Annotated in this window: 55 protein-coding genes (2 of these 55 running past the window's edge); 49 read left to right on the top strand and 6 right to left on the bottom strand. The window is 37.1% G+C overall.

From position 1 onward, the window contains the following. The 5 genes from EIZ39_RS08750 to EIZ39_RS08730 form a co-directional block, all read left to right on the top strand. Positions 1–592 carry the 3' portion of a YybS family protein gene (locus EIZ39_RS08750; RefSeq protein WP_129199560.1) on the top strand. The gene continues 341 nt to the left of window position 1, outside the view, so only the last 592 of its 933 coding nucleotides appear in the window; its start codon lies off the left edge, out of view; its stop codon occupies positions 590–592. A 15-nt stretch (positions 593–607) separates the two neighbouring features. Further along, a complete protein-coding gene (locus EIZ39_RS08745) occupies positions 608–2,569 on the top strand; it encodes a DHH family phosphoesterase (protein WP_129199559.1) in 1,962 nt (653 codons plus the stop codon). Continuing rightward, positions 2,569–3,015, top strand: a complete 447-nt coding sequence (gene rplI, locus EIZ39_RS08740) for a 50S ribosomal protein L9 (RefSeq protein ID WP_129199558.1) — start codon at positions 2,569–2,571, stop codon at positions 3,013–3,015. The genes EIZ39_RS08745 and rplI overlap by 1 nt, the downstream gene beginning before the upstream one ends. Before the next feature lie 26 nt (positions 3,016–3,041). Beyond that, complete coding sequence (gene dnaB / locus EIZ39_RS08735; RefSeq protein ID WP_129199826.1) at positions 3,042–4,388, top strand: replicative DNA helicase; 1,347 nt, start codon at positions 3,042–3,044, stop codon at positions 4,386–4,388. Positions 4,389–4,626: 238 nt separating this feature from the next. Beyond that, entirely contained in the window at positions 4,627–5,916 is a 1,290-nt protein-coding gene (locus EIZ39_RS08730; protein WP_129199557.1) for an adenylosuccinate synthase, read from the top strand. A 58-nt stretch (positions 5,917–5,974) separates the two neighbouring features. Here the strand turns inward: EIZ39_RS08730 and EIZ39_RS08725 are convergent, their stop codons facing one another. Then, the gene (locus EIZ39_RS08725) at positions 5,975–6,349 is read right to left on the bottom strand and encodes a hypothetical protein (protein ID WP_129199556.1); all 375 of its coding nucleotides are present in this window, start codon (positions 6,347–6,349) and stop codon (positions 5,975–5,977) included. A 187-nt stretch (positions 6,350–6,536) separates the two neighbouring features. Between EIZ39_RS08725 and EIZ39_RS08720 the strand changes: the two genes are divergently transcribed. The 6 genes from EIZ39_RS08720 (at position 6,537) to EIZ39_RS08695 (ending at position 13,576) form a co-directional block, all read left to right on the top strand. Further along, positions 6,537–7,988 carry a M23 family metallopeptidase gene (locus tag EIZ39_RS08720; protein ID WP_129199555.1) on the top strand — a complete coding sequence of 484 codons (1,452 nt, stop codon included), beginning with the start codon at positions 6,537–6,539 and terminating at the stop codon, positions 7,986–7,988. Positions 7,989–8,087: 99 nt separating this feature from the next. Beyond that, on the top strand, positions 8,088–8,786 hold the full coding sequence (yycF, locus tag EIZ39_RS08715; RefSeq protein WP_129199554.1) for a response regulator YycF: 699 nt from the start codon (positions 8,088–8,090) through the stop codon (positions 8,784–8,786). Positions 8,787–8,792: 6 nt separating this feature from the next. Next, positions 8,793–10,661, top strand: coding sequence for a cell wall metabolism sensor histidine kinase WalK (gene walK, locus EIZ39_RS08710; protein ID WP_129199553.1), 1,869 nt, complete (start codon positions 8,793–8,795; stop codon positions 10,659–10,661). Next, entirely contained in the window at positions 10,651–12,033 is a 1,383-nt protein-coding gene (locus EIZ39_RS08705) for a YycH family regulatory protein (RefSeq protein ID WP_129199552.1), read from the top strand. Before walK ends, EIZ39_RS08705 begins: the two co-directional genes overlap by 11 nt. Beyond that, on the top strand, positions 11,978–12,763 hold the full coding sequence (locus EIZ39_RS08700) for a two-component system regulatory protein YycI (protein WP_164984976.1): 786 nt from the start codon (positions 11,978–11,980) through the stop codon (positions 12,761–12,763). The genes EIZ39_RS08705 and EIZ39_RS08700 overlap by 56 nt, the downstream gene beginning before the upstream one ends. Positions 12,764–12,787: 24 nt before the next feature. Beyond that, entirely contained in the window at positions 12,788–13,576 is a 789-nt protein-coding gene (locus EIZ39_RS08695) for an MBL fold metallo-hydrolase (RefSeq protein ID WP_129199550.1), read from the top strand. On the opposite strand, the gene EIZ39_RS08690 is transcribed toward EIZ39_RS08695, so the two are convergent. Continuing rightward, the gene (locus EIZ39_RS08690) at positions 13,573–13,806 is read right to left on the bottom strand and encodes a hypothetical protein (RefSeq protein WP_129199549.1); all 234 of its coding nucleotides are present in this window, start codon (positions 13,804–13,806) and stop codon (positions 13,573–13,575) included. The genes EIZ39_RS08695 and EIZ39_RS08690 overlap by 4 nt on opposite strands. An 88-nt stretch (positions 13,807–13,894) precedes the next feature. Between EIZ39_RS08690 and EIZ39_RS08685 the strand changes: the two genes are divergently transcribed. The 4 genes from EIZ39_RS08685 to EIZ39_RS08670 all read left to right on the top strand — a co-directional run bounded on the left by EIZ39_RS08685 (position 13,895) and on the right by EIZ39_RS08670 (position 16,348). Further along, on the top strand, positions 13,895–15,124 hold the full coding sequence (locus EIZ39_RS08685) for a S1C family serine protease (RefSeq protein ID WP_129199547.1): 1,230 nt from the start codon (positions 13,895–13,897) through the stop codon (positions 15,122–15,124). Between the two features lie 122 nt (positions 15,125–15,246). Then, a complete protein-coding gene (locus EIZ39_RS08680; RefSeq protein ID WP_129199545.1) occupies positions 15,247–15,414 on the top strand; it encodes a CxxH/CxxC protein in 168 nt (55 codons plus the stop codon). 115 nt (positions 15,415–15,529) lie between these two features. Beyond that, positions 15,530–16,009, top strand: coding sequence for a 23S rRNA (pseudouridine(1915)-N(3))-methyltransferase RlmH (gene rlmH / locus EIZ39_RS08675; RefSeq protein ID WP_129199543.1), 480 nt, complete (start codon positions 15,530–15,532; stop codon positions 16,007–16,009). A 150-nt stretch (positions 16,010–16,159) separates the two neighbouring features. Beyond that, on the top strand, positions 16,160–16,348 hold the full coding sequence (locus EIZ39_RS08670; protein WP_129199541.1) for a hypothetical protein: 189 nt from the start codon (positions 16,160–16,162) through the stop codon (positions 16,346–16,348). A 45-nt stretch (positions 16,349–16,393) separates the two neighbouring features. Here EIZ39_RS08670 and EIZ39_RS08665 read toward each other — a convergent pair whose 3' ends face one another. Further along, a complete protein-coding gene (locus EIZ39_RS08665; RefSeq protein WP_129199539.1) occupies positions 16,394–16,993 on the bottom strand; it encodes a BglII/BstYI family type II restriction endonuclease in 600 nt (199 codons plus the stop codon). A gap of 200 nt (positions 16,994–17,193) precedes the next feature. On the opposite strand from EIZ39_RS08665, the gene EIZ39_RS08660 reads away from it, so the two are divergent. Further along, positions 17,194–18,378: a DNA-methyltransferase gene (locus EIZ39_RS08660; RefSeq protein WP_129199537.1), complete on the top strand. Its 1,185-nt coding sequence runs from the start codon at positions 17,194–17,196 to the stop codon at positions 18,376–18,378. 110 nt (positions 18,379–18,488) lie between these two features. Here EIZ39_RS08660 and EIZ39_RS08655 read toward each other — a convergent pair whose 3' ends face one another. From EIZ39_RS08655 to EIZ39_RS08645, 3 genes are all read right to left on the bottom strand, one after another. Further along, positions 18,489–19,346, bottom strand: a complete 858-nt coding sequence (locus EIZ39_RS08655) for an SIR2 family protein (RefSeq protein ID WP_129199535.1) — start codon at positions 19,344–19,346, stop codon at positions 18,489–18,491. Next, positions 19,336–20,376: an AAA family ATPase gene (locus tag EIZ39_RS08650; protein WP_164984975.1), complete on the bottom strand. Its 1,041-nt coding sequence runs from the start codon at positions 20,374–20,376 to the stop codon at positions 19,336–19,338. Before EIZ39_RS08650 ends, EIZ39_RS08655 begins: the two co-directional genes overlap by 11 nt. A gap of 218 nt (positions 20,377–20,594) precedes the next feature. Next, the gene (locus EIZ39_RS08645; protein ID WP_129199531.1) at positions 20,595–21,308 is read right to left on the bottom strand and encodes a hypothetical protein; all 714 of its coding nucleotides are present in this window, start codon (positions 21,306–21,308) and stop codon (positions 20,595–20,597) included. Positions 21,309–21,482: 174 nt separating this feature from the next. On the opposite strand from EIZ39_RS08645, the gene EIZ39_RS08640 reads away from it, so the two are divergent. The 33 genes from EIZ39_RS08640 to EIZ39_RS08490 form a co-directional block, all read left to right on the top strand. Next, entirely contained in the window at positions 21,483–21,872 is a 390-nt protein-coding gene (locus tag EIZ39_RS08640; protein WP_129199529.1) for a hypothetical protein, read from the top strand. A gap of 63 nt (positions 21,873–21,935) precedes the next feature. Beyond that, the gene (radC, locus tag EIZ39_RS08635) at positions 21,936–22,427 is read left to right on the top strand and encodes a RadC family protein (protein ID WP_129199527.1); all 492 of its coding nucleotides are present in this window, start codon (positions 21,936–21,938) and stop codon (positions 22,425–22,427) included. Between the two features lie 63 nt (positions 22,428–22,490). Further along, a complete protein-coding gene (locus tag EIZ39_RS08630; RefSeq protein WP_129199525.1) occupies positions 22,491–22,730 on the top strand; it encodes a hypothetical protein in 240 nt (79 codons plus the stop codon). 29 nt (positions 22,731–22,759) lie between these two features. Next, a complete protein-coding gene (locus EIZ39_RS08625) occupies positions 22,760–23,134 on the top strand; it encodes a hypothetical protein (RefSeq protein ID WP_129199523.1) in 375 nt (124 codons plus the stop codon). Then, on the top strand, positions 23,127–23,435 hold the full coding sequence (locus EIZ39_RS08620) for a hypothetical protein (RefSeq protein ID WP_129199521.1): 309 nt from the start codon (positions 23,127–23,129) through the stop codon (positions 23,433–23,435). The genes EIZ39_RS08625 and EIZ39_RS08620 overlap by 8 nt, the downstream gene beginning before the upstream one ends. Before the next feature lie 508 nt (positions 23,436–23,943). Then, positions 23,944–24,378 carry a hypothetical protein gene (locus EIZ39_RS08615; protein ID WP_129199519.1) on the top strand — a complete coding sequence of 145 codons (435 nt, stop codon included), beginning with the start codon at positions 23,944–23,946 and terminating at the stop codon, positions 24,376–24,378. A gap of 141 nt (positions 24,379–24,519) precedes the next feature. Next, positions 24,520–25,596: a helix-turn-helix domain-containing protein gene (locus EIZ39_RS08610; protein WP_129199517.1), complete on the top strand. Its 1,077-nt coding sequence runs from the start codon at positions 24,520–24,522 to the stop codon at positions 25,594–25,596. Positions 25,597–25,794: 198 nt separating this feature from the next. After that, positions 25,795–26,319 (top strand): hypothetical protein, encoded by a 525-nt coding sequence (locus tag EIZ39_RS08605; RefSeq protein WP_129199515.1) that lies wholly within the window; start codon positions 25,795–25,797, stop codon positions 26,317–26,319. 56 nt (positions 26,320–26,375) lie between these two features. Next, on the top strand, positions 26,376–26,786 hold the full coding sequence (locus EIZ39_RS08600; protein ID WP_129199513.1) for a hypothetical protein: 411 nt from the start codon (positions 26,376–26,378) through the stop codon (positions 26,784–26,786). Between the two features lie 211 nt (positions 26,787–26,997). Beyond that, a complete protein-coding gene (locus EIZ39_RS08595; protein WP_129199511.1) occupies positions 26,998–28,872 on the top strand; it encodes a DUF927 domain-containing protein in 1,875 nt (624 codons plus the stop codon). A gap of 19 nt (positions 28,873–28,891) precedes the next feature. Next, positions 28,892–29,755 carry a tyrosine-type recombinase/integrase gene (locus EIZ39_RS08590; protein ID WP_164984974.1) on the top strand — a complete coding sequence of 288 codons (864 nt, stop codon included), beginning with the start codon at positions 28,892–28,894 and terminating at the stop codon, positions 29,753–29,755. A gap of 249 nt (positions 29,756–30,004) precedes the next feature. Continuing rightward, the gene (locus tag EIZ39_RS26485; RefSeq protein WP_164984973.1) at positions 30,005–30,166 is read left to right on the top strand and encodes a hypothetical protein; all 162 of its coding nucleotides are present in this window, start codon (positions 30,005–30,007) and stop codon (positions 30,164–30,166) included. Next, positions 30,166–30,645: a recombinase family protein gene (locus EIZ39_RS08585; RefSeq protein ID WP_129199507.1), complete on the top strand. Its 480-nt coding sequence runs from the start codon at positions 30,166–30,168 to the stop codon at positions 30,643–30,645. The genes EIZ39_RS26485 and EIZ39_RS08585 overlap by 1 nt, the downstream gene beginning before the upstream one ends. 45 nt (positions 30,646–30,690) lie before the next feature. Next, positions 30,691–32,358, top strand: coding sequence for a recombinase family protein (locus EIZ39_RS08580; protein WP_129199505.1), 1,668 nt, complete (start codon positions 30,691–30,693; stop codon positions 32,356–32,358). Positions 32,359–32,496: 138 nt separating this feature from the next. Beyond that, positions 32,497–32,991 carry a hypothetical protein gene (locus EIZ39_RS08575; RefSeq protein ID WP_129199503.1) on the top strand — a complete coding sequence of 165 codons (495 nt, stop codon included), beginning with the start codon at positions 32,497–32,499 and terminating at the stop codon, positions 32,989–32,991. Between the two features lie 322 nt (positions 32,992–33,313). After that, positions 33,314–34,978, top strand: a complete 1,665-nt coding sequence (locus EIZ39_RS08570; RefSeq protein ID WP_129199501.1) for a stalk domain-containing protein — start codon at positions 33,314–33,316, stop codon at positions 34,976–34,978. 200 nt (positions 34,979–35,178) lie between these two features. Continuing rightward, the gene (locus EIZ39_RS08565) at positions 35,179–36,579 is read left to right on the top strand and encodes a hypothetical protein (protein ID WP_164984972.1); all 1,401 of its coding nucleotides are present in this window, start codon (positions 35,179–35,181) and stop codon (positions 36,577–36,579) included. Positions 36,580–37,196: 617 nt separating this feature from the next. Next, on the top strand, positions 37,197–38,273 hold the full coding sequence (locus tag EIZ39_RS08560) for a dsDNA nuclease domain-containing protein (RefSeq protein ID WP_129199497.1): 1,077 nt from the start codon (positions 37,197–37,199) through the stop codon (positions 38,271–38,273). Next, positions 38,254–39,930: a hypothetical protein gene (locus EIZ39_RS08555; protein ID WP_129199495.1), complete on the top strand. Its 1,677-nt coding sequence runs from the start codon at positions 38,254–38,256 to the stop codon at positions 39,928–39,930. Before EIZ39_RS08560 ends, EIZ39_RS08555 begins: the two co-directional genes overlap by 20 nt. A gap of 303 nt (positions 39,931–40,233) precedes the next feature. Next, complete coding sequence (hsdR, locus tag EIZ39_RS08550; protein WP_129199493.1) at positions 40,234–42,600, top strand: EcoAI/FtnUII family type I restriction enzme subunit R; 2,367 nt, start codon at positions 40,234–40,236, stop codon at positions 42,598–42,600. A 24-nt stretch (positions 42,601–42,624) separates the two neighbouring features. Then, positions 42,625–44,058, top strand: coding sequence for a type I restriction-modification system subunit M (locus tag EIZ39_RS08545; RefSeq protein WP_129199491.1), 1,434 nt, complete (start codon positions 42,625–42,627; stop codon positions 44,056–44,058). Then, a complete protein-coding gene (locus EIZ39_RS08540) occupies positions 44,055–45,359 on the top strand; it encodes a restriction endonuclease subunit S (protein WP_129199489.1) in 1,305 nt (434 codons plus the stop codon). The genes EIZ39_RS08545 and EIZ39_RS08540 overlap by 4 nt, the downstream gene beginning before the upstream one ends. Positions 45,360–46,221: 862 nt before the next feature. After that, on the top strand, positions 46,222–46,947 hold the full coding sequence (locus EIZ39_RS08535) for a hypothetical protein (protein ID WP_129199487.1): 726 nt from the start codon (positions 46,222–46,224) through the stop codon (positions 46,945–46,947). 18 nt (positions 46,948–46,965) lie between these two features. Continuing rightward, positions 46,966–47,913, top strand: coding sequence for a DNA adenine methylase (locus EIZ39_RS08530; RefSeq protein WP_129199485.1), 948 nt, complete (start codon positions 46,966–46,968; stop codon positions 47,911–47,913). A gap of 513 nt (positions 47,914–48,426) precedes the next feature. Then, positions 48,427–49,008, top strand: a complete 582-nt coding sequence (locus tag EIZ39_RS08525) for a hypothetical protein (protein ID WP_129199484.1) — start codon at positions 48,427–48,429, stop codon at positions 49,006–49,008. 403 nt (positions 49,009–49,411) lie between these two features. After that, positions 49,412–50,101, top strand: coding sequence for a hypothetical protein (locus EIZ39_RS08520; RefSeq protein ID WP_129199482.1), 690 nt, complete (start codon positions 49,412–49,414; stop codon positions 50,099–50,101). Positions 50,102–50,140: 39 nt separating this feature from the next. After that, positions 50,141–51,022 (top strand): hypothetical protein, encoded by an 882-nt coding sequence (locus tag EIZ39_RS08515; RefSeq protein WP_129199480.1) that lies wholly within the window; start codon positions 50,141–50,143, stop codon positions 51,020–51,022. A gap of 311 nt (positions 51,023–51,333) precedes the next feature. After that, positions 51,334–51,945, top strand: coding sequence for a recombinase family protein (locus EIZ39_RS08510; protein ID WP_129199478.1), 612 nt, complete (start codon positions 51,334–51,336; stop codon positions 51,943–51,945). Positions 51,946–52,553: 608 nt separating this feature from the next. Continuing rightward, entirely contained in the window at positions 52,554–52,709 is a 156-nt protein-coding gene (locus EIZ39_RS26480) for a hypothetical protein (RefSeq protein ID WP_164984971.1), read from the top strand. Positions 52,710–52,773: 64 nt separating this feature from the next. Beyond that, positions 52,774–54,354, top strand: coding sequence for a recombinase family protein (locus EIZ39_RS08505; protein ID WP_129199476.1), 1,581 nt, complete (start codon positions 52,774–52,776; stop codon positions 54,352–54,354). Between the two features lie 328 nt (positions 54,355–54,682). After that, positions 54,683–55,879 carry an NAD(P)-dependent malic enzyme gene (locus EIZ39_RS08500; RefSeq protein WP_129199474.1) on the top strand — a complete coding sequence of 399 codons (1,197 nt, stop codon included), beginning with the start codon at positions 54,683–54,685 and terminating at the stop codon, positions 55,877–55,879. Between the two features lie 178 nt (positions 55,880–56,057). Next, on the top strand, positions 56,058–56,264 hold the full coding sequence (locus tag EIZ39_RS08495; protein ID WP_129199472.1) for a hypothetical protein: 207 nt from the start codon (positions 56,058–56,060) through the stop codon (positions 56,262–56,264). A 575-nt stretch (positions 56,265–56,839) separates the two neighbouring features. Continuing rightward, positions 56,840–57,671, top strand: partial view of a ParM/StbA family protein gene (locus EIZ39_RS08490; RefSeq protein WP_129199470.1) — the 5' portion only. 350 nt of this gene lie beyond the right edge of the window; 832 of the gene's 1,182 nt are visible here — the first part of the coding sequence; its start codon is at positions 56,840–56,842; the stop codon falls past the right edge of the window.

The raw sequence follows: 57,671 nt of genomic DNA, 5'->3' as shown, positions 1-57,671 counted from the left end.
AAGCTTGGTGGTAAGTTATTATTTTCTTAATATTAACCCTGTAACGACAATCCAAGAGATGATGAATCAGTCGATCGAGATGAGTCGTTCCATTATGGAACAAATCGGTCCAGCGGATCAGAAGCAAGTCGATATGCTTACGGATATGGTAGCGATGATTGGAAAAATGGTTCCCATGCTTTTGATTCTGGGTTCCGCTCAATTTGCTATTATTAATCATTGGTTTTCTCGTAAAGTGTTGCAGAGATTAGGGACCACAGTACCTGCTTTTCCTCCGTTCAGAGATTGGAGATGGCCTAAGTCGATCATGTACTACTACTTAGCTGTTTTGGTAGCTTCTATGATTATAGGCCCTCAAGGTGGAGACTTCTCACAAACCATTCTACTGAACATTAAACCAATATTAGATATCATGATGATTATTCAGGGGTTAAGCTTCCTGTTCTTCTTTTCTCATAAAAAAGGTTGGGGAAAAGGAATTCCTATCTTAGCGGTGGTCTTGGTATTTATTTTTCCACCATTCCCTTTTATACTAGTATTAATGGGAATACTTGACCTAGGAATCGATCTGCGGAAGCAGTCGAGCAAATAATAAGGAGCTGAATCTATGCAGAAGTTCCTCCTGAAGCGTTGGCATGGATTACATATGATAATATCCTTCATCATTAGTATTATTCTTGTAGGGGTATTATCTTTCTATAACTGGGCAGCTGCCATTATCGGATTGTTATCACTAGCAGGCTTGGCATTCTTCATTTATAAGGCGGAGCAAGCATTTCGCCAGGACTTGCAGAGCTATATCCAGACATTGAGCCACCGAGTGAAGAAAGCGGGAGACGAAGTTCTGACAGAGATGCCCATTGGAATCCTATTATATAGTGAGGACAAGAAAATCGAATGGTTTAATCCCTATATGGTTGGGATAACAGGGAAAGAGTTGCTCGCAGGGCAGAACTTGCTCGATGTGATTCCTCAGATGGCCGAATTGACTCCCGGAAAAAAACAAATAGAAATTACCAATAATAAGCGAATTTATGAGGTCCTTGTTCGTCCAGAAGAACGTCTTCTCTATTTTAAGGATGTCACGGAGTTTCGGGAATTGCATCTTCGATATAATGAAGAAAAAATTGTTTTTGCGATTATTCACTTAGATAATCTAGATGAAGTATCTCAAGTGATGGATGATCAGAGCCGAAGCTTAATGATGGCGAATGTAACAGGTGCTATTAATGAATGGGCTCAGAAACATCAAATTTATATTAGACGATTTGCTTCTGATAAATTTTTAGGCATACTTGACGAAGCCACTCTTCAACAATTACTAGATACTCGTTTTGAAATATTGGATGTTGTAAGAGAAATGACAGCGAAGAATAAGATTCCAATTACCTTAAGTATTGGTATTGGTGCAGGAGATCTTGATTATCCGAAACTCGGTGAGATGGCCCAGTCTAGCCTAGATATTGCTTTAGGACGCGGTGGAGACCAGGCTGCTGTCAAGCAAGGGGATAAGATGACATTCTACGGCGGCAAGTCGAATGCTGTGGAGAAGAGAACAAGAGTAAGAGCGAGAGTGATATCTCATGCTCTGCGTGACTTGATCTTAGAAAGTGAAAGAGTATTAGTGATGGGTCATAAGTTTCCGGATATGGATGCGATTGGAGCATCCATTGGGGTGCTTAAGGCCGTACTAGCCAATGAGAGAAAAGGGTTTATTGTCCTCGATAAAGTGAATCCTTCGATTGATCGGCTGATGGCTGCTGTTGAAGAGCATGAATATCTTGCAGATTACTTTATCACACCAGAGCAAGCGATTGGGATGGCCAATAACCGAACCTTAATTGTATTGGTAGATACTCACCGACCTTCTATGGCTATTGAACCAAAGCTATTACAGATGTCCAACCGGGTTATGGTCATTGATCATCACCGACGTTCCGAGGAGTTTGTTGAAGATCCTGTACTTGTCTATATTGAACCTTATGCCTCGTCGACTTGTGAGTTAGTAACAGAGCTTCTCCAATATCAGAGTGATAAGCTTAATATGGACAGCTTGGAAGCTACGGCGTTGCTTTCAGGAATGGTGGTGGATACGAAGAGTTTTGCTTTTCGTACGGGTGCAAGGACTTTTGAGGCGGCATCTTTCCTTCGTCGTAATGGAGCTGAGCCTGCGATCGTACAACGATTGTTGAAGGAAGACTTAAACCAGTATATAAAACGCTCAGAGATCGTTCAGAATACCGAGATTCTCTACGACATCTTCGCTATCTCCATTGGAAAACCAGATGAATCGTACACGCAAGTGTTAATTGCCCAAGCGGCAGATACCCTGTTGACAATGTCAGGCATACAGGCCTCCTTCGTTGTATGTAAGCGTCCTGATAACATGATTGCCATCAGTGCTCGATCCTTAGGTGATATCAACGTACAGATGATCATGGAGCAGATGGGAGGAGGAGGGCATCTAACGAATGCCGCAACCCAAGTGAAAGAGATGTCTATTGATGAAGCCGTTAAGAAATTAAGAGGTATCATTAAGAAATATCATGAAGAGGGGAGTGCAAAATAATGAAAGTCATTTTGCAAAAAGATGTAAAAGGCCAAGGAAAAAAAGGTCAGATGGTTGAGGTATCAGAAGGATATGCTCGTAATTTTCTTTTCCCTAAAAGTTTAGCTGTTGAGGCAACCGGCGGGAATGTAAAGACTTATGAACAACGTCAAAAGAGTGCGGATAAGAAGAAAGAGGAAGAAAAGGCACAAGCTGAGGTCTTTGCAAAGGAACTAGAACATGTTACGATTACAATTCCAGCAAAGACAGGTGAGGGCGGCCGCCTATTCGGAGCCGTCTCCACAAAGCAAATTGCTGATGCCTTGAAGAAGGCTAAGCTAGATATTGATAAACGTAAATTACTATTGGATGAACCGATTAAGACTCTAGGATACACGAAGGTTCCTGTGAAATTGCATCCAGATGTAACGGGGACTCTGAATATTCACGTCGTAGAAGAAAAATAATCGATATTACTAGCGAGGTGAGTACTGTGAGCGATATCCTTGCTGATCGAACTCCGCCCCATAATATTGAGGCTGAACAAGCCGTATTAGGGGCTATTTTTTTGGAGCACGAAGCCTTAGTATCAGCCAGTGAGATATTGACACCTAATGATTTTTATCGTCCGTCTCATCAACGAATATATCAAGTGATGGTAGAACTGGGCGAACGGGGGGAACCTGTAGACCTTGTGACGGTCACCGCAGCCTTAGAGAACAAGAAACAGCTAGAGGATGTTGGGGGAGTTACGTACTTAACGGACCTAGCTAATTCCGTACCAACCGCTGCGAATATTGGATATTACTGCCGAATCATTGAGCAGAAGGCTGTACTTCGCCAATTGATTCGAACAGCGACGAAGATCGTAACAGATGGCTATAACCAATCGGAAGACCTTGGTGATTTGCTTTCAGATGCAGAAAAGAACATCATGCAAATCTCGCAGAAACGGTCTAAGGGTGGTTTTCAACATATTCGTAATGTCCTTATGGAAGCTTACGAACGTATTGAGATGCTCTCAACGAAAAAAGGAGAGATCACAGGAATTCCAACAGGATACCCGGATTTAGATAAGATGACCGCAGGTTTACACCGAAGTGACCTCATTATTCTAGCTGCCCGTCCGGCGGTGGGGAAAACCGCCTTCGCCCTTAACGTGGCACAGAATATCGCGACTCGAGCGGGTGAGAGTGTTGCGGTTTTTAGCTTAGAGATGGGTGCTGCGCAGTTGGTTATGCGTATGATTTGTGCTGAGGGTAATATTGATGCAGGGAAGATACGAACGGGGTATCTAGAAGAAGAGGACTGGCGCAAGTTAACGATGTCGATCGGAACCTTATCTAAGGCGCCTATCTTTATTGATGATACACCAGGGGTTACTGCTGCTGATATTCGTTCCAAGTGCCGCCGTTTAGTACAAGAGCAAGGAAGCCTTGGTTTAGTTCTTATTGATTATCTTCAGTTGATTTCAGGAAAAGCCGGCGGGGACAATCGTCAGCAGGAAGTATCCGAGATCTCCCGTACACTTAAACTCATGGCGCGTGAATTAAACTGCCCTGTTATCGCTCTGTCACAGCTTAGCCGTGCGGTAGAGCAACGTCAAGACAAGCGTCCGATGCTATCGGATATTCGTGAATCCGGGGCAATTGAGCAGGATGCGGATATTGTAGCGTTCTTGTATCGTGAGGATTATTACGATAAGGAAACAGAAGAAAAGAACATTATTGAAGTCATTATCGGTAAACACAGAGCAGGTCCAACAGGAACAGTGAAACTAGCATTTCTTAAGGAATTTAATAAGTTCGTGAGTTTAGATCAATCGCATCAAGAGCATTAGGAAATAGGCGGTATACCCCCGCCTATTTTTTTATGATAAATCGAGAAATATTTGGAAGGAACATCTAAGTTTAGTGGCTAGGTGTAGAAAAGTAAAAAGAAGCAAAACCTATAGATAAGTGAATTTTAGACGAACAAATAAATTTTAGTTTTTAAAAATGTTCGTGTTTTCATTGACATGATCAATCATCGGTTGTAAACTAGGTATGTTTGTTATTTGAGTAGGAGGTGTCGAGAGAATGTCATCTGTAGTTGTTGTAGGTACCCAATGGGGAGATGAAGGAAAAGGTAAGATCACCGACTATTTGGCGGAAAAAGCGGAAGTAGTGGCTCGTTATCAAGGTGGAAACAATGCTGGACATACGATTGTATTTAACGGGAAAAAATATAAATTACATCTCATCCCGTCTGGGATTTTTTATAACGATAAGATTTGTGTTATTGGAAACGGAATGGTCGTTGATCCGAAGGCCTTAGTTCAAGAACTTGAGTATTTACATAGTCATGATGTGAAAACAGATAATTTGCGTATTAGTGATCGTGCTCATGTTATTTTGCCCTACCACTTGAAGTTGGACCGAGTGGAAGAGACAAGTAAGGGAGCAAATAAGATCGGTACAACTGGAAAAGGTATTGGACCGGCTTATATGGACAAGGCAGCTCGTATTGGGATCCGTATGGCTGATTTAATGGATCGAGATGAGTTTGAGAAGAAATTAAGAAGAAACTTAGAAGAAAAGAACCGCATCTTAGAAAAAGTATATGAAACCGAGGGATTTGAAGCAGAAGCTATTATGGAAGAATACCTAGCTGTTGCTGATATTATCCGTCCTTATGTTACAGATACTTCTGTTGTATTGAACGATGCGATTGATGCAGGGAAACGTGTATTATTTGAAGGGGCCCAAGGGGTTATGCTTGACATTGACCAAGGAACCTATCCATTTGTAACTTCTTCTAATCCGGTAGCAGGTGGAGTAACCATTGGTTCTGGTGTAGGACCTACAAAGATTCATCAAGTTGTTGGAGTAGCTAAAGCTTACACCAGTCGTGTGGGAGATGGCCCATTCCCAACCGAGCTGCATGATGAGATCGGTCATCATATCCGTGAAGTAGGGAAAGAGTATGGAACGACTACGGGTCGCCCTAGACGTGTAGGATGGTTTGACAGTGTGGTTGTTCGTCATGCTCGTCGGGTGAGTGGAATCACTGGTCTATCCTTGAACTCCATTGATGTTCTAACAGGAATCCCAACTCTAAGAATTTGTACGGCATACAGCTATAAAGGACAAACCATAGACTCTTATCCAGCTAATCTGAACATGTTAGCTGAGTGTGAGCCAGTATATGAAGAGCTTCCAGGTTGGACAGAAGATATCACAGGATGCAAGACATTAGATGAACTACCAGAGAACGCACGTCATTATATTGAGCGCATCAGTTCTTTAACCGGTATTCCTATCGCGATCTTCTCAGTAGGACCAGGACGTGAACAAACGAACGTAGTCAAAAGTGTATACGGTCTTTAAGCCATAAGTAGAATGAAAGAAGGATATCACATGATCATGCGATATCCTTCTTTTTTTATTAAATATTACCGCCATATTGCTTGATAATTTGTTCTGCTTGATCAGCTTGGTTGTCTGGAACGACAGCTGTTAATAATACTCCCTGATTGACCTCAGGCATCATGCCATCGCCATCAGACATTCCACTAGCTCCAGGGCTTGCAGCGGCAAGAATGGCGGCAGATTCATTGGAGAAGTCAGCATCCAGCGTCATGTGAGCAAGTCCAGGAATATTTCCTGTAATGGGATTCATTCGCTGTTCAACACCTTCACCAGGAATTGGACTAATCGTATCGACTTGAATCTCTTGAAAGCCTGCGTTTTTTAATGCTTTTTCTGCCTCTTGTGCATCATCAATGGATACAAACCCAGCAAGTAAATTTCTCTCTTTCATGGTAGGATCCTCCTTGTTTATGTCGGTTTTTGTAGAAAAAATAGTGTAAAAAGAGAAAAATAGCTTGAACCGCTATACAACATTATGGTAACTTATTACTGTGTGAAAAAATGTCCAAAATATGTAGTCTTACCATAATGCTTTTCCCATATACATTTAAAGTCGCATCGGTCTATAGGAGGTTTGAATGGAACGGATACATAAAGCGAAGAATTGGATCCAGGATAAATGGAACCAAGGAGTCGCTTTAGTTAAGAAGAATAAAGGTAAAACAGCCATTGGATTAGTCACGGTTTCTTTATTTATTACAGGTACTGGTTTAGCTAACCATTATTATAATGCAAACTCCAAGACGTTATACCATGTCCTCGTGGATGGGCAAGAAATAGGATCAGTTGATCACCCGGATCTTGTCCAACAATTTATTGATAAGCAGATTGCTAGCCAGCAGTCGCTTCATGGACCTTTAAACATTGAAGTACAGAACCAAATTGAGTATGTAGAAGAAACACAGCGAAATGCGAGCGCAGCGAACGAAAGCACAATAAAAGCATTGCAAGATAAGATCGAGCTAAAGGTAACTGCCCAATCTTTAACCGTAGATGGTGAAGCTGTTGGATACACTGCCAACAAGGAACTTATGAACCAGATACTAGAGGAAATTAAGGATCAGTATGGACCGTTACCTGTAGCTCAAGATAAAGCGCAGACCGTCAACGCAGCAGGAGCAGCAAATGTAGAAGTGAAATTTAAGGAATCGGTTTCCATTGAGGAAAGCAGAATCAATCCCGATAAGATAATGACAAAAGAGGAACTAATGAGTCTTTTGGTTAAGGGTTCCGTCGAACAGATGATTCATACGGTCAAGCCCGGGGATTGTATTAGTTGTATTGCAGGACAGTATGGCATCACCTCACAAGATATCTATCGCAATAATCCAGGTATAACGGAAGATACGCTGTTGCAACTTGGGCAAGATATCATCGTTACAGCGGCAAGACCTAAGCTGACTGTACAAACCATTGAGGAAAAAGAAGTCGAGGAAGTAATCCATTATAAGATTGAAGCTCAGACTACGGAGACGATGTTCCGTGGCGAGCAGAAAGTGATCCAAGAAGGAAAAGAAGGCCGAAAGCGTGTTACCTATCAGATTATACGTGAGAACGGTGTCCAAACCGAGAAAAAGATCATGGAAGAAGTGATTCTGGCCGAAGCGGTTAATAAAATCATACAAAAAGGATCGAAAGTTAAGCCTAATCGTGGAGATGGGAAGTTCACCTGGCCAACCCATGGTGGGAGAATTACTAGTGGGTTCGGACCAAGATGGGGAAGAACGCACAAAGGTCTAGATATTGCCGGAGTGAGCAATCGCGGTATTAAGGCCTCCGATAATGGAAAAGTCGTACAAGCGGGATGGAACGGCAACTATGGGAAATCTGTCATTATCGACCACGGCAATGGCTATAAGACTTTGTATGGTCACCTAAGTTCAGTGAGTGTATCTGTCGGTGATGTCGTGCAAAAGGGAGACAAGATTGGAGTCATGGGTTCGACGGGCGAATCGACCGGTACCCATCTTCATTTCGAAATCATCAAGAATGGATCAAATACGAACCCAATGAGATATTTTCGCGGGTAACTTTTCGGTAGCAGAATACTGCTACCGTTTTTTTCTGCCAAAAACTCTTCCTATCCATGGTATCATAGAAGGAAGGAAACGAGTGGAGGTATAGGCGTAGTGGCTAAATTAATTTTAGTTGTTGACGATGAACGACCGATTGCCGATATTTTGAAGTTTACATTGGAGAAAGAAGGGTACCAAGTACACTGTGCCTATGATGGTGATGAAGCTATTAGCTTAGCGAGGGAGCTAGATCCCGATTTGGTTCTATTGGATATTATGCTTCCTAAAAAAGATGGGATGGAAGTCTGCAAAATGATTCGTAAAGAACAAAACATGCCCATCATTATGCTAACGGCAAAGGATTCGGAAATAGATAAGGTGCTTGGTCTTGAACTAGGAGCGGATGATTACGTCACGAAGCCATTTGGAACACGTGAACTGCTAGCAAGGGTAAAAGCGCATCTCAGAAGAGCAGAAGGAGCCACAACGAAGGAGAAGGGAACCGATCATATTCTACAATTAGGTTCCTTGGAAATTGACCCCGTATCCTATATCGTGAAGAAGGAAGGTCAGCCGGTGGAACTAACGCAGAGAGAATTTACCCTCTTGCATTATCTTGCCATTCACTCCGAGCAGGTTCTAACCCGAGATCATTTGCTGCAATCGGTTTGGGGTTATGATTATTATGGGGATGCACGTACGGTTGATGTGACCATTAGACGATTGAGAGAAAAAATTGAGGACGATCCAAGTAATCCAAATTATATTATGACGCGCAGAGGATTGGGTTATGTTTTTAAGCACGAGGCTTAAAGAACGATGAGGTTTAAGTTCTTTAAATCTGTCCAATGGAAAGTCGTAGTCATCTATCTCTTATTAATCTTGGTGGCTATGCAGGTTATCGGGGCTTACTTCATCCGTGAAGTGGAGAACTATTATATTAATAATTTTACAGAAACGCTTCATACCCAATCTAATCTATTGGCTGTCAACCTTCAACGGTACTTAGACGTTGATTTAGAAAACCCGCAGGAAGATCAGGAAGAGAGTCGGATGGGGGATATCAACTATTTGGTTAATAACCTACTAGCCGTTCGAGATACAGATGTTCAAGTCATTGATCGCAACGGGGTGGTATTGACTACAACCGAAGAAGATAAAGCGATCATTGGGCAAAAGAACACCCGTGAAGAAATCAACTTAGCTCTATTGGGTACCCGATATGAGGATACTCAGATCCAACCTCAGAATGGTCACCGCGTTCGGGTATTAACCATTCCTATTAAAAGTGGCGTACGAACCATTGGAGCTCTATACATGGTATCTTCCATGGAAGACATGTATGAAACGATGAGGAGAATTAACGGCATCTTATTAACGGCCACCGTCATTTCCTTAATGATGACAGGTAGTTTAGGAATTCTGCTTGCTCGCACGATTACGAGCCCTGTAAAAGAAATTACGAGACAAGCAGCGGCTATGGCGGAAGGAGACTTTAACCGTCGAGTCAAGGTATATAGTAATGACGAAATCGGGCAACTAGCAGAAGCCTTTAACTATCTGACGAAAAGATTGCATGAAGCCCTTGCTCAAAATGAAGAAGAAAAGCAAAAGTTATCTTCCATCCTCTCTAACATGAGTGATGGGGTCATTGCTACGGATAAGGAAGGTCGAGTGATCCTCATTAACGCAAGAGCCCGCGAAATGCTATCCGTACATGAGGAAGAGGTACTTGGAACAACCATTTACGATGTGCTTCAGCTACCTCAAGACGAAGACGATATTCTCATATTGTTTAAGGGAATGGGTTCCGTCTTAGTACTACCTCCAGGAAATGAGGAAAGAAGGATCTTAAGAGCTACTTTTCGCCAGTTAAAGAAGGATGAACAGACGAGCAAAGGAATCATTGCTGTGCTTCAAGATGTAACGGAACAGGAGCTGTTAGAGAAGCAGCGTAAAGAATTTGTTGCCAATGTATCGCATGAGTTAAGAACTCCACTAACCACCTTGAAGAGTTATCTGGAGGCACTCGAGGACGGAGCTATACATGATGAAGAAGTCGCTCCTCGGTTTGTCCATGTAACGTTAAATGAGACAGATCGGATGATTCGACTGGTCAATGACTTATTGCAATTATCGCGTCTAGATTCAAAAAAATCGATCCTGAAGAAGCGAGAAATGGAAGTCCAAGTGCTGATTCATCAGGCATTAGAGCGTTTTTCCGTCCAGTTTCAGCAGAAAGGTCTTCAGGTCGAAAAAAATCTAGAAGAGTCTTTACCATCCGTTTATGGTGATCCAGATAGTCTCACTCAGGTCATGGATAACTTGCTCTCTAACGCCGTAAAATACTCCTTTCCAGATACCCGTCTTTCCATTCGCGCTTATATCAGGCAAGAAGAGGCGATGATGGCTGTGGAGATTTTGGATGTTGGAGTAGGCATACCGAAAAGAGATCTCTCCCAAATTTTTGAGAGGTTCTATCGTGTAGACAAGGCACGTTCGCGGGAGATGGGGGGGACGGGACTCGGACTGTCTATTGCCCGAGAAATTATCCGGGCTCATAAAGGAGACATCTTCATTGAAAGTGAAGTGAATCAAGGAACGAAGGTGACCTTTACCCTTCCTTTAGCTGCCTCTTCTAAGGAAGGCCAATCGATCTTAAGGATGGAGGATCAGCATGTGGGTTGATAAAGGGAAGACGATTCTGCTTAATTTCCTTGTCCTGACGAGTTTGATCTTATCTTGGCTGCTTGTAAACAGCCAGCCTAAATATGAATATTTACATCCTGCGGAATATGTAGAACCTCTTCCTGTTGGAGACAGGAAGGAGCTGAGTCAGTTAATAAAACCCCAATCTATTATTCTTCATTACGGCAATGATAGATATACAGGCGTCATTAATGATTCCATTCATTATCGGATCATTACAAAAGAGATGGAGAAATGGTATTTCTATAACTTTAATTCCGTAGAGTTATCGCCAGAGCAATGGACAGAAATCGTTCAGAACAAGAAAGCCATGGAAATCGTTTATGCAACTTCGATCCCAATGGAGATGATGGGAGAGATGTTTACCTTTCGTGGAAAAGTCAACACCTTGCTTCCTTCAGCTAAGCGGATCTTAATTTATGTTGATGATTCGGAGAAAGAAGCTTATGCCCTCTTTATGGATCGAGATGGAAAACGACTGGTTCAAGCTCGCACAACCATTACCCCAAGAGACTTAGAACAATTCTACTTATCATTAGGAAATACTTTAACAGAGATGATGGTATTGTCCTCTGAGGTAGAGAATGATAGATCCCTCATTTATTTACCTAAGGTAGAATTGATGATGAAAGAGTTTCGGTACTTCTACCAACCGATTCCGGTACCTGAGATTCTCCAAACTCTTTTTGTAGATCCATCGGTAACCCGGCAGGTTACCGAAAGAAATGGAACCACGATTTACACGGATGGAAGTAAAGCTGTACAGTTTCCACCTGGATTTCAATTCATTCACTTTTATGATCCGTTGGCAGAGTCGCTCGGTTCATCTTCAAGAGAAAGCCATTATCATAGTGTGATTAATTTTATTAATGAGCATGGGGGGTGGAATGGCGTTTATATGTTGGAAGAGGTAAAGAAACCTCATAACCAAGAAGAGGAAACGTATTTATTCCGCCAGTATGTAGGTGCCTATCCCGTTTATGCAGGTAAAAAAGAAACTTTCGGAGTGATTGAGGTAGTCGCCAATCAATCTTTTATCGTAGAATATCACCGATCGTTATTAAATTTAGATACTTATTTTGACCATAAAGATGTGATGGTGATGTCAGGAGAAGAAATTTTAAGTAAGCTGAGTGAATTGGATATCCCTCTGGCTCAAGTGGAAGATCTGTATTTAGGTTATCAAGCACGAGTAAATGATCATCATCTTATGCTTACGCCAAAATGGATTGTCAAAATGGAAGGTGAGCATCCTTTAATCGTGGATGCTAGGTCGGAGAAAAAGGAGGGAGCGGATGGATTGGAGAAGAGCCAAGACGTTGCTGATCCTAGCGTTCCTAATTCTAGATAGTTTTTTATTTTACCAATTTTGGACGAGCCGTAGTCACGATCTAGAAGTAGGGCAGCAAAACATGGGAACTTCCTCTAGCTTACAGGATGTGCTAAAAGCAAAGAATATTCAGCTCGCCATTGAACCGCCGACAGATATGCCAGAGATGCATTATCTGAATGTCCGTTACGAAAATTTTGAGATGAGACTAGTCAGTAAACTTCCCAATCAGAATTCAAGATGGGAGGGGCATGTTTTCGAGTCCCGTTTTATTCGTAACTTGCCTTCCCCGCTGACCATGATGAAGAGTGAAGTCCAGAAGACGTTCTCCGAGCATATTTTGTACTTCGAAGATTACAAAGTGGATTCTATGGTTCAATATCCAGAGAAACTCGTTTATTTTCAGCAATGGGAGGGCTATCCATTATTTGGGGCGACGTTAGAACTAAATCATAACGACCAAAAAGTCATGGGGTATCGACAGGCGTATTTTCAAGTTGTCAATAAAGGATCAGGGAAAAAAGTGATATCTTCCTTAACCGCTTTACGAACTCTGATAGAAAATGGCATGATAGCCTATGGGGAAACGGTTCATGCCATTGAGCTTGGATACTTCGGCCATACGTATGATGCGGAAATACAAGTTATTGCACCTGTTTGGCGGATTGTCCATGGAACCAATCAAGTGCATTATATTAATGCAATTACGGGAGTAATGGAGAAGACACCTTCTCTCCAGAAAAAAGAATAGAGCAAGAAAAACGGAGGGAAACCAATGCGGTTTAGTGTATTAGCTAGCGGAAGTACCGGAAATTCAGTTGTAGTGGAAACGGATCAAACGAAAATATTAATCGATGCGGGCTTAAGCGGCAAGCAACTAGAGAACCAATTGCAAACAGTAGGAGTGGACCCGCGCAGCTTAGACGCGATTCTCGTCACGCATGAGCATGCTGATCATATTAAGGGAGTAGGGGTATTAGCTAGAAGATATAAGCTACCGGTTTATACCCACGAAAAAACATGGGATCAGCTTGATTCATTAATTGGAGAAATTCCTGAAGAGCAGAAGTGCCTGTTTGATGAAGGGGAAGTCAAGCATTTTGCAGATTTGACAGTTGAAAGCTTTGGTATCTCACATGATGCGGCTTTTCCTATGGGATTTTGCTTTTTTGAGGGAGAGAAAAAATTGACTTTAGCTACCGATACCGGTTATGTGAGTCAAAGAATGAAAGAGAAGATTGTAGGTTCACAGGCGTACATTTTTGAATCCAATCATGATGTGGAAATGCTAAGAATGGGACATTATCCTTGGAATATTAAGCGTAGAATCTTAAGTGATGTAGGCCACTTATCCAATGAAGATGCAGCAGAGGCCCTCTCTGATATTCTTCAAGGGACAGGAGAGAGAGTGTACCTCTCCCATCTGAGTAAAGATAATAATATGACAGAGCTAGCTCGACTGACGGTGAAAAATATACTAGAAGAAAACGGTTTTGATACGGAGGACGAAGTAAAGCTACTGGATACTTCTCCAACCATACCGACAACAATGGATGAAATTTAATTCAAGTCTCTCACAGAAGTTGGAGATTGAGGAGTGAGCATGTCTAAAGTCAAATCCACTTCAAGCTCTTGAGCTTTACGAAGAATCTCTTGACGGGATAGAATCCCTTTTTCTACTAAAAGTTCTACTAGAGCCGTGACAACTAAAGTATTCTTATAATCTACTTCTTTTAAATCAGCAATTTGAGAAATGATCTTCACATCATCATAAGGATTAAAGCTACGTCCCATGGGTTTAAGCCCCTCCCTAAACAGTTATACTTATAGAGTAGCCTAATAACTAGTTTTATATACCTTCCTTGTGAAAGGAGTGAAACGAATGGGAGACTATAATATGGATGATTATTACCAGCGTCCTCGCAAAAAACGATATGGCCCCTTTTCCATGCTGTTTATGTCTATCGTGTCTTCCGTTATTGGCGGAGTTGTCGTGTTGTATATGTTGCCCTTCCTCTTAGAATCTGGTTATGTAACGATACAACTTCCTACTGTACCTACGAATATTCCAGCTTCATCTTCTTCACCACAGCCAGCTGCCATTCATTCACCCGTAATTCAACAAACCATTCAGGCAAAGGTGGAAACCGATACGGTTAAAGCGGTGAGCCAAGTAGAGAAGTCCGTTGTAGGAATCGTCAATATACAAGAGATGAGAGATTTCTGGACGAGGAGCACCCAAGCCGTCGAAAGAGGTACAGGATCTGGTGTGATCTTTGCGAAAAAGGATGGGAAAGGTCTTATCGTGACCAACTATCATGTGATTCGGGGAGCTGTCGACGTCGAAGTATCTCTTGCGAACGGAGCCCGAGTTAAGGGGCATGTCCTAGGAGTTGATCCTTTAACCGACTTAGCGGTTCTTGAAATTCCAGGGGATCAGGTAGAATCCATAGCAGAGTTCGGGACTTCCTCACACTTGCAAGTAGGAGAACCTGCCATTGCGATTGGAAACCCCCTGGGTTTGCACTTTTCTCGAACCGTCACCCAAGGGATTATTAGCTCGTTAGAACGAAGTATGCCCATAGATGTCAATGAAGATGGGCAACCAGACTGGCAACTAGATGTCATTCAAACCGATGCAGCGATTAATCCCGGAAATAGTGGGGGAGCTTTAATTAATATGACAGGAAAAGTGATCGGAATTAACAGCTTGAAGATCTCCCAGGCCGGAATAGAGGGAATAGGGTTTGCTATTCCGATTGATGATGCCAGGCCCATTATTGAAGATCTTTTACAGTATGGAAAAGTAAAGAGACCTTATCTTGGAATCGTCCCTCGAGATTTAAGAGAGATCCCAAGTCATCACCTGCAAAACACGTTGAAGCTTCCCGCTCAAGTCACTAATGGAGTCGTTGTTATGGAAGTAGTGCGTGGGAAAACAGAGCTTCAGACGCATGATGTTATTGTGGCATTAGATGATCAATCTATTACAGATTCTGCTGAAATGCGAAAATACCTCTATACGAAAAAAGCCGATGGGGATAAAGTAAAGGTAAGTTTATACCGGAATGGTCAACTGACTTCAAGCGTGATTACACTTTACTATGAATAGGAGGAGAGCAGAGCCCGTAAGGAAAGCAGGAGCTCTGCTCTTTTATGTCGTCCTAATGTCCTAGAAATACAATTTGTCGTCAATACTAGAAAAAAAGCAGAAAGATAAAGGAGCCATGTACTATGTTTGTATGTTGCAAGGAGCATGTTGAAATCGCGATTGATGATTTTGTAGACGAATATGAAGATGCACCAGATATCTATAAATTAAAGGAAACCTCATTTACAGCTTGGAGCGTGCCAGCACGTTGTGATTTTTGTGATCGGGAACCGGTATTTCTCGTGGTGTAAGAGAATATCCACATGTGGGAAAATGCAGAAAACACCAATATATACACGAAGGTTGTGTATATGTGGATAACTTCTGTGGATAAATACATTTTTTCTGAGGATAAAGGAGTAAAACATGCAAATTTCAATCGTATCTGTGGGTAAGTTGAAAGAGAAATATTTGAAAATGGGAATTGATGAGTACGCAAAAAGATTAACTCCCTATGCAAAGCTTCAGCTCATCGAAGTCCCTGATGAGAAAGCACCAGAAAATCTAAGTGATGCCGAGATGCTGCAGGTGAAAGAGAAAGAGGGAGAAAGAATTCTAGCCCACCTCAAACAAGACACTCATGTCATTGCCATGGCTATTGAAGGTGAGATGTGGTCTTCAGAAAAACTAGCTAGTCAATTGGATCAGCTTGCAACCTATGGAAAAAGCTCCATTGCCTTTATTATAGGAGGATCCTTAGGATTATCCTCATCCGTCCTCCAAAGGGCCAATCAGCAGATTTCTCTCTCCAAGATGACATTTCCCCACCAATTGGTTCGGTTAATTCTATTGGAACAGATTTATCGCGGGTTTAAGATTAATAGGGGTGAACCGTACCATAAGTAAATGAGGTTTTTTGTAGTTTCAGTTTTCTAGAAAGGAACCTTTATCATAAATTCGGAAAAATGACTTTACTTTTTCATTTCAATATCTTTAATTATTATTTAAAATTATTCTATATATTATTTGTCTTTGTTGGGGGGGGGGTGTAAATAAGTGGAGGATTTTAGAAAAGCCCTAGATGAGTCAGTTAAAACATGGGCCAAACTGAGTGAAGAGTGGGAGAAGATTGAATCTAATAAATCGGACTATTTATCGCATGGGTATCCTTTTGATAAAGATTTTAGAGAGATATTGCATGATTTGATTGAGTGGAGAGAAAAGGTAAAAACAAACCTTCCTTAAAATTAGGCAAAGAGAGCAGTGATTATCTGCTCTCTTTGTTTTATTTTAGACTAGTGCTCTACCGTCAGTACCTTTGGATATTCTCGCATCTTCATCAGAGGTCAAACCATCATGTTCAATTTCAATTACAGCTAAAAATCCCTGTGTTATAGGATAGTTAGCTTTTGCCCATACATCAAAATAAGGGCTTAATTCTCTGAAATTACCGACTCGATCTGTTAGGTATTCGTACATTTCACGACTAGGAAGAATTAAAACTCCTCCTACAAGTACCCCGTTAATGATGCCTGTCATGATTTTGTTAAGTGCGCGATGAGAAGAGGCAATGTTGCCAGTTTCCCACTCGACTGCGAAAAACTTGCTTCCAACAGGGTGAACAGCATCAATTGGACCTGGTTTAGTGTTAGTAACACCTACGTCTAACCTATGCTCCAAGATCCAACCTTTAGCATTTAGCTGATGTAAGAAGGTATCTTTTATTGGCTTAACACCATTTGCCTTTTTTCCTTCGAAGAGTAGAAAATTTCCTGAATCGGAGGGATGTACCATTAAGGATATCGCCTCTTTAACTTGCGCCATGAGTTCATTTACTTCCGATTGCTGGTCTCCGACATTAATTAACTCAACTACTTGTTTCATTTTCATATATGTTTCTCCTCCTCGTTTGTGATCCTGATGGTAATAAATTGAATCAGGATCAGATGAATTTATTCTAAAATAATCGGGATCTCATGTCAATAAAAAGTTAAATAATGTGATCCTGATTTAACATAAAGGTAATTGATATTTTATTACATTAACTTAAATTAATAATAATGCTAAAATAGCATGTGGAGGTAAAGATCATGGAAAACAATAAACTATTTTCAACTTTAAATATAAATAATGATACTGAGTTGAAAGCCTTTGCCAGAAGATGTAACTTAACTGTTAAAAGGTTAAGATTCTATGCTGAAGAGCAAATTCTCCCTTCTGGAGATGATTTACAGCGAATTTTGGTGGAAAGTGGTTTAACTGAACTTCAATTTAAATTAAAAATGGGAGTCCTTGATTCAAGGATTCTTGAACTAATCGGGGAAAAATACGAAGAGATAGCTCAGTTAATAAACGAGGTAAATAATAATAATCAATTAAATGATAACGTGGAAATGGAACCAAATTTTTATACAGATTTAGGACAACTTTATCAAACTGACTGTTTACGGTTAATTGAATCCTTACCTAATGAATCGGTGGATCTAATTTTTGCAGATCCTCCATTTAATCTTAATAAAATGTATGAATCAGGCATTAATGATAAGTTAACTAAAGAAGAATACCTGAGATGGACTGAAAAATGGGTCTTGGGTTGTGTAAAACTGTTAAAAGAAGGAGGTTCCTTTTTCATCTGGAATATCCCAAAATGGAACACATTTACTTCAGAAATATTGAACAAACATCTAAACTTTAGAAATTGGATTGCTGTTGATGTAAAAAATAGTTTACCTATACAAAACAGATTATATCCGTCACATTACTCACTTTTATACTATGTAAAAGGAGAAAGACCAAACGCGTATAATGCTCAGCGTTTACCACTGGAAGTCTGTAGGCATTGTGGAGGAGACTACCGTGATTACGGCGGTTATAAGGATAGAATGAATGTTAATGGAGTTAATCTTACAGACGTTTGGTATGATATTTCTCCAGTGAGACATGGAAAGTATAAAACTAGGGGGAGTAATGAGCTTTCTCTAAAACTCCTTGAACGCATAATAAGTTTTGCAAGCAATGAAGGAGATACCGTGTTTGATCCGTTTGGGGGAAGTGGAACAACATATATTGTAAGTGAGATATTGAGACGGAATTGGATAGGTTCCGAAATAGGTCCCATAGACTCAATTATAAGAAGATTTGATGATATTCAATTCCATCAAGAAGTAATTAACAATATTCAATCAAATAAAAATGTATTATTTAATGATAATACAAGACATTTACGGATAATGAACAATCATTGGTTGCCAGAAACTTTAGGTAATAATAACTAGAAAATGATCCTCTAAGATAAGAAGCTCAAATCAAGGGAATAACTGTTCCCCCTATAAATGAGTAATCTAAAGGCTACCCAGGGTAGCCTATTTTTTATTAATATTTTCAACTAAGGTATTCGTTTCTTTTCCCTATATTCCCATACTTTATCATGTAAGGATAATATGTTTTCTTCAAAGTTTTCATATTCTGGGCCATATTCGAGAGGATAAATATTGTAACATTCTTGCCAGTATTTTTTTATTTCTATGTCGATACCCTGTTTAATTACTACATAGTGAGGGCTACTTGAAGAACTTGAGTTTGCAACCAGTTCGAGAATGAGGTTAATATCTGGATCATTTAAACTATAGCCCAAAAACAAAACTGTGTTTGTTAGAAAAAGGGAATTTAAAATATTATAAAACCCTGGATATTTCTTCTTTGCCTCGTTGTATTGTTTTTGGGTGAAGACTAAGCTATCTACGTCATCAATAGTACCGTGTGCCTTAATAATTAAATTTTCAGTTGTTTTTAAATTTGTAAGTATCTTTTTTGTCTCACTATAGTTTGCTGCTGTATAACCATGTTCATTACATAAATTCTCATAAATCTTGTCAAAGTTGGTTGTGACCACTATCTTTGAATCTATTGATTTGATATATTCATGTAATTTTGAAGCTTTGAAGTTTGGTCTGCTGAAGTTTTGCCTTAAATAATTAGCATAACGCCCAGGGTCACATGAGTCGACAATAGCCTGTAAAGCTAGTAGATAATTTCCTTGATCGACCATCCTTCTAATAAAAGCTAACTTTTCTTCAGTTGGTGTGCTAATTAAATCAATTGCATCATTAATAAACTCTCCCCACTTTTTAGGGGATTGCTCTTCATTGTTTTTAGCGGATGCAGAAACGCCAGCTCCTAGGAAAAGTACGCAACGTCTATAAGCAATTTCTTCAACCAAGTTGTCAGGCCAATTAATCTGCATCTTTATCACCTATATTAGTTAAGATCTTGTCACAAATACTTCCAAGCATTTCTTTATATTGTTTTACTGAACTTGTTTGTCCACCGACTACCCCATCAGTACGAGTAAGATTGTACATTGGTGCTTTATTTGACTGTGCTAATGGGACTAAGCTATAAAGATATGGTACATCTCCTAAATTCAAATTTTCAATATCTAAGCCGTCCCGAATAAGATAACCTAGATAATGCTCAATGGCACTTGGGACATTTCTTATAATCTGATCATAAGAAGCAATAGGACGCCTTCCTTTTACAAAGGTACGCGTTACATACTGTTGAATAGAGAACCCTATCAATCTAGATGTACTTTCTATGTCAAAATTGAGTGGATACTTTTGAACAGATTGATGGTCATGTTTATCGAATAAGAGAGTAATAGCATTTGAGTAAGAATGCATCCAATTTCTAATCCAAGTTGATATGTTGGATACACCGATCAGGCTGAAGATATCTGAACCCATTGGAGTTATTATAAAGTCAGTATTTACCAATATACTTCGATTCAGGGCACCCAATGAAGGGCCCACGTCTACAAACATATAATCGTATTCCGAGGAAGTTTCATAATGTTGTTTTAATAATCGTAGCCAATTAGTTTTCCTAAATCCTCCCAAATCGCCTCCGACACATTTGTTCCAACTATCACTTAATATATCTTCAATAATCGAAAGGCTCGGATGACCAGGGATAAGGTCTACATTAAAGCGATTATCTTCATGAGGGTATATCCCATCAATAAAGGATAGACTCGAATCACCTTCTTCAATTGGAGCCAAATAATCCATAAGTGTCGCCCGCTTAGCATCTTCCCCATAAAACTCCTGCCATTTATCTTCGGGAATCATCATTTGGGTTGAATTAGCTTGAGGGTCAGCATCTAAGAATAGCACCTTTTTTCCATACTGAGTTGAAATAAATGAAGCAACGTTGACAGCCAGTGTTGTTTTGCCGACACCACCCTTATTGTTAAAGAAAGTTATAACTTTCAAGCAAACACCTCCAATATCTATCTAAAGTTTAAGTTACTGGTATTGGGATAATTAAAAATACAGTTATATTCTACCATTATTTATACGACGGAATAGATGTTTTTCCGTTTCTCTTTTAAGAGTTACTCCTATGTTTGCGTCTTAACTCTATTATTATAAACTATTTAATTTAATGCTCTTTAGATGATGATTTTAGCAAGCGGAGTTATTAGTGTTTTTTAAGAATTAGTTAATCCTTTCATAATTGACTTTGGAATTCTCCATTCTCCTTCTTTTGTTTTATATGCCCCTTCAATCTTACCATCCTCAAGCAGCCTCTTAATCATTACAATCTTTCCACCACGCACTATCTTACTAAGTGATGAAACAGAGTAGACATGTTTATTATCCTTTATATGAGGTTCAAATTGTCCAACCTTTAATAACATTATTAAGAGATACTCAAAGGCCTTTTCTCCCATACTTCGATACCTCTGAACTACTTCAACTTTTTTGCTCATTAACTCACGAATGGTAACGGGATCATTATAAGTGGAAATATTTCTTCGGTGTTTCTTGATGCTTTGTGTAATCGAATTAATAGTTCGACTGGTGTTGGTACTACTAAAGTGATTGGACAGTTTTGGGAGCGTACTTACGGGACTATCTAAAATATCTTCTGGAACGGTGATAAAGCATGAAAACACCTTGTCTGGGTAAGAGTTAATTAACTTTTTAACTTCTTGGAGAAGTTGAGGATCAATTGGTGTGAGGATATCAAGTTGAGGAGTATCTTGATTGCGGAGCAGTACCCATGTGTTATCAATACGTCTTGCTATTACTCGACCATCCATACACAACTGACGAATAAATGACTTTTCCAAATTCCAGAGTTGAGAGGCTTCTTCTATACTCATTAACTGATCTAGGATTTCGTTTTTTACCCCAAACATAGTAACCATCTCCTTTTCTTAATACTACTAATTTACCAAAAATACACACAATTCTACAATCCGCATTATAATAAATGTAATTCAATATTAGTTAAAAGTGTAACTATTTTGAATATAAAGATATATTATAGACCTGATATTACAACTATATCAGTATGAAAGGATGATTGTTTTATGAGAATTATTATGACTAAAGCAGATGTCCAGGAACTACGGGAAGCTAACATTATACACCCAACATACATGAGTTACTTGGAAGAGGAATGGAGAAGTCTATATGATGCATTTTCTAATGGTAAACTGGATGAAAAGTTCAGTTTGAGAGAACACGGATATATGGTATGTATTGAGCCTGGGGATAACAACTTTATTCCAATGGGATTGCAGCACAGTATTATTGAATCAACTCCAGAATATGTTGATTTAATTGAATTAGATGACTTAGTCATATACAGGATAGGATTTCTTTATGATAACGACAGAATGATGCTCTTCTATTCCATTGCAGGTAGTCTAAATGAAGAAATTGAAGATTGGCTTTCTGAACAAGCAATGAATTCATAAACCTCTATTCCAATTCTAATGGAATAGAGGTTTTTATATTACCCAACAAAGGAGCTAATAAAAATGAAAAAGATAACGAGAAAACCACAAGATGAAATAGTAACTAGTAAGCAACCAGCTAAACGAGTAAATGTTGTCAGCATCAAGATGGTAAAGGAGTCTAGCATTCTTTACTCCAAACGAGCAGTTAGATCACCTGAGGATGCCTATGACCTGTTGAAAGGATTCCTTGAAGATGCAGATCGGGAGCACTTTTTAGTAGTCAACTTGTGCTCCAAAAACCGACCAAATGCTATACATGTATGCCATGTTGGAAGCCTAAATTGTTCAATTGTTCATCCTAGAGAAGTATTCAAAAGTGCCATTTTGTCTAATTCGGCTTCTATAATTGTCGCTCATAACCATCCTAGTGGAGATACAACTCCAAGTAGAGAGGATATAGAAGTTACTAGGCGACTTAAGCAAGCTGGTGAGATTCTCGGTATAGACTTGCTTGACCATTTAATCATAGGTGAAGATAAGTTCTTTTCACTAAAAGAGAATGGACAGTTATAGAAAAGAGGAAGAGTGATATTTCTTAAAACTATTAAAAATGACTAAAGGAGAGAAGTAATAGAAATGACCTACTATAACAAGATTACAATTGATGGAGAGGTCTTTTACCGAGATAGCCGTTGTTCTTCAACCGATGATCTTTTGACCGAGGAAGAGTTAATTGAGCAGTTATTAGAAGAGGTAGTGGCTGAGGAAATTGATATAGATGAATACTCCGTTAGGCAAGCCATTAAGCGAGTCGTAAATCAACAGGACCGACAGATGATTGATGACTATTTTCAGTACTTACTCTATAAGAAGTGATAGATTAATTCAAAGAAAGGGTGGATAGTATGCACTTATTGATAGCTATGCTTCAAGGTAAATTAGGTCGCTTAAAGTACTTTGTCCAATCTAAAAAAGCTGATTTTACTATGCTCCTAGATCTAGACACGGACCAGCAGGCGAAACTGCTCAGAGAACTGATTCAGCAGGTTGTTCCAGAGTGCTGCCATGTTGTAGGAAAGGAAGTCGTAGAAGGTAGGTTGCAAGCCGCTTTCCATCTGAAAGGGGGACATCAGTACACAGCAGAGGTTTGGCTGGACTCACCCCTTAAGAGTATGGCAAGGACCCTTGTCGATGAAGTGGTTGTACCCTACGTGCTGGACTTGTGGGAGCAAATGGAGCGGAGACGGAACCAAACAGAAGGGGGAAGAATAAGTGCGTAATTTAGCTAATCAATTAATTGATAGGATTGCAAAGCAACAATGGAACCTAGAACTGAATACAGATAATTTTGATTGGGAAAGTGTAATACTGTATAAGAACGAGATCGATCCCGATCTAATTCCCATAAATGACATCGACAAGCTTAGAGGTGACCCTTTAATAGTATGGTTTATGGATGTGCAGATTAATGAAGATACGGAATATTTAATGGGGTTAATTCAAAAAGAGGATAAACAGGGTTTTCAGTACCTGGTCAGCTTGATAAATGGAGAGAGAGTATGGAGTGATTTTGTAGATTAGCTAACAAAAATAAGTAGGGTTAAACGTTTGTTAAAAATTAAACACATCTCATGGCACGGTAATGGTAAACCTAGTTTTATTAACTAAATATCCTAATTGATAGGCTAATAAACCATGTCAAGATTTGGACTATACCGTAGTTAGCTTGAAAGGAGACGAAGCTAGGTGTGGGGAAAAGTAATCGTAACAGTAATAGTGGCTATTGCTAGTGAATTAGTAAAAGAACTAACAAAAAAAGATTAGAAGTTCAATAATGAGGAGCGATATAGTGAAAGTTTACCCTTGTTCGTGTAATTGCAATTGTACATTTTGCTTAATTAAATCAGCCATAAATATCATTGAAACATGAAGCCGTTGATGAATATGTAGAGTCAAAGGCTTTTTTCATTACTAGCAAAAATTAAGGTGGAATTTGTTAGGGGGAACTGAAAATTCAATTTTCACTATGTTTCCGTAAACAAATATATAGATATCTATGTAAATGTATACAGAAACGGAGTGGGCGGATATGGAAATAAAACAAGGAAAGTTTACAGAGGTTATTAAAAAATATGAACTAAAACGCAAGGAAGGAGAACTAAAAAACAATGAGGTTGTCCATGAGATTAATGATCAAAAGGAGGCTACAAGAAGAAAAATTTTAAGAAAGGAAAATTCAGATTATATAAGAGAAAATCAAGAGTATCACCAAGGAGAAGAATTGAATACCCCATTAAACAGTTTTGAAATTAACAGGGAAAGACATAGAAAACCGCCACAAAAACCGGTCCGTTTTGAAAACACTCACAAGCGATATACAAACTACCTAGAAAATAATTTATATATTACTATACAAAATCTCCGCAAAAGTGGTGAAATTGTTAGTATGACTTCACTTATTAATAATGCAGTGTTTGAGTATATAGCAAGATACTATCCTCATAAGATAATAGTAAAGCAATAATCTAGCCTATTCCCATAAAAGGGGAATAGGCCTCTTTTTTTAGCGCTTTCCTAAGCCTGCCTAAAGTGTTCATTAGGAGTTATGTGAGTACCTTCTATGATAAGATAGGTGTAGGAAACTAACTGTACAGGGTGGGTCAACATGAATTGTAATTTTGATAATCACACAATGGAAGCTATTCGGAATGAGTTACTAAATAACCATAATGAGACCTACACTCAAAGGTTAAAAGCCATATTACACAAAAATGAAGGTTATTCAAATGAAGAAATAGCTGCTTTATTGTGTGTTTCCACAGAATCGATAAGAAGATGGATCAATATTTTTTTGAAAGAAGGTTACAAGGGGTTACAAGACAAGAAGCGAAGTGGTAGACCTAGAGTATTGACAAAGGAGCAAGAGAGGAAAATAACAAAACTCTTGGCAGATGGTCAGGCAGAGTTTGGGCATCTCGCATCTCGATGGTCCATAAAAAAGGTACAGGACCTTGTTTCCCGAAAATGTCAAATTGAAATAAGCCAAACAGCAGCACATCGATTGCTTTCATGGATACAGGATTCAAAATCTGAAAAAAAATCGATAGGTGAGCAGCGGAAAATAAGGCGACAATTTGAGGAGAGTTTTCGTCTTATTGAAAGTAATGGGAGTAATACTGCTCATCCTGATTCAAAAAGAGAAAAAAGGCAGAAGGTTAATTACTGGTATGTCAATCGATTTTACATAGGGAAGTTTTTAGAGGGAACTGGAATTGTCAAGACTAACTACAATTATGAGATTTTCTGTGCTGTAAGCATTAGTGATATAGACCCTGTTGAAGAGAGCCTCATTGAATGTAAAGTAGTTACATCAAGTAGCCTTCATCCTCTAAAGTATTCTATATATCACGAGTTCCTGGACCGAATTATCCAAAAACATCATGTAACAAATTCCAACTCTAAACTATATATCATATTTCAAGATTTAGACTGGGAGAAGCGTTACGCCGAGGGGATTTATGACCCGAGTGTAACCTTTCTATATACCCCAGAAGTATCCAATGAATATAGAATTCGCCACTTTCAAGTAATGAAGTTGATTCAACGGATGCTTAAGAAATCGCTTAAAAGTAACAGTCTTAAACCAACGGATATATCTAGACAAATCAAAGATAGGTTATATGAGATATGGATTAGATCATTGGAGTCGTACAGTAAAACCACAAGACTTTTGGGAAAATGAAATTTCATAAGATTGATGAAAAACATTGATGGAATAAGACCTTTTTTTGAGGGTCTTATTTTTTTTCGTCTATTTCTCCTCGTTTCTGAGCTTCTAACAGTTTGGTCAAATCTGATGGATAACTAATTTTCCTTTATTCTAGGTACAGTTGCTGATAGACAGCAAGTTAAAAAACTTAGTTGAAAGGATGATGTCCACATGATGAAGGATGTTAGACAAACAGAGGACGCAAGAAATGATAGTAATTCCCAAAGAAATGATAATAGCTCATTTACCTTTCGGGCACCCAAAAGTAAGCCCTTGCCAAAGCTTTCAGGCCAGCCGTGCAAGCTGACGATTGTAAACACGGAGATGCATGGCAAGCGTCTTACAATTGCCCAAGATGTACTCGAAGTGATAGGCACCCAGGACGATGTGCAAATTGCGATTGTTGAGAATGGTATTGCTATTGGCAGTAACCTTTCAGTCAATAATACAAAGTTTTTCCTGCGGAAAAGCGGTAGGAAAGGAGTAATCTACTCATCTGAACTTGTTGATGAGCTTACTGAACTGTTTGAACTAGACTTCTCAGAAAAAACTAGCATTTCTTTCGCAGAAGTTTTATATCACGATATTGATGATCAAACCGCAGCTATATTTATTCTTAAGCATCAGACAGATTTAAACGCCATAGATGTAGATTTAGCGATGTCCAATGTTGATGAAGCGGATAACCAAGAATAGTAAGCTGAAAATTAAATATCAAATCTTTCATATTCAAACATAAGGAGACTAGATCCATGACAACCTTTAATCATAATGAAGAAGAGTTAATAAATCCATCCGAAGAATTGTCGCTTGTGCGTCCAACTCTTGAGGCGCTCATTGACGGTAAATATTCAACCACTATTATACAGTCGAACTTGGTTAAAGCTGGCGAAAAGGTAGCTCTTCGGCTTTTCTGCAAGTTTGAAGATACTGAAGGAAATGAATTGGAGCAGTCATTTCTCATCTATCCTAACTGGAAGTCTGGAACTCCCTTCCGAAAGCTTATGGAGTTATCGGGATGTATGCCTGATCCAGGACAGAGTTTAGTAATAAATAAATTAATTGGTCAAGTATTCTTGTTCACAATGAAGGTTGTATCCAAAGATGGTAGAGAATATGTCAACCTCGAAGAGGTGTCCAACATTGACGAGCAAGATGAATAATACTGCGAAAAAGCCTAAGGGGTAATAATTATTACATTGTTACCCCAATACGCAAGAAGAGATGTGATCAGATTGCTAATAAGCCTTATAACCAAAGCACTATGTTCACAACATTGTATCTATTACGCCATCAGCAAATAAATAAGTCAACGATAAATAAATGGATAGTTTGAGTAAAGCATTTATCAATTTATAGGAAGGGGCAATTGAGATGAACATTTTTAATGAAAATAACTTTGTCAGTATAACAGATTCAACTGAAAAGCAGTCCATTCCGGCATATTTCAAACTAGACTATTTTATAGTAAAAGGTAATAAATTATTTAAAATAGTCACAAACAATAAAGGCGAGCAGAAGGAAGTTGAAGTAGGCTTCGTTACACTTGTCGATTCCGTTATTAAGTGCATAGAGACTAAGGAAGTTAGCTTAAATTTGAAGTATTTCTCTTTTGATAGGTGGGAGTATGCCACCATTGATAGATCAAAGTTAGTTAAGCCCGAATTAAAAACTTTCCTAAGTATTGGGATAGATATTGGCGGAAGGAAAGTCGATGATGTCTTTGACTTTATTGATAAGCACGAGAAGATAGCATCCAAAACTTATACTCATTGTAAGCTGGGTTGGTTAATTAATGATGATAATTTAATTTTCCGTCATCATCAGGTCTATCAAGAAGGGATACAGCCCTTTTCTAAGTATATAGGCCCACTTCAAATAGAACCAAAAGGCTCGTACATGGAGTGGTTAAAAGTTGTAGAAGAACATGTTCTAGGATATACACCAATGGAATTAATATTAGCTGCAAGTTTTGCAGCTCCTATAGTTGGTTTATTAAATGTAACTGAAATCTCTGAAGTTGATTCATTACTTTTGAATATGGTAGGGAACTCAACAACTGGAAAAACAACTGCTGCTGTGGTTGCCGCATCTCCTTTTGGTAGTCCTAGCATAACGAATAATGGGTTGATTCAATCCTTTAATGGTACTCCTAATGCATTACAGAGTATTATTTCTGGAAATATGGGAGTAATCATCATATTTGATGAAACATCCATGAATAACCTTGGCAATAAGACCTTTACATCCCTCATATATAAGTTGGCTCAGAATAAAGATAAGGCTCGCTTAAATAAAGAATCCGTACTAAAGGATACTGAAAGATGGGCAACAGTAATGATTTTTACTGGAGAAGCTTCCATTCTAGAAAATGCTGATGCCAACGAGGGGCTCTATGTTAGACTTTTTGAATTTAAGAATGTGCAATGGACCAAAAGTGCTGAGCATTCTGAAACACTAAAAGATATTTTGGCCAATAATTACGGACATGCAGGTAGTCAATATGTTCAGTACTTATTGACTAAAGATCCCCAAGAAATTAAAGAAACCTGGCAAAGTTTTAAAAGGGAACTTGAGAAAAGATTGCCTGACTCGAAGTTTGCAAGTAGGGTGGGGGGGAAATTTGCTCTCATATTAACAGGTGCTCAGCTAGCTAATGAAGCTTTAGGAATGAACCTCTCAATTGAAAACATAACCGAAATGCTTATTGAACAAGAAGAGGCTTCCATGGATGTACGTGAATTGGCTCCTAAATTTTACTATGCTTTGCGCCAATACATTATTCAGAATAAAAGAAGCTTTAAGTACCAGGATGAAGAAGTTAATCCTAATCAAAAGATCTTTGGAAAGATTGAAGTCGATAGTGGCACATCGAATTGCTATATCTTTCCCATTATTTTAAAAGAAATTGCAAATGAGTTAGGGTTTCCTGACCTTCAAGTTCTTTTAGCTGAACTTAAATCTAATGGCTTCTTAAAGCATGATATTAAAAGAAGTATGTTAAAAAAACAAGTGTTCAGCAAAGATGAAGCACAACTCCGTAAAGAAGCAGTCGGTAATAAGAAGTACTCAACTAAGGGTGACTATACTTATTGTATTGTTTACAAGGGTAACATTCTAGAGGATTTTTACACATCTGAGAATGAGAAGATTAGTAAACTTGAGAGCTTTAATCCTAACCCTATTGCTAGGAATCGCAAGGTTAAAAGGAATCCTACTAGTCCTATGGATGTCTTTAGAGAAGATTAGAAAGAGGAGTGAAGAGACCATGAGCCCAATAGTAGCTGTTAAACAGTTTCTTAAAGAGCTAAGCAATAAAAATAGAAGTAAGGGAACAATTGATGAGTATCAAAAGGACCTAATGATGTTTTTAAGACATCTTCAACAAGAAGGTGTTGAGGATATAGATGATGTGGTAGGAAGTAACATGACTTCCTACCTTGATAAGCTAATTAATGAAAGAAGCTACAAGGCATCAAGTAGAAATAGGCAAATGAATACAATTCGTTCATTCTTTAAGTATTGTAAAAAAGCTGGATTTATTCAACAAAACCACGCTGAGCATTTAGAAAGACTTGAAGAAGAGAAGGTTGAGCGTGTCTTCTTAACATCAAACGAGGTGACAACACTTGTTGGAGCCATAGAACATCCACTTGTTAGACTAGTCATAGTTACACTCTTTTTTACTGGGGCTAGAATAACTGAATGTTTATCTTTGGAATTGGAAGACATTGATTTTGATCAAAAGACCATATTTATTAAAAATGGAAAAGGTAAAAAGTCAAGAAGGCTTCCTCTTCACCCAGAGTTGGAGAAGGCTTTAAAGCATTATATTGAAGGCTGGAGAGTTCGTATGGATTCTAAGAAGTTATTTCTAACTGGGAGATCTGGAAACCTTTCTGATGTCTACGTCAATAGGATCTTAAAAGAAACGGTAGATAGATTAGGGTGGAACAAAAAGGTGACTTGCCATGTGTTAAGGCATTCCTTTGCTTCTGAACTTGTACACAAAAACGTAAACATTGTAGCCGTAAAAGAGCTGCTAGGTCACTCTAGTCTAAAGACTACAAGCGGTTATGCTCATATCATGAATCAGGACATCGAAGATGCCATACAGCAATTGGCACTCTAAACTTTCCCTCAGTCCCCCCAGCAAATTGGGGATGAGAGAGAATTCTAAAAAAGAACGGAAAACACCCTAACTCAAAACCAACAAATTTTTCAATTAAAAGTAAGGATGTTTTCCAACCTAAAAATCTCTCACTTTCTAATAATAGTGAGGGAACTGGGGGAATAAATTAATTTTCAAGAATTTAATATAATTATGTCCCCTTCAAGTTATTGATTTTAATTTATCTTAAATATACAGGAGGAATTAACCATGAATTTCGATACAGCAAATAACTCAAAATACGATCTCTTAGTCAGTATGTTAGCTGAGATGGTCGTCACATATATGAATAGTAAATCTACTAAAGAACGAGATGAGAAGTTAGAGAAGGGTAATAAATTACTAGAGGATATTAAGGGGGAAGATGAATAATGCTAGCAAGAGCAGTAACAGATCAATTTAAAAAAGTAGCAATTTATGTACATGGTAATTCAGTAGAAGCAGAAGATAAGAATAGTGGTAGTTATGTTAAAGATCAGTTAGAGCTAATACGTGAGTGGTGTAGGGAACACGGTTATGAAGTTTATAAAGAGTATGTTGATTATGGTATCCGTGGCAACAAACCTAATACTCGTAAAACTCTAGAAGAACTTATTGCAGATGCTGAAACGAGGTCTTTTAATATGGTTGTCGTTTGGAAGGCAAAAGATGTGTCTAGAAGAATACTCCAATTGTGTAATACCATTGGAGTTTTCTATAGCAACAATATTACATTTAGGTCTATTTCTGATTCTATAGAAACAGAAACACCTACTGGAGTCCTTAACTTCCATATGATGACGGCTATAGCGGAATATGATAGCAATAGTAGGCGCAAAAAGAAACTTAGATTTGTTAGAAATTATGGATAAAAAAAACTTATTAATTTGTATAGACAAAAGGAGGATGAAGGAATAATGGTGGTAAAGGTCAATACTTTCTCAGAATTAAATGGAATTAAGGTAGCAATATATGCTCGTGTTTCAACAACAGAACAAGCTGAAGAGGGATACAGCATTGATGAGCAAGTTAGAATTCTTAATAAATGGTGCTTGGAGAATGGCTACGAAGTATATAAGGAATATATAGACCGTGGAGTTAGTGGGAAGTCCATTAATAAACGTCTTGCTCTACAGCAAATGATGGTGGATGTAAACGAAAAGAGATTTAATATGGTTTTAGTTTGGAAGACTAATCGCTTAGCTAGGAATCTACTTGATATATTAAAAATAGTAGATTTACTTCATCGAAATAATGTTACGTTTCGCTCTCACTCAGATAATCATGAAACAGAAACCCCAAACGGTAAATTACATTTTCATGTAATGGCTGCTGTGGCGGAGTATGAGAGAGCCAATATAGCTGAGAATGTCAAAATGGGAATGCTAGCAAGGGCTAGACAGGGGTCATGGAATGGTGGTAAAGTGCTTGGCTACAATACGGTGGAAACTACTAATAAGAGTAGTAGTAAGAAAAAGTCAACAAAACTTGTAATTAATGAAAAGGAGGCGCAAACAGTGAAACGTATATTTGAATTATATGTAGAGGGAAATGGCTATAAGTCAATTGCTAATACTATAAATAAGGAAGGTCACCGCAGCAAAAAGGGAAATTTTTTCTCAATAATAGCTGTAAAAAACATTTTAACAAACCCAGTTTACGTAGGTTTAGTACGCTATAACGTAAGAAGGGATTGGAATGATAAAAGGAGAAATAATATTAATCCAACCCCTATTATTCAAGAAGGATTGCACTCTCCCATCATTACTAAGGAAGTCTGGGATAAAGCTCAATCAATTCTAAAGAGTAGAACGGGAAAACCAAACAGAATTCATACTGGTGAATTCCCTCTTACTGGGATCTTAAAGTGCCCAAAATGTGGTGCTGGTATGGTTCTTGGTAGGACTACAAATAGAAGAAAAGATGGAACTAAAAGAGTTCTTGAATATTATGTATGCGGAGCATGGAAGAATAAAGGCACTAGCGTCTGTAATTCAAATAGTGTGAGAACCGACTATGCTGATGCATATGTATTAAATAAATTAAATCTAATATCCAACAGTAATAAGTTACTACATGATATTGTAGGGGAAATAAATAAAAATAATAATAATAGCTTAGATCCTTTGAAAAAGGACTATGAAGTGTTAAAGAAGGAAATTCATAGTATTCAAGAGAAAAAGCAGAGGATTTTAAAATTATATGAAGATGGCGACATTGAAAAGGTTGTTTTAAAGGAACGTCTAAATAAGTTAAACGAAGAAATAGCGTTGCTTGAGAGTCGCTTATCTCCAATTGAAGAAGTTGTTGAAAGCAATAAGACACAAAATGTATCTCTTGAATTGGTAAAAGCTATCCTTTACAACTTTAGTAATAATCTCAACGAGACTACAACACGTGAACAAAGGAAGCAATTACTTCATCTTCTAATACATGAGATAACAATAAATGAGGATCGGAAAATAGAAACGATACGTATTCAGATAAATAAAGAGGTTAAGAAATATTTGCTTGGTAATGGAGAAGAGGAGTCATTATTTATTGATGACTTCTCTTCTCCTTTTTGTGTTTATATCGATATTTAATTTTAAAAGGAGGTGAAAAACAAGCTAGAAGGATATCTAAAAAATTTAATACTTGAGGTTTAGAGAAGGATTTATTAAGGAATTATAGAGATATCAACAAAACAATTGGTAATAATACCCAATTTAGGAGGGGTTTATATGGATGTTATTGGTGTAAGAGGCTTAAAAAAATTGGCAGGAAGTACAACATTAGCTCCAACATTTACAACAATTTCTAATATAATTAGAAAAATAGTTAAAAATAATGCAAAACTTGATCAAGATGCACTAAAAGTCTTTCATAAATTACTGTACGATACTGGAAATGGTGTTCTAACATATCAAGAAGTATTTCTCCAAAGTGTTGCCAATATTCATTATCAAATAAATGAGCAAGAACAAGATTTTTTAATTAGGCTCCTTATGCGGATAGATGGGTTAAATACTAAAGACATTAATAAGACTGAACTCATAAAGGCATCCATTGAGGCAAGTAGTGATAAATCAGCGGCAATTATAAAATCGCATTTAGATTTACAAAAGGTATTCGCGTTTGGAGGAATTGCATGTCTTGCTATATTACTATATGGTAGGGTACGTCAAAAGAGCAATTTTGAAATAATAGATAATTGGTTAAAGGCAGCTGTTAAATAATTAAGTCAAGCATTACTCAATCATATTTATAATAAAGATAAAGGAAAAGAGAGGTCACTTTTGACTTCTCTTTTCCTTTTTGTGTTATATGGTTTTAGAATTCATCATTACTGGAACTGGAGTTTACATAAAAACAAGTGTAATGTTAAATCCTGTTAAATTTTTAAAATAAATGCAGGTTAATGGAATATATTGTCGAATAACCAGATGTTACTAGTTTTAATTTAGATTAACAACTGCGTAATAAGGGGGAATAAAAAAGAACACCTAAAGTTCGAGATATTAACTAATTAACTTTAACTAGAGAAAAAGGGGAGCGAATATGAAGAAGATAATTCAGACATTAGTTGTATCGTCACTACTTTTCAGTGGAGTAGCAGTTAGTTCAGCAGCAAGTGAAATATCAGTTAAAATTAATGGTCAAGTATTATCCTTTGACCAACATCCTGTAAGTATTAATGGAAGGACATTGGTACCATTAAGAGGAATATTTGAGGCTCTTGGTGCTGAGCTTCAATGGGATCCAAGTGAACAGATAATTGATGCTTATAAAGATGGAAGAATTTTGTTTAGAACAAAGATTGGTTGGTTAGGTGCCTACGTGGGTGAAGATAGTAAAGAGATTTCTCTGGATGTAGCTCCACAAATAATAAATGGAAGAACAATGGTTCCAGTTAGATTTGTAGGGGAGGCAGCAGGAGCAAGTGTAACGTGGGATGTATCTACGAAGACTGTCCATGTTTCAACAGATGAAGGGTATGTAGTTCAAAAATCCCAAAACAATTATGATGCAAGTGCTTATATTAATTATCTATCTAAATATATACCCCAGTACACAAGTAATCAACTGCAGTTAACTGAGCAGGCAATTCAAAAGTTAACAGAAGATCCTGGTTTATACTTTTCAAAAGATAGAGATATGATGTCTGTAGATAAGAATGCAAATAAATATTTTGCTGATAGAATAACTATTGAAGATATAACAAGAGTAACAATGGACAACAATGATATTCTTACTATTGCAATTGGATATACTGGTGGAAAAATTAATCCTATTACAGAAATCTATGAAAATCAGACTTATTATCAAATGTTCTACTTTGGTAGTAATAATGTAAAAAAGGGTGATAGTGTTACAGCAAGAGGAATCTTTGTTGGTAATTCAATCATTAATTTAGTAAATAACCTTACGGGATTGGAATATCAAGCACCTATCCATGTTATGGTAGCAGGCGATTTTTACAATATGTTAGATGAATATTTTTATCTCAAAGAGCTTGGAAAAAAAGAAGGTGTACTATTTGATGAGGAAACCAAAGAAAGATTGGGACTTGGGGAGAAGAAGTACGAGGGAGAAGAGGGATTAGTACAAGCTGCGGAAGAAGGTAGGCTAGAAATTGTTAAAGCATTAATTCAGTCGGGTATTGATAAAGACTCAATCAATCAAAAGGGAAACACAGCACTTATATCCGCATGTTTAAGGGGCAATAAGGAGGTAGTTCAGTATCTTCTTCAAATTGGTGCAGATATCAAAACTAGACAACAACCTAAAGGTACTGGACTATTCCTAAAGTATGATGCACTAATGGCTGCTGTATTTAGTAATAGCACGGAAATTGTGAAGCTTCTTTTGGATTCAGGCGCTAATCCCAATGTTAGTGACTCTCTTTTTAAACAGCCATTACTACAACAGGCTATTGATATGGGGAATAAAGATATAATTAAGTTATTATTAGATAATGGTGCAGATCCTAGTATAAAGAATAAAGATGATATGGACACTCTCCAGTATTTGGTATACCCATACGGGAGAAGGGTAGGTAAACCTAATGGTGAGGATACCATTAGTCTTGTTAAAATGGTACTGAATAAAGGACTAGATCCCAAACCAGTATATAATCACTTAAAGCGTGAATGGGGTCGCAGTGGAAATAGTGAAGTAATAGATATAATTGAACTGTTAGAGGATGCTGTAGAAAGTAATTAAGAAATACCAATAGTAAATTCTCATAAGTGCTTTAATCATATAGTTATTTTGATCATTTGCATATTTAAAAGGGGACTCGTGACTTATCAAGTTATTGATAAGTTGGGTACCCTTATTAAATGTTCAAAAGATAAAACAAACTCTATACATACTAGGAACTCTCACTTTATACAACCCATCCAAAAAGGAGAAATGAATTGGTGAATAAAATTGTACTCAATCTTGTACTATTATGTTTTATTTTGTTATTTACAGCTTGTGATAAAAAAATAGAATACCCTGATGGTAGAGTGAAGTATGAAGGTGGCTGGGAAAATAACTCGGAAAATGGGATTGGTAAGTCGTATTATGAAACGGGAACGCTTCAATATGATGGAGAATGGAAAAACGGGAAATGGAATGGCAATGGAAAGTACTATTCAAATAACAATTATCTAGAGTTTGAAGGGCATTGGGAGGAAGGAAAACTCAATGGAAAGGGAAGGGAATTCTTTTCAAACGGTAAAATAAAGTATGATGGGAACTGGGAAGTGGGAAAAAAGACAGGACAAGGAAAATATTACTCTGAAAGTAGTGGAACCCTAAAATATGACGGAGATTGGAAGGATAATGAACTAAACGGAAAAGCTAAAGAATACTATGAAAATGGAAAAATAAAATACGAAGGAGATTGGAAAAACGGTAAATGGGAAGGGACAGGTACGAGTTACCTAGATAATGGTGAAATAGAATTAAATGGTAACTGGTTAAATGGTAATTTTGTTTTTATAGTAGAACCTCTATTACAAGGTAACAATGATTTAAACTCAATTACTTGCCATAATAATACATGTATTGCAGTTGGTGAAAATGTAGATGTTTTTGTAGATGGAAGTTGGCAAGCATGGATGGGGGCTGACATTAGTAACGAAGCGTTAAAGAATGTCTATTTAAATGATATTATGTGGAATGGTAAGTCATTTATTGCAGTAGGGAGTGGTGGAACTTTAGTTACTTCAACGGATGGAATAGATTGGTCATTAGTGGACAGTAAATTATTAGATGATATAAATTCTATTGGTTTTAATGATAGTGAATTGGTGGCAGTAGGAAGCTATGGATGGATAACTACATCAAAAGATGGAGTAATCTGGAGAGAAAATGACACTGTATATAACCAGTATTTTGGGATGGGTGGTTATCTGGAAACTGTCGTATGGGGTAGAGACCAGTTTGTTGCAGGTGGGATAGGGGAAGTATATACATCACCTGATGGTTTGAATTGGACTAATTACAAAATAGATACGGAAGAAACAATTAATGAAATATCATGGAATGGTAATAAATATATTGCTGTAGGTGATAATGGAATTATATTAGAATCTCAAGATGCTATCAATTGGCTAAAGAGGGATTCTAAAATAAGTGAATCATTAAAATCTGTTACTTGGAATGGTAAGCGGTTTATGACTGTTGGGACAAAGGGGACTGTACTTAGTTCTAAAGACGGAATTGATTGGTTAAAGCATGATACTGGTTTTGAAAGTAATTTATCTGATGTTACTTGGGATGGAGAAAAGTATTGGTTAGTAGGCGATGAAGTAGTCCTTACATTATATTAACCTGAACCTAGCCAATATATATATTGAGAAAACAGACTAACATTTACGGGTTCTCAGATAGTCATTGGGAATCCGTTTGGTTTTGCAAGAAAGTGTATTTTAAAATTTACAGGTAGTTTAGGGATTGGTTGGATAGGGAAAATATTTAACGATGGCTTTGTACTATTTGATTATTTAGAAGTTGTGATGTAGATGCTCTGAAGAAACAAAGAACATGGAATACATTTGTATCAATTTATACTTACTATGTTAGAAATAGTATAAGAACCTTGCTAGGACCGAGTAAATTATGTAAAAAACCTCATTTAGATCTGTTGCGGTGAACCGTATCACAAATAGTGGTAAAGCAGAAAGTAGAGATTGTTATAGAAAAAGATATGTTAAATTAGATATTTTTTTTTGGTAATAAAAAGGAATCTGACAATACTCTAAAGAATAATAATAATTAATACAACTTTCGACACACAAAACGGCAGAGTGCCGTTTTATTTTTTTTTGTTACAAACAAAAGTTGCTGTAAATCCCTTTTCGATTAGAAGAATTAATTTAAGCTATTAAATTGATAATATTTAAAGTTTAATGCTCCTATGACATATACAGGATTGGAGGTTAGTATAATGATGACTATTGCTAGTTATATGAACCTACCCTATGATTTATCAGGTTCTCTTTCAAAAAATAGATTTAGAAATGAAATGTTATGGGGATTAAAAAAAATACTTGAATTATACAGGACTAATAAAGATTTTACTGTAGTTTTTGATTATAAATGTGATGTAGAGGTTCACCTAAGTGATCGATTTGAATTTTATCAATTAAAAACACAAAATGATTTTGGGACTTATACAATAAATAATCTTATAAAGAAAAATAAATCAGGAGATTCAGTACTTGGAAAGGTATATATTCTAAAATACAATGAAAATGGCGATGAACAAGATGAAATTTTAGTAGCAGTAGTATCTAATGCCCCTCTTAATGATGGAATTAAGGTTCATACAAATTGTGAGTCTGTTTTGCTACTAGATATCGATGAAGAAGCAATTAAAAAAGTAAAAGAATCAATAACTAAAGAACTAATAAAGCAACAAGATGTAAAATTAACTAATACATTCTTTTTAAGAACAAGTATGGATCTAATTAACCCAGAAAAAACCTTAATAGGTGAATTAGCACTCTTCTTTGAAGATATATTTAATACTGAGGTTAATAAAATAAATTCTCTCTATAGAGTTTTATATTCTGAAATTTCTTCTAAAGCATCGTATGAGTTAGAATTAATCACATATGATGAGATTTTAAATAAAAAGGGAATAAATAGGGTAGGACTCACTCGAATTCTAAACAAATATATTGATAATACTGATAATGCAATAAATAAAACTAGGGATTATATAGATAATTACTATAAAGATAACTTCAAAATTAGATTTGAATTAAAAAAGGCTTTAAACCAAGTGTTAATTCATTTGTCGACTAATAAGAGCATGAGAATGTTGGAGCAAAAAATTGCAGACTACATTACGTATAATATAGGTGCACTCCCGGATACAGATTCTGAAATTGTGGAATTAATTTATAACACTTTTTTAGATAATAAACCAATTGAAATGAATAACGGAGAATTGAAAATTTTAGTATTAATTACGCTGAAGCGATATGAGGAGGGTCTATATGAAAAGTCTGTTTCTTAACACCCTTTTCATATTTGAATACAAGAATAAACTGGCTAAAAGGGTGGACTTCCATAAAGGAATAAATGTCATTACTTCAGATAAAGCAAATGGGAATGATCTTGGAAAATCAGTTATTTTAAAGAGTATATATCATACACTTGGAGCCGATAGTATATTTGATAGTAAATGGAATGCTTTTGATAAGGCGTATCTTCTAAGCATAAGTGTTAATGAGACTGTGTATTATGTATATAGAAGCGGGAATTTATTTAAAATATATAATGATAAATTCGAAAAAATATATAGTACGATGAATAGAACAGAGTTAGCTGAATATTTAGCTAATGTATATAATTTCACAGTGAAACTACCTAATCGTCAAGAAGATCAACTTGAGATTACTCCACCAGTTTATAGTTATATATTAAATTACGTGGATCAAGACCACATGAATGGGACAAAATTCTCATCATTTAGAAGTTTATCACAATATCCAGACTACAAGGAAAAAGTTATTTATACCCACTTTGGTATTTTTAATGATGAATATTTCGACTTACTAAAGAAAATAGAGGTATTGAAAAAAGAAGAAAAGATGCTAAAGGATGAGAAACAAGTTATTGATAACATGTTAGAAAAAATAAAAGGTTATCTTGAAGGAATTGATGCTCCCACAGATCTTAGTCTATTAAACATTGAACTAGATAGAAAAAAAGAAGAGTATACAGATATAGTTGTGAGACTGAAAAGGGTGAAGAACAGTCTTGTAAATATTAGAAATAATAAATTTGATTTAGAGGCAAATATTAATGATCTTGTAATAAAGTACAAAGAGGATGGCAAGATATTTAATAAAATTAATCATAAATGTCCAGTGTGTTCACAAGAAGTAGATGAACTTGATTTAAGAATAAAAAACAGTAGCCAGTTAGAAGATTACTTTATCATGAAAGACGATCTTGAAGGAATGTTGTTAGAAGTAAATAGGAAATTGAAAATTAAAGAAGAAGAGTATAGTAATCTATTAAATTTATTAAACACTTATGAAGAAAACCTTAAATTTAATGAAACAAAAGTTTCTGATTCTTTAAAACATATGGGTTATATGGAAACTCAAGAGAATATGATAAGGGAGTTAGGTACAATTAACAATCGTTTGAGTTCAAACGCAAAAGAAATTGAAGGGTACAAAAATAAAATAAAGAAATTTAATGAATTAAAGAAAAAAGCAAACTCTTTATATGAAGAATATATGACTGAGTTAAAAGATAGATTTGGGTTAGAGGAAATTGGTTACGATAAAATTAAAAATATTACACAGAACTATGAAGCAAGGGGTAGTAACAGGGCAATATCAACAATAATTTGGTATTTCAACTTATTAAAAATAAAAAATGAGTTAAATCAAGATGCCATTAAATTCCCCTTAGTTCTTGATAGTCCCAATAATGTTGAGTCAGATGATACTAAAGAAAAGGCATTATTTGAATTTGTTTTCAGCAATATACATAAAGATACACAACTTATTCTCTCAACTCTAGGGTTTAATAAGAGTGACTATAAAAATGTGGAAATAGATAAAATTATTCAGTTAACTAATGAAAAATACCAAGTATTAAATAGTTCTGATTATGAAAATAACAAAGAAATATTAAAGTTTATTTTTGAAAAATAATTAAGAGGTTATATCTGAATTTAGTTTGTTAATAACTTAGGACTTAACTTTTGAATTTTTGATTTTTCGAAGTGCTGGATTTAAGGCTTATATTAAGGGAATTGAATAAAAGACTAAAAAAGCGACTGAGATAAGTCGTTTTTTTTATACGCTGTTATTGATAAAACAATTAACCAAGCACTTTCACTATGAACGTAAGCTACTTAACAAAAAGTTGTAATTAACCCTAAACAAAGGATTTAAAATTAGTGTGTGGAATAAGTATAAAGAACTATTTTATGTTTGCTGATCGGAGGGATTCAAATGAACAAAAAAGACCTCTCAGAACGCGATATTTGCACCAAGTATATAACACCTGCATTGGTTCAATCGGGATGGGATCTGCAGAAGCAGATTCGAGAAGAAGTCACATTTACTGATGGGCGAATTATTGTGCGTAAGAAGGTGGTCACACGTGGCGAGAAAAAACGTGCTGATTACATTCTTTATTATAAAGCAAACATACCTATTGCAGTTATTGAAGCCAAAGATAATAAACATTCTATTGGTGCAGGGATGCAACAGGCTATTAATTATGGAGATATTCTTGATATTCCATTTGTATATTCATCGAATGGCGATGGTTTTCTAGAACATGATCGAACAGCTTCCACTGGAACAGTTGAACGGGAACTTACTTTGTCTCAATTTCCTTCCCCAGAAATGTTATGGCAACGATATAAAATAGCAAAAGGAATTGATACTCAATCCGAAGAAACGATAGTTGAGGATTACTATTTTACACAAGACTCTAAAAGCCCTCGTTATTATCAACGTATTGCGATAAACCGGACAGTCGAAGCTATTGCTAAAGGAAAGAATCGAATCCTTCTTGTTATGGCAACAGGTACGGGTAAAACTTATACTGCGTTTCAAATTATTTATCGCCTATGGAAGTCCAAAACCAAGAAACGGATTTTATTTCTTGCTGATCGAAACATACTAGTTGATCAGACTATGACCAATGATTTTGCTCCGTTTGGCGATAAAATGACCAAGATAAAGAATAGAAAGATTGATAAAGCTCATGAAGTATATCTCGCTTTATACCAAGGTATATCAGGCACAGAAGATTTTCAGAATGCATACAAAGAGTTTTCTAGAGACTTTTTTGACCTTATCATTATAGACGAGTGTCACCGCGGAAGCGCAAAAGAAGATTCGGCATGGAGAGAGATCTTAGATTATTTCACTTCTGCTACTAATGTTGGACTTACTGCAACACCAAAGGAAACTAAAGACGTATCAAATTTGAGTTATTTTGGCGAACCTATCTATACATACTCGCTAAAGCAAGGTATTGAGGATGGCTTCTTAGCTCCATATAAAGTCATCAGAGTACTGCTTGATAAGGATGTTGAAGGTTTCCGACCCACTAAAGGGCAGAGAGATAAATATGGATATGAAATTGAAGATCGTGAGTACAACATTAAGGATTATGACAAAAACCTCATTCTTGAGAAACGTACACACACGGTTGCAAAAATGGTATCAGACTACCTTAAGGCTAACCAATCTCGGATGGCAAAGACAATCTTCTTCTGTGTGGATATTGATCATGCAGAACGTATGCGCCAAGCACTTGTCAATGAAAATGCTGATTTGGTCGTTAAGAACTCTAAATATGTAATGCGTATTACAGGTGATAACGAAGAAGGTAAAGCAGAATTAGACAATTTTATCGATCCTAACGAACCTTACCCTGTTCTTGTTACGACAAGCAAACTTATGACAACAGGTGTTGATGCGAAAACATGCCAGTATATTATTCTAGATTCCAATATTAATAGCATGATTGAGTTCAAACAGATTATTGGACGGGGCACAAGAATTCGGGAAGATTTCGGAAAGTTATACTTTACGATCATTGATTTCCGCAATGTGACAAAACTTTTTGCCGATCCTGATTTTGACGGTGATCCTGTTGTCATTATTGATCAACCCGAAGGTGATATTCCTCCTGAGAATAATGAATTTAATGAGGGGGACGAACCTACGAATAATGATGGTTTGGATGAGGGTTCAAATGGTAATTCGCCTGATGGTGGCGGAGAAATAATCAATGAGTCACCAGCCAAATATTATGTACACGATGTAGAAGTCAAAGTGTTAAATCATCGAGTGTATTACTATGACAAAGATGGTAAACTGATTACCGAATCGTTGATTGACTACACGAAGAAAAATGTAAAAAACGAATTCAAGTCACTTAATGATTTTCTTCAAAAATGGAATTCCGCTGACAAAAAAGAAGCAGTCTTAGAGGAACTTGAAGCACAAGGGATATTACTGGATGAACTAAAAGATGAAGTTGGTCAAGATCTTGATCCGTTCGATCTCATTTGCCATGTAGCATTTGATCAACCCCCGCTCACACGCCGCGAGAGAGCAGATAATGTAAAGAAGCGTAATTATTTTACGAAGTATAGTGATCAAGCAAGGCAAGTTTTAGAAGCACTTCTTGAGAAATACGCAGACGAGGGAATCGAGAACTTGGAAAGTATTGAAGTGTTAAAGATCCCAGAATTTCAGACCTTTGGTTCGCCAATCGAAATAGTTAAACGATTTGGTGGGAAACAAGGTTATATGACAGCCATAAGAGAATTAGGAAGATTAATTTACACAGCCTAGAGGTGTTTGGAAGGAGAGTTAATAATGTCTGTTTCAACAATAATTAAATCCGTACAGGATACAATGCGTAAGGATGCGGGTGTCGATGGAGATGCCCAGCGCATATCTCAACTGGTTTGGATGGTGTTCTTAAAAGTTTTTGATGCCAAGGAAGAAGAATGGGAATTAATGCGTGATGAGTATCGAGCTATTGTTCCTGAAGGATTACGCTGGCGTGATTGGGCAGCCAATGATGAAGGCATGACAGGTGATGAGTTACTAGACTTCATCAACAATAAGCTGTTCAAGGAATTGAAAGAAATGGAACTGGACGAATATAGCGATCCAAAAGCTTTTATCGTTAAAGCTGTATTTGAAGATTCCTATAACTATATGAAGTCTGGCACGTTAATGCGTCAGGTGATTAATAAGCTTAATGAAATAGATTTTACAACTCAACAGGATCGACATATGTTTAACGATATCTACGAGAATATATTGAAAGATCTGCAGAATGCCGGTAATGCAGGAGAGTATTATACTCCTCGTCCTGTCACACAATTTGTTGTTGATATGGTTAATCCAAAACTCGGTGAAAGAGTGCTGGATTTCGCATGTGGTACTGGTGGGTATTTGACAAGTACAATCGAACACTTTAAGACTACAGGGCAAATCAAAAGTGTTGAAGATAATCAAATATTGCAGGATACCATTATGGGAATCGAAAAGAAACCTATGCCCCATATGCTTGCAGTTACTAATCTGATTCTCCACGATATTGATACGCCTAAAATCAAGCATGACAACTCGCTCACGAAAAATGTGCGGGAATACCGCCCTGTTGATCAAGTAGATGTAATAGTGACTAACCCCCCATTTGGTGGAATTGAGGAAGATGGAATTGAAATTAATTTCCCAGAAAAATTTCGTACAAAAGAAACTGCAGATTTGTTCATGGTATTACTTATGTATCTTCTTAAAGATGGTGGTCGTGCAGGAATTGTTCTGCCTGATGGCTTTTTATTTGGAGAAGGTGTTAAGACCGCAATTAAAGAGAAGTTACTGGAAGAGTTTAACCTTCATACGATTGTTCGATTACCAAAAGGAGTCTTTGCACCATATACGGATATAAACACTAACTTGTTATTTTTTGAAAAAGGCAAACCAACAGAAGAAGTATGGTATTTTGAACATCCCCTTCCAAGCGGATATAAAAACTATACGAAAACTAAGCCTATTCGTTTAGAAGAGTTTGAACTTGAGAAACATTGGTGGAGTAATCGCTTAGAAAATGGTCAAACTTGGAAAGTAAGTATTGAGGATATTAAGAGACGTAATTATAACTTAGATATAAAAAATCCCAATAATATGGAACAGGAAGAATCTAAGTCGATATCTGAAGCTATAAGCAGTCTCAAAGCCTCACAAGCTAAAGTTATTAAGCTACTGCAAGAAATGGAAAAGGAACTAAAGGTATGAAAAAATATAAGGTTGGACAAATACTGAACAGAGTAAAAGAGACCATTATCATAGAAGATGATCAAGAATATAAACGATTAACAATTCGAATGTATCACAAAGGTGTTTGTTTGCGTGATACTGAATTAGGCATCAATATAGGGACGAAGAATCAGTTTATCGCTCGAAGTGGACAGTTTATTATGTCTCGTATTGATGCGAGAAATGGTGCATTTGGTATTATTCCCGATTCAATCGAACAAGCAGCAATTACAAATGACTTTTTAAGTTTTTCAGTAAATGAAGAGATTGTAGATATACAATTCTTCGAACTTTACGTGCAAACGAATAACTTCATGCAGCTTTGCTTTGAATCTAGCAAAGGTACAACAAATAGAAAACGAATCAAGGAAGAAGTATTTTTAGGGTTTGAAGTGTATTTTCCGGAAAAAGACAAACAAATTCAGATAGTAGATAAGGTTAAAAAATTACAGTTGATTAACGAGACACTAGGTTCAGAATTATTATTTCAAACACAAGACATTCAATCTCTCCGACAATCTATTCTCCAAGAAGCGGTTCAAGGAAAACTTATACCACAAAGTTCAAATGATGAGCCTGCAAGAGTATTGTTGCAGAAAATTAAGGCTGTGAAGGATGGCTTACTAAAAGATAAGAAAATAAAGAATGAATATCCATATTCACAGATCACGGATGACGAGAAACCGTACGAAATTCCGCAAAGCTGGGGATGGATAAGGCTAGGTGAATTGGCTAGCTTTATTGATTACAGGGGAAAAACACCTGTAAAGACCGAATCAGGAATACCTTTAATTACAGCTAAAAATGTAAAAATGGGCTTCATAAGCACTGAGCCAAGAGAGTATATCGCTGAACATGAATATTCGAATTGGATGACCAGGGGAATTCCCGATTATGGAGATGTGATATTTACTACGGAAGCTCCACTAGGAAATGTAGCACAATTAAATATTGAAGGAATATTTGCTCTTGCTCAAAGGACTATCACTTTTAAAATATATTCGGGGTATTATCCAGTATTTCTAAAATATGTGTTAATGAGTAAGTCAATTCGAGAAAGTATTCTTAAAAAAGCAACAGGCACAACAGCACAAGGTATAAAAGCAAGTAAACTTAAGCAAATAATAGTGCCAGTCCCACCGCTAGACGAGCAAAAGCGTATTGTTGAGAAGGTTGATCAACTTATGGCGTTATGTGATGCATTGGAAAATACCGTTATGCAGTCGAAGCAAGAAAGTGAGATGCTATTACAAGTTGTTCTACAGGAGGTTTTTGGATAGTCTGAAATTGTAAATAATAATATAGAGTATTTATAATTATGATATCCAAGCAGAAAGGTATTAACGCTAGTCAGTAATATTCTAAGCATTAACATAAAATGTAAATAATCTACAAAAATAACTGCAATATTTAATGAGAGTATGTTCGACCTCGTATATCCGCTCAATTGGTTTCAAGAGAACCTGATTGATATTATATATGGTAGTTAACAGAGTATGTGCAAAATAGAGTTGTTAATGTTAAAAGGATTGTAGACCGAAATTCTAGTCGGATTCTATAATCATGTTAGTCGACTTAGCGTTCCTTGGCGTAGTAAATGTGACTGTTTAGCTTTTTGTTTTCAACGAAGAGAGGGTGGCTCTTTATGCATCATCTCTTTTCTTTTAACCTTTGATGTCGGTATCGTTGGAAATTTGTTTTGTTGGAGCGCTAATTGGGCTATACGATCAGAATCCGCAAAGCATCGGGGACTGTTTCTCTAAAAAGTAGAGTTATGGTCGCTTATTTCGTATATTTTATCTATTGTTACAGCAAGGTACAGGAAAGAGCAGTTTTTATAGCAATTTAGCTCATTTTCATGGAATTTACTCTGCCAATAAGCTTGTCATATCCCCAAGAAGTGCTTTATCTTAGGGGTAAAAATTGGTGCAGTTTATGTGCTGTATTTGTGACTAATCTTGCGTGGTAGCAGTTGGCGTGGCGCTTAGTATTTTACTGTCTGAGTCACTTTCGTCTGTTGTAAATTATGAACTCTCCGTTCACATGTTTTTTGATAGACTGTTGACAAGAGATTGTCGTTATTTGTAAAATTCCCTTAATTTAAAGGGAGAACAAGATCTTCAACGAGAGGAGTTATCTTTAATGTTGAGATTGGTTAAAGAGCGTGAAGTAGTTGCAACACCTAATCAAATACCGAACCCAGTCGAAGCTTTGTGGGAGATCGAACTGCTATACGGCAAACATCCCGCCTATACAGAGTTTACATACGCAGTAAACTTCACAACACGTCTTGAGGGGAATGCTTCGAAGTGTTTCTTGGTAATTGATCTGCGCGAGAGATTTGATGAGTATCTGAGAGATCTTAATGTTTTCGGTGCAATGGAAAGGGCTGAGTTCCATAAAGTTATTGATTATGTGAAGTACCTTAAAATAAATGGATTATTTAGAAGAGTTCCAAACCTACTTACTGTAATGGAGGGGTCTGCCAGCACTGATGAGAGCTTTGAATTGTTTGAGATGGTAGTGGATGCTGTTTTTAGCGATTCCGATGCCTTTCCGACCATCAGCAGTAATGCGTATAAGCATGGTGTTAGTTTTGGAGTTATTCTAGACACGGAGCAATATGTTTCTAAATATGGAAAGAATGTAATAGGTGTAACCACAGAGGCTTTACTGGAGATACTTGATCTTGATGGAAACTCAAAGAACGTGCGTTTGCTTGAGATCGCTAGGGGTTGGAAGGAACAGGGGTTACTTTTGAAGAAAAGTCGTCAGGCACGATTACAGGAGCCTATAAAGCCTAATATTAGCTCCAATGAGGTCAAGCGTTTTTATATTTTTAGGATTGATGGTATAGCTCAAGAATAGCTTTTGGAGGGTTTAAAAATGACCTCAGTAAGGCGAGTAAGTAGTTTAGATTTGAATAATTCACACCCTCATTCGGTCATCTCGTATATCGGAGGAAAGTCGCAACTTATCCCGAATATAGTACCAATAATCACCTATGCGGCTAACACATATGGTCTAAGTAAATATTATGAGTTGTGCGGTGGTGGAGCTCGTATGTTGTTGAATATGCCTGTAACTTTGTTTGAACATAGGGTCTACAACGACTTGGACTTGGGGTTGTGTAAGCTATTCGCTTGTTTAGGCGATAAGAGATACTTATACGATCTTATGGCTTTACTAGAGGACTTAGGTTGTAGTGAAGAAGTGTTTCTGCAAGCAAAGCATGCTCGGGAATTTGAGACTCGCATGCTAGCAAGAGGACGTGTTGAATGTGAGTTAGATCGAGTGTTAGCTGCGGCATATACCTTTATTTTAGCGATGCAGAGTCGAGCAGCGGATATGAATACTTTTGATAATAATCGAGTAAGAGATAGAAAGAGGCTGCGCTCGTATTTTAAGAGGGTACATCAATTAGATAGATTTTTCCCAACACTCAAAGATGTTGAGATCACACACGGTGATTGTCTTGAACTGTTGGATTGGGTTGGGAGTAGGGGTGACTCCTTTGCTTATATCGATCCACCATATATACCTGACAGTATGGTTAATGAGAACCATTACGGTGAACGCTCATGGGTGTTGGAGGATCATGTAAATTTAGTAAACAAGTTACTTTTTACTAATATGAAGGTCGCTCTTAGCGGTTATGATAACGATTGTTACGATCGATTAATTAAGGCTGGTTGGCAGCGATTGTATTTAAAAAATGTACATGTGAGTAGTTCAGCAAGTGGTCGAAGAAAGCAAGAATATATTTGGATAAATTTTCCAATTCCTTACTCTTTGATTGAAGAAGTGAGCTTAATCGATTACATTGAATATTGACTGGCAGTGGTTTTAAAACCAGTGAGTGTCGCTCTAAAACCTGCAAATTGCCATTAGAACCAACAAAACCACCGAATACCAGTGTGGATTGACTTCTGTGATAACACATGTGGGACTAATACTTTTTATTTTGCTAGGGGAAATCTCTAAATTTCAAGAGAATTTTTCGAAGCTAGTATATGTTATTAAGTCAAATCATGCCCAACTTCAACAAAGAGAACGAGTTGACATTGAACCTGATCCGATTCGCTAAGATCACTTCAATGGATCAACTCGTTTTTTGTTCAATTCGGGTTATTTTCTTCTTTTTTTTGGTTTGGAAGTCACATTCGATTATTTTGGTTTGTTGTAGGTATAGTGGTCATTGTTGCCTGTTTTCATCTCTAAAGGGGTATTATGTTTTATCAGGTCTTTCTGTTTTATGGGGAGAAGAGAACCATTTGGGGAACGGTTTTAAGATACCTTCTACATAGGTGTAGTAAAAATCGTCTCTAAAAATGGAGGGTTATTGGAATGTATAGGGAAAAATATAGGGCAATGGCGTGTGAAGAGGTCATGGCTGAGTTGGGTATTACAGCGGTTGTGACAGATCAGCATCGTGTGATGAAGGAGATTCTGGATAATTTTATTATGATCTCAGAATCTCTTTATATCACTTCTGCACGAAATAAGTGGTTGTTGGTACACTCTGCTGGTTTTGTATTCTCAGGTTTCCATCGCTACGGTAATATTTCTAAAGTTGGTGATGATGTTCTATTGAGGTATAGGGATCTGGTCAAAGTGATGTATTGCGGTAGAACAGGAATAGTTAATACTTCCATGGAGAATGTGCAGTTAGAGAAGGGGCATAAGGATGGGTATCCAATTGTATGGTTTAGCAAAGAGTATCCCTATTTGCCAGGAGGTAAACCTGTATATCTTAAAGCACACCTTATTATTCTAGCGATCAGGGAGGGCTATGAGACTCTAAAAGCCATAGGAACAGATCGGACACATGACGCTCACCACATTCGTGGGGTTGAGAACGGCAATGCGCTTGAAGACATCGAATTGTTGGATCGTAGGGCACATAGCGTTCTACCAAAGAGGAGATAGCTGCTTTTCATATTTGGGCATTTTAAAAATACAATCGTGTAGCAGAGCCTTTGGGTTCGCACTCAGATTGTATTTTTATTTTCAGGGGTATTTGTTGTTGAGAACTTCCATTTATATGGAGTTTAAGGTGCATCGGATTTTATCTTAGTCTGAAAGGTTACTCCTAAAAAATGTCGGTATTTTTATTTTCTGTTTTCTGCGGTGGCTAAAACGCTTGTTAACATTGGCTTTAGCTGAATGGGTACATCGTTAATAAAAATCTACGGTGTTTTTTGGGAGTATGCTTGCCTTTATTTTTGAAGTCTTTTCACTGCTTTGGTCATAGTTCATCAGTGTCTGGATTCTGTTCTTTTGTACTAAGTTTGAAACTTATCTTGCTAGCTTAAAGGTGGTGTTTAACAGTATGTTGGTATTTCGCGAGATTGAGGAATTGGTGCGTGAGGTCAAAAGTAGATTGGCATCGTTAGGTGTAGAGTCAGATTCTAAACTAGACGGACAGCGGTTTCTTTTGCTCCAGCAAGTCGTTACTTATGTCAATTCTATGGTATGGCTCTCACATGGCAAAACTCGTGAGAAGGTAAAATCGTTCTTACGGAGTCGGTATAACTACCAAGAGGTTGCCGAACGGTATGGGGTATCTGTTTCTCAAATGCATAAGTGCATCTCGTATGCTGGATCTCAGCTTCGGCGGCGCATTGGTGGAACACTTTTGTTAATAAAATCAGGCGCTCTTGCCTCAGCGGAAAGGGAGTTTGCACTGGCTACTGGAGCGGGTGATCCTTCTGCTTTGTTTGTTAAGGGTATGCATGATTGGTTCGATACAGTGAAGGATGCTGGGGTAGACATCAGCACCTGTGATAGGGAGCTTAGTTTCCTGTCCTGTTTCACCAATCGAAACATTGATAGGGTCATTGATTCGTTAGATCCGAGGAAGGTTAGCCATTTGCTCTATATCCTTTTGAAGGGTGACATTACGTATGTATCTGAGAGGGGTATTCTTTCTCGGTGCATCGTGGATGGAGAGTTGGACGCTTTGGAGGCAATAGCCTTATTAAAAGAGGACTTTATCTATGCTCGATCCAGTATATCTTAGCTTTCATATTTTTATATCCACTTTTTGGAGGTGGGAAACATGAAAAATAATATTCGTGCTAAGTTGTCGTATTTCGATTATCGGGGTAGAACTCTTTATACTCCTGCACTTTGTGCTAATAATCAGCTACATTACGATTTATACAATAAGGGTCTTTTGGATGGGTCACTGGTTACCTTTAATAATCGACCAGCTGTGGTTGCTTCAGCAGACGTTAGTGGTATCGAAATGAAAGGTAAGCCATTGGATGTATGGATTGCCGAGGTGCAAGCACTCATTTTAGCTCAGAGAGGTATGCCTTTGCAGCATGGGATTGCGGACAGGCTTCGTGAGTCTTTGGTATCTTCCTATCTATTAAACAGTTGTCTATGTGTAGCAGAGGTTAAAACGCAGCAGGGAATCGAGTATTACTTGGTTACAAAAAGTCCTGCTGTTCTATCAGTTTATCAATCTCAGTTGGCTCCTGTAACTCGAAAAAAGGGGTTTGATCAGTTTCAGGTGCAGTGTTCCAATCGGTATGATGAACTTGCTAAAGGAAGCTTTTCTGCAGTGCGGGTGATTCGTGATGTAGATGGGGTACACCTTAAAAGTCGCACGCTTGGCTCTCGTAGTGCAAGACATCTCCTCCCTTACTATGCGGTAAATAACTATGCGGCGGCAGTTGTACGTTACTTTAGCAAGCAGAAGGTCAAGCTGGTATTCAGTCAGAATGGTGTAATTCAGGATCTTATTACCACGTTTAACATTCATACTGTAGCGGATTGGAAAGGGGTTACTGTAGCTGAGGCACAGAAGGCTGTGGAGGCAGATTGGTTAAATCCGCTATCACTGGGGTATCTTAATTTGCCTGATTTGTCTCTACGTGGTCAGTTTGTGCCCGTTCCATTGCTTCACCTTCACGAAATTGAACCATGCGTCTAATGGTTGGTGTAATTGCTGTATTGGTGCTTTACCCTTAAGGGGAATCGGGATTCCCTTTAAGGGTTTTTGCTTGTTTGGGGATTCCCTAAATCTATTGTTATTGGGACTGGTCTGGTTCCTTAATATATAGGCTTTTTAGGTGGCATTTTCTTTCCCGATATTATTCCCGTTATGCGAGTTCCAGTAACCTCCTTATCGGGAATCCCTATAACTTGACTCATTCCCTATATGCTGGTTTTCGGGACGCATCAATTTTTATGTTTATATGACTTGTTAATCAGGTCTTTAAATCTGAATGGGATGTGATCGGAATGAGTTCTAAGGTATGGGGGTATGCCAGAATAAGTACGGCGGAACAGAAGGTTGATCGGCAAGTGGATCTCTTAATGCGGGAACATGGTATCCCAAAGTCAGATATATTCATTGATACGATCAGTGGCGCAAAGTTTGATCGACCTGCCCTTGCCCAATTACAGAAGGTTCTACGTGAAGGAGATACAGTCGTAGTGGAATCATTAAGCAGAGTTTCTCGTTCAAGTGCTGACTTGCTCGTTTTATTGAACAACTGGCAGGATCGGGGGATTACCTTTATTTCGCATAAGGAACGTCTCGATTTCTCCTCGACAACGGGGAAGTTCATGTTGAGTATGTTGGCAGCTCTGTCGCAGTTTGAAAGGGACACTTTGCGTGATAGGGTTTCTGAAGGCATTGCGGCAGCTAGAGCGAGAGGTCGTATTGCAGGTAAACCGAGAACGGATAAAAAATCCCTAGATAAGGCTATCAAACTACATGATGCTGGGATGCATTCGATAAAGGAGATCTGTGAAATTGCTAAAGTTTCAAAATCAGTTTTATACCGCGAATTGAAGTTGCGGAGTGGTGGGGACTGTGATAGGGGAGATGGTAAGAAAATGGGCAGATAATGTTTTTGGTGGGGATAATTAATCCTTTTTCTAAGTATATGGAGCCAAAATTTGCTTTTTGTATTTACAGTTTCTTGTAAATCTATTTTAGGCTGGTATTCCATTTAAGGAACGGGTCAGTAGTCGGACAGGTATGGTGTTTACGCTTAATAAAAGCGTTCTACAGCATGTCTGTCCTTTTTCTATTTGTTACAGACGTTTTTGGTTTATTACTTTGGATTAGAGCAGGGAGAGAAAAATTTTTTCAAGAGTTTATTAGTGATCCAGCGTATAGGGTTAGTAGTTAAAATTCTCTAGCTTTGGATTGGAGGTGTAAGATTTGGAAATGCGGCGAAGTAAAGATGAGTTGGATGCTATCTATCATAGGGACTCAACGATTTTTGGTAAGTCAGCAAATAAGCAACCACAGCGGCTTGTTTGTGGAAATATATGTAAATGTATAAATCAATATATAGAATATTTTTGCTAATATTGATCTATATGTTGTGATTTATATGAAGGGCGGATATGTCATCAATAAAGCTTGATTCCTTCTGTAACCCATGTTAATACAAACATGAGCACGGGTTCCTTGGGGGGAGAAATTAAAAAGAAATGGGGAAATCACCGTGGAAAATACTAAGACAAAAATTAACGATAAACAAGGCATGGAGAACAAAGAGCTTATCATCTTCTCTCCTGAAGAACTCAAAAGGGAAGAGTTAATCAGTGTCCTTGCTGGTCTTATAAAAAACTATGCTATTAAGAAGCAACAAATCAAATAATAACTAAAGTAAGCGGATTTCTAAATAAAACAGCAATCCGCTTGCTACAAATGGAGGAATAGAAATGTTTGAACAAAAAGTAAATTTGAGAGCAGCACTGTATTTGCGTGTATCAACGGAAGAACAGCGAAAGGAAGGCTTTTCACTTGGCGCCCAAGAGGAAACTTTGAGAGCATATTGTGCTTCGAAAGGCTTTGAAATATATGATATTTACGATGATGGGGGATATTCGGGAAAAGATTTTAACAGACCAAGATTCCAAAATCTATTGAGGGATTTAAGAAATGATAAATTTGATATAGTTTTAGCTATAGCAGTTGACCGAATATCCCGTAATAATAGAGATGTACTAGCTTTTATTGAGGACGAGCTTGAGCCGAGAGGGAAAAAGTTACTCATTACTACGTGTGATATAGACAGTTCTACTCATTGGGGTAAAATGTTTATTTCATTATTAGGAACATTTGCAGAATATGAAAGAAAACTAATTATATCTAGAGTAAAAGATGGCATGAAGAAGCGTGCGAACGGAGGATTGTGGAATGGCGGTAGCATGTTGGGATATGATGTTGTTGATAAAAAACTTGTTATTAATAAGGATGAAGCAAGGATTATTAAAGAAATATTTGATATGCGGAGTACAGGAAAAGGCTACAAATGGATTGCCAATAGGTTAAATGAAAGTGGTAAGAAAACAAAACAAAATACAAATTTCAGTATCAACACAATAAAAACAATTTTAAATAACGAAAAATATACTGGTAGAATGAGTTGGGGAAAATTGCAAGATTGGAATAGTAAAAGACGTAAAGGTAAGTCAGAACCGATTACAGTCGAAGGAAAGCATGAAGGTATCATTGATAATGAATTGTGGGACAAGGTTCAGGCAATAAATAATTCGAAGAGCAAAGATCATACATGTCAAAATAACATTAAGGGAGAATTTATACTCACTGGATTATTGCGTTGCCCAGTTTGTGGTGCAGGGACAGTGATGAGTAAATCGAAAAAAAGGGATGGATCAGGATACCATTTGTACTATATGTGTCAGAATTTCCACGCAAAGGGTAAGACGGTGTGTAGTTCAAACTTAATTCGAAAAGAACTTGTAGAAGAACAGGTTTTGAAGTTTATTCGGACGATACTTGAAAATGAAGTTATTATAGAAGGAATAATGAATCGCTTGAAAAGTGAAGAATCTAAAAATACAGCCGAGCTTGAGAAGGATTTAACCATACAAAGGACGAACTTAAAGAAGTTGTTGGACAAGCAGAAAAAGCAGGATGCAGATTACTACGCTAACGAAATTAGAGCGTCAGTCTATAATCGTTTATCTGAAACGGTTGAAAATGAAATAAACGAGAGCAAGAAAGTAATCGAACATATTGAGAGAGAGATTGAAAAATTACAGTCCAAAGTTACGATCAATAAGGAAATTATTATTGACGCTCTAAAGAACTTTGATGTCTTATTCGAAGAAGCAACAAACGAAGAAAAAAGGTTATTGTTGAGGGCGTTAATAAAAGAAATCCATATGGAAGCTAATCGTAAAAGAATTAAAAATATCGTCTTCTGGTTCACGGAAGACGATTCCTTTACGGAATCTGCTTTACCACTAAGTGATGTGAGGAGAACCGTACCATAAGTAAGAGAACCAAACTTAAATAGAAAGATAGAAGAGGTATTTTTTATTATGGTAGTGGTGCTTATATAATAAGCACCACTTTTTCGTAATAATGAAACCAACTCAAATGGATCTAACTACTAAGAGAAATTAGCTATTTATAACTATAGCTTATATGTATATATATAATGTGTAATTTCAAAATATTTAAGCCCATGTTAGAATTCAAGATAATAAATCTTTATCTCATTTAATAATTTTATTTTTTTAAAATGGGTAGGTAAAAAATAATATACACGTTCAAGCTTAGGGAATGTAGATAAAAAGGAGATGCAATATATTGCTAAACATGAAAGAGCAAGCACTAGAATTACATTTTAGGAATAAAGGGAAGCTGGAGGTTAAATCAAAAATATCAGTTAAAAATAAGCAAGATTTAAGTCTTGCCTATTCCCCAGGTGTGGCTGAACCTTGTAAGGAAATTTATTCATTAGAAAATAAGGCTTATGATTACACGATGAAAGGGAATACAGTTGCAGTTATATCAAATGGTACCGCAGTTCTAGGATTAGGAAATATAGGTGCATTAGCGTCTCTGCCGGTATTAGAAGGAAAGGCTATGTTGTTCAAAGAGTTTGCGAATGTGGATGCTTTTCCTGTTTGTATAAACACAACTGACATTCAACAATTCGTTAACTGTGTAAAATTGTTAGAGCCTACATTTGGTGCAATTAACCTAGAGGATATCGCTGCTCCTCACTGTTTTACTATTGAAGAGGAATTAAAGAAAGGATTAAAAATCCCAGTTTTTCATGATGATCAACATGGAACAGCGATAGTTGTAATGGCCGGTTTAATAAATTCATTGAAAATTACTAATAAAGAAATTGATAAAATAAAAGTAGTTGTAAATGGTGCCGGTGCAGCAGGAGTCTCTATAGTTAGAATGTTACATCAATACGGTGTTCAAAATATAATTATGTGTGACTCTAATGGGGCTATATATGACGGACGTATCATTGGTATGAATGGAATTAAAGAGGAGATAGCAAAGATATCAAATATTCAAAGAGAAAAAGGCAACTTATCAAACGTGATAGGAAATGCAGATGTATTTATAGGAGTTTCAGTAGCAGGAGCATTAACTAAAGAGATGATAAGAACCATGAGCAGAGATCCTATAGTCTTTGCGTTAGCTAATCCAACACCTGAAATAATGCCTGAATATGCAAAAGAAGCAGGAGCTAGGGTTGTTGCCACTGGACGATCAGATTATCCTAATCAGATTAATAATGTATTAGCTTTTCCTGCGATTTTTAGAGGAGCGCTCGATGTTTATGCAACGCAAATTAATGAAGAGATGAAAATAGCGGCAGTTTCTGCGATTGCCGAGTTAATTAAAGAAGATGAGTTATCTGAAGAATATATTATCCCATGCCCCTTTGATCCAAGGGTTGTTGAAGTGGTCTCAAACAGCGTATCAGAAGCCGCAGTTAGAACTGGAGTTTCACAGAAAAACGGAATGATAAAAAACTCATATGCTTAAGAGATGAAAGTAGAAGCGCAATTAGGGATATTTATTAATGTTAAGTTTCTGATTTTTATGAAAATATATATATAATATCTTATTGAGGTAAGGATATTTGATGTTATTTAAGACTGTTAAGCTATTTAAGAAGATTTCTAAATTTGAGGACAGTACACTAAAGGGAGGACATTTTCCATTGAGCATGCAATTAAGTACAGGTGTATTATTCAAGGAAAATAACAATCTCGTTATTATACGAGGAATTGAAAAAGAAACGATTGAGCAGATTAAATCTCAATATGGAAAAGAACGATGTATTTGCTATGTGGGAGGACAAAGTGTTGATTATGGACCGGTGAAGCATGCTCTTTTTTGGATGGATCGAGTCGATATTGGGGATTAATTTCTTATTAATATGTATCCAAAATGAACAAAGATTGTTTTGATTAGTGGTGCTCAATTTTTAAGTTTTAACACCAAAAAAGCATCGGTCATTGGACCGATGCCATTTTTATGTGTTGATTTATTATTACAGGGTATTCTATCTCCACTAGAATTTTTGGTGGGACTTGGCTTGAGCCGGATAGAAGGTGTAAGCATGAACTTATCGTCTGCTATGTAGTATATGCAGCTGCCCTTTTCAAATTAATTGGGGTGCCATGGTTTCAATAGTGGAGGTAATACCTTCTTACTTGGTGCGAAGGGCCTATGATACAGTGAATCCTAAAAGAAAAATGGTTGTTTACATTAAAGTATACATGTTTACAAAATGTTTACTGTTTGTGTACATGGACGCTTACGTGTATACAAAGTGGTTTACATCCTTTAACCATGACATGTTTACTATTTTGTGTGCAAATATACGAAAATATATACATGTTTACATTTTGGTAAATGGATACAAAAGTTGGATAGACGAAGCTATGAAACTTAAGTTAACCTTTTACTTAAACTACCAAAGTGGAAGGAATGGTTTCGTTGACGAGAACTCGAATTGCAGCCGTAGATGTCGGAAATGATTCATTAAAAGCAATCTTTGGGAAGATGGAGTATGAAGTAAATATCCCTAATGTTATCGCTAGAGATGTAGCGGACCGCCCTGTCATTGGAATCGAGGAGTTAAATAGCCAGGATCCGATTGAGGGTATTCATGTTCGATTGCACTCTCCTACTTTAAAGAGCAATAATATTATTTATCGTGTTGGCCATCTAGCAACGAAAAGCACCAACTCAACCGAATTAGATCCAGGAAGCAGTAAGTCCGAAGAAGATCAAACGATAGTCATGCTGCTTTCCGCATTAGCTTTAGATGCCGTTCGTGAAGAAAATAAAGAGATCTTTAAACGTAACCATAACGTGGTGGAAGCTACCTATATTTTAGGAACTGGCCTACCGCTAAGAGAAGTAAAAGAAGGTAAAGATGTAGCGTATCGTTCTAGCTTGCTTAGCTCTGTTCACCAAGTTGAGTTTTTAGTAACGCCTAAATATCAAGGTATAAAAGTGAATATTAAGTTTGAAGAGGTCAAAGTTTATCCAGAAGGATTTGCGGCGTATATTAATTTAGTCATGGATAATCAATTAAATATTATTAATAAGGACTTAATTGATAAAAGGATTATCATTCAAGATATTGGCGGTCTATCAACAGATATAGCCGTAATTAAAAATCGTAAGGTAGATGACGATAAAGCGCAGGGTTTTAATATAGGTGTTTCAGAGTCTCTTGAAGCCATTCGAGAAGAGATACGTTCTAAACATGGTATTGAGCTGGACAGCCGTCGGGATGTTGTCGAAATTATCACGAAGAAAA

This window comes from Ammoniphilus sp. CFH 90114, assembly GCF_004123195.1.
Lineage (GTDB): Bacteria > Bacillota > Bacilli > Aneurinibacillales > RAOX-1 > YIM-78166.
The sequence above is the reverse complement of the archived record's forward strand: the minus strand, read 5'-3'. Positions and strand labels throughout refer to the sequence as shown.

Bases quoted from the DNA above. Each gene is read 5' to 3' on its own strand.
- EIZ39_RS08745 (WP_129199559.1), top strand. From the start codon at position 608: ATGCAGAAGTTCCTCCTGAAGCGTTGGCATGGATTACATATGATAATA.
- rplI (WP_129199558.1), top strand. From the start codon at position 2,569: ATGAAAGTCATTTTGCAAAAAGATGTAAAAGGCCAAGGAAAAAAAGGT.
- EIZ39_RS08730 (WP_129199557.1), top strand. From the start codon at position 4,627: ATGTCATCTGTAGTTGTTGTAGGTACCCAATGGGGAGATGAAGGAAAA.
- EIZ39_RS08725 (WP_129199556.1), bottom strand. From the start codon at position 6,349: ATGAAAGAGAGAAATTTACTTGCTGGGTTTGTATCCATTGATGATGCA.
- EIZ39_RS08720 (WP_129199555.1), top strand. From the start codon at position 6,537: ATGGAACGGATACATAAAGCGAAGAATTGGATCCAGGATAAATGGAAC.
- walK (WP_129199553.1), top strand. From the start codon at position 8,793: ATGAGGTTTAAGTTCTTTAAATCTGTCCAATGGAAAGTCGTAGTCATC.
- EIZ39_RS08705 (WP_129199552.1), top strand. From the start codon at position 10,651: ATGTGGGTTGATAAAGGGAAGACGATTCTGCTTAATTTCCTTGTCCTG.
- EIZ39_RS08700 (WP_164984976.1), top strand. From the start codon at position 11,978: ATGGATTGGAGAAGAGCCAAGACGTTGCTGATCCTAGCGTTCCTAATT.
- EIZ39_RS08695 (WP_129199550.1), top strand. From the start codon at position 12,788: ATGCGGTTTAGTGTATTAGCTAGCGGAAGTACCGGAAATTCAGTTGTA.
- EIZ39_RS08690 (WP_129199549.1), bottom strand. From the start codon at position 13,806: ATGGGACGTAGCTTTAATCCTTATGATGATGTGAAGATCATTTCTCAA.
- EIZ39_RS08685 (WP_129199547.1), top strand. From the start codon at position 13,895: ATGGGAGACTATAATATGGATGATTATTACCAGCGTCCTCGCAAAAAA.
- EIZ39_RS08680 (WP_129199545.1), top strand. From the start codon at position 15,247: ATGTTTGTATGTTGCAAGGAGCATGTTGAAATCGCGATTGATGATTTT.
- rlmH (WP_129199543.1), top strand. From the start codon at position 15,530: ATGCAAATTTCAATCGTATCTGTGGGTAAGTTGAAAGAGAAATATTTG.
- EIZ39_RS08665 (WP_129199539.1), bottom strand. From the start codon at position 16,993: ATGAAAATGAAACAAGTAGTTGAGTTAATTAATGTCGGAGACCAGCAA.
- EIZ39_RS08660 (WP_129199537.1), top strand. From the start codon at position 17,194: ATGGAAAACAATAAACTATTTTCAACTTTAAATATAAATAATGATACT.
- EIZ39_RS08655 (WP_129199535.1), bottom strand. From the start codon at position 19,346: ATGCAGATTAATTGGCCTGACAACTTGGTTGAAGAAATTGCTTATAGA.
- EIZ39_RS08645 (WP_129199531.1), bottom strand. From the start codon at position 21,308: ATGTTTGGGGTAAAAAACGAAATCCTAGATCAGTTAATGAGTATAGAA.
- EIZ39_RS08640 (WP_129199529.1), top strand. From the start codon at position 21,483: ATGAGAATTATTATGACTAAAGCAGATGTCCAGGAACTACGGGAAGCT.
- radC (WP_129199527.1), top strand. From the start codon at position 21,936: ATGAAAAAGATAACGAGAAAACCACAAGATGAAATAGTAACTAGTAAG.
- EIZ39_RS08630 (WP_129199525.1), top strand. From the start codon at position 22,491: ATGACCTACTATAACAAGATTACAATTGATGGAGAGGTCTTTTACCGA.
- EIZ39_RS08625 (WP_129199523.1), top strand. From the start codon at position 22,760: ATGCACTTATTGATAGCTATGCTTCAAGGTAAATTAGGTCGCTTAAAG.
- EIZ39_RS08615 (WP_129199519.1), top strand. From the start codon at position 23,944: ATGGAAATAAAACAAGGAAAGTTTACAGAGGTTATTAAAAAATATGAA.
- EIZ39_RS08610 (WP_129199517.1), top strand. From the start codon at position 24,520: ATGAATTGTAATTTTGATAATCACACAATGGAAGCTATTCGGAATGAG.
- EIZ39_RS08605 (WP_129199515.1), top strand. From the start codon at position 25,795: ATGATGAAGGATGTTAGACAAACAGAGGACGCAAGAAATGATAGTAAT.
- EIZ39_RS08600 (WP_129199513.1), top strand. From the start codon at position 26,376: ATGACAACCTTTAATCATAATGAAGAAGAGTTAATAAATCCATCCGAA.
- EIZ39_RS08595 (WP_129199511.1), top strand. From the start codon at position 26,998: ATGAACATTTTTAATGAAAATAACTTTGTCAGTATAACAGATTCAACT.
- EIZ39_RS08590 (WP_164984974.1), top strand. From the start codon at position 28,892: ATGAGCCCAATAGTAGCTGTTAAACAGTTTCTTAAAGAGCTAAGCAAT.
- EIZ39_RS26485 (WP_164984973.1), top strand. From the start codon at position 30,005: ATGAATTTCGATACAGCAAATAACTCAAAATACGATCTCTTAGTCAGT.
- EIZ39_RS08585 (WP_129199507.1), top strand. From the start codon at position 30,166: ATGCTAGCAAGAGCAGTAACAGATCAATTTAAAAAAGTAGCAATTTAT.
- EIZ39_RS08580 (WP_129199505.1), top strand. From the start codon at position 30,691: ATGGTGGTAAAGGTCAATACTTTCTCAGAATTAAATGGAATTAAGGTA.
- EIZ39_RS08575 (WP_129199503.1), top strand. From the start codon at position 32,497: ATGGATGTTATTGGTGTAAGAGGCTTAAAAAAATTGGCAGGAAGTACA.
- EIZ39_RS08570 (WP_129199501.1), top strand. From the start codon at position 33,314: ATGAAGAAGATAATTCAGACATTAGTTGTATCGTCACTACTTTTCAGT.
- EIZ39_RS08560 (WP_129199497.1), top strand. From the start codon at position 37,197: ATGATGACTATTGCTAGTTATATGAACCTACCCTATGATTTATCAGGT.
- EIZ39_RS08555 (WP_129199495.1), top strand. From the start codon at position 38,254: ATGAAAAGTCTGTTTCTTAACACCCTTTTCATATTTGAATACAAGAAT.
- hsdR (WP_129199493.1), top strand. From the start codon at position 40,234: ATGAACAAAAAAGACCTCTCAGAACGCGATATTTGCACCAAGTATATA.
- EIZ39_RS08545 (WP_129199491.1), top strand. From the start codon at position 42,625: ATGTCTGTTTCAACAATAATTAAATCCGTACAGGATACAATGCGTAAG.
- EIZ39_RS08540 (WP_129199489.1), top strand. From the start codon at position 44,055: ATGAAAAAATATAAGGTTGGACAAATACTGAACAGAGTAAAAGAGACC.
- EIZ39_RS08535 (WP_129199487.1), top strand. From the start codon at position 46,222: ATGTTGAGATTGGTTAAAGAGCGTGAAGTAGTTGCAACACCTAATCAA.
- EIZ39_RS08530 (WP_129199485.1), top strand. From the start codon at position 46,966: ATGACCTCAGTAAGGCGAGTAAGTAGTTTAGATTTGAATAATTCACAC.
- EIZ39_RS08525 (WP_129199484.1), top strand. From the start codon at position 48,427: ATGTATAGGGAAAAATATAGGGCAATGGCGTGTGAAGAGGTCATGGCT.
- EIZ39_RS08520 (WP_129199482.1), top strand. From the start codon at position 49,412: ATGTTGGTATTTCGCGAGATTGAGGAATTGGTGCGTGAGGTCAAAAGT.
- EIZ39_RS08515 (WP_129199480.1), top strand. From the start codon at position 50,141: ATGAAAAATAATATTCGTGCTAAGTTGTCGTATTTCGATTATCGGGGT.
- EIZ39_RS08510 (WP_129199478.1), top strand. From the start codon at position 51,334: ATGAGTTCTAAGGTATGGGGGTATGCCAGAATAAGTACGGCGGAACAG.
- EIZ39_RS08505 (WP_129199476.1), top strand. From the start codon at position 52,774: ATGTTTGAACAAAAAGTAAATTTGAGAGCAGCACTGTATTTGCGTGTA.
- EIZ39_RS08500 (WP_129199474.1), top strand. From the start codon at position 54,683: ATGAAAGAGCAAGCACTAGAATTACATTTTAGGAATAAAGGGAAGCTG.